The organism is Nocardioides currus (assembly GCF_003057875.1).
GTDB lineage: Bacteria > Actinomycetota > Actinomycetes > Propionibacteriales > Nocardioidaceae > Nocardioides > Nocardioides currus.
Genome location: NZ_PYXZ01000001.1, coordinates 1 through 57554 on the forward strand (window position 1 = coordinate 1; position 57554 = coordinate 57554).

54 protein-coding genes (1 of these 54 running past the window's edge) are annotated in these 57554 nt (G+C 71.1%); 34 read left to right on the forward strand and 20 right to left on the reverse strand.

Annotated elements, in window-relative coordinates; genetic code table 11:
* On the forward strand, nucleotides 1–551 hold a 551-nt coding region (locus C7S10_RS00005), incomplete at its 5' end, for a tyrosine-type recombinase/integrase (protein ID WP_207769170.1).
* A 573-nt stretch (nucleotides 552–1124) separates the two neighbouring features.
* On the forward strand, nucleotides 1125–1253 hold the full coding sequence (locus C7S10_RS22935) for a hypothetical protein (protein ID WP_279303143.1): 129 nt from the start codon (nucleotides 1125–1127) through the stop codon (nucleotides 1251–1253).
* A 158-nt stretch (nucleotides 1254–1411) separates the two neighbouring features.
* On the opposite strand, the gene C7S10_RS00010 is transcribed toward C7S10_RS22935, so the two are convergent.
* The 4 genes from C7S10_RS00010 to C7S10_RS00025 form a co-directional block, all read right to left on the reverse strand.
* Nucleotides 1412–1651, reverse strand: a complete 240-nt coding sequence (locus C7S10_RS00010; protein WP_108342375.1) for a hypothetical protein — start codon at nucleotides 1649–1651, stop codon at nucleotides 1412–1414.
* A 129-nt stretch (nucleotides 1652–1780) separates the two neighbouring features.
* A complete protein-coding gene (locus tag C7S10_RS00015) occupies nucleotides 1781–2446 on the reverse strand; it encodes a recombinase family protein (protein ID WP_108342376.1) in 666 nt (221 codons plus the stop codon).
* Nucleotides 2447–2481: 35 nt separating this feature from the next.
* Nucleotides 2482–2778, reverse strand: a complete 297-nt coding sequence (locus C7S10_RS00020) for an STAS-like domain-containing protein (protein ID WP_108342377.1) — start codon at nucleotides 2776–2778, stop codon at nucleotides 2482–2484.
* On the reverse strand, nucleotides 2775–3737 hold the full coding sequence (locus tag C7S10_RS00025) for a hypothetical protein (RefSeq protein WP_108342378.1): 963 nt from the start codon (nucleotides 3735–3737) through the stop codon (nucleotides 2775–2777). Before C7S10_RS00025 ends, C7S10_RS00020 begins: the two co-directional genes overlap by 4 nt.
* Nucleotides 3738–3800: 63 nt before the next feature.
* On the opposite strand from C7S10_RS00025, the gene C7S10_RS21985 reads away from it, so the two are divergent.
* Entirely contained in the window at nucleotides 3801–4166 is a 366-nt protein-coding gene (locus C7S10_RS21985) for a hypothetical protein (RefSeq protein ID WP_133176389.1), read from the forward strand.
* A 253-nt stretch (nucleotides 4167–4419) separates the two neighbouring features.
* Here the strand turns inward: C7S10_RS21985 and ychF are convergent, their stop codons facing one another.
* A complete protein-coding gene (ychF, locus tag C7S10_RS00035; protein WP_108342380.1) occupies nucleotides 4420–5496 on the reverse strand; it encodes a redox-regulated ATPase YchF in 1077 nt (358 codons plus the stop codon).
* Between the two features lie 155 nt (nucleotides 5497–5651).
* On the opposite strand from ychF, the gene C7S10_RS00040 reads away from it, so the two are divergent.
* The gene (locus C7S10_RS00040; RefSeq protein WP_108342381.1) at nucleotides 5652–7247 is read left to right on the forward strand and encodes an FG-GAP-like repeat-containing protein; all 1596 of its coding nucleotides are present in this window, start codon (nucleotides 5652–5654) and stop codon (nucleotides 7245–7247) included.
* Between the two features lie 88 nt (nucleotides 7248–7335).
* Here C7S10_RS00040 and C7S10_RS00045 read toward each other — a convergent pair whose 3' ends face one another.
* Nucleotides 7336–8160, reverse strand: coding sequence for a zinc metalloprotease (locus tag C7S10_RS00045; RefSeq protein WP_207769171.1), 825 nt, complete (start codon nucleotides 8158–8160; stop codon nucleotides 7336–7338).
* 134 nt (nucleotides 8161–8294) lie between these two features.
* Between C7S10_RS00045 and C7S10_RS00050 the strand changes: the two genes are divergently transcribed.
* The 4 genes from C7S10_RS00050 (at nucleotide 8295) to C7S10_RS00065 (ending at nucleotide 12792) form a co-directional block, all read left to right on the forward strand.
* Entirely contained in the window at nucleotides 8295–8861 is a 567-nt protein-coding gene (locus C7S10_RS00050; protein ID WP_108342382.1) for a PH domain-containing protein, read from the forward strand.
* Nucleotides 8858–10450 (forward strand): PH domain-containing protein, encoded by a 1593-nt coding sequence (locus C7S10_RS00055; protein WP_108342383.1) that lies wholly within the window; start codon nucleotides 8858–8860, stop codon nucleotides 10448–10450. Before C7S10_RS00050 ends, C7S10_RS00055 begins: the two co-directional genes overlap by 4 nt.
* Before the next feature lie 123 nt (nucleotides 10451–10573).
* Nucleotides 10574–11353, forward strand: coding sequence for an exodeoxyribonuclease III (locus C7S10_RS00060; protein WP_108342384.1), 780 nt, complete (start codon nucleotides 10574–10576; stop codon nucleotides 11351–11353).
* Nucleotides 11354–11460: 107 nt separating this feature from the next.
* A complete protein-coding gene (locus tag C7S10_RS00065; RefSeq protein WP_108342385.1) occupies nucleotides 11461–12792 on the forward strand; it encodes a TolB family protein in 1332 nt (443 codons plus the stop codon).
* 18 nt (nucleotides 12793–12810) lie between these two features.
* Here C7S10_RS00065 and C7S10_RS00070 read toward each other — a convergent pair whose 3' ends face one another.
* On the reverse strand, nucleotides 12811–13971 hold the full coding sequence (locus C7S10_RS00070) for an ROK family transcriptional regulator (protein ID WP_243395123.1): 1161 nt from the start codon (nucleotides 13969–13971) through the stop codon (nucleotides 12811–12813).
* Between the two features lie 94 nt (nucleotides 13972–14065).
* On the opposite strand from C7S10_RS00070, the gene C7S10_RS00075 reads away from it, so the two are divergent.
* The 9 genes from C7S10_RS00075 to C7S10_RS00115 all read left to right on the forward strand — a co-directional run bounded on the left by C7S10_RS00075 (nucleotide 14066) and on the right by C7S10_RS00115 (nucleotide 23799).
* Entirely contained in the window at nucleotides 14066–15607 is a 1542-nt protein-coding gene (locus C7S10_RS00075; RefSeq protein WP_207769172.1) for a sugar ABC transporter ATP-binding protein, read from the forward strand.
* The gene (locus C7S10_RS00080) at nucleotides 15604–16617 is read left to right on the forward strand and encodes an ABC transporter permease (RefSeq protein ID WP_108342387.1); all 1014 of its coding nucleotides are present in this window, start codon (nucleotides 15604–15606) and stop codon (nucleotides 16615–16617) included. Before C7S10_RS00075 ends, C7S10_RS00080 begins: the two co-directional genes overlap by 4 nt.
* Before the next feature lie 49 nt (nucleotides 16618–16666).
* Nucleotides 16667–17776, forward strand: a complete 1110-nt coding sequence (locus tag C7S10_RS00085) for an ABC transporter permease (protein WP_108342388.1) — start codon at nucleotides 16667–16669, stop codon at nucleotides 17774–17776.
* A gap of 11 nt (nucleotides 17777–17787) precedes the next feature.
* Nucleotides 17788–18999 (forward strand): substrate-binding domain-containing protein, encoded by a 1212-nt coding sequence (locus tag C7S10_RS00090; RefSeq protein ID WP_207769173.1) that lies wholly within the window; start codon nucleotides 17788–17790, stop codon nucleotides 18997–18999.
* Nucleotides 19000–19081: 82 nt separating this feature from the next.
* Nucleotides 19082–19948: a sugar phosphate isomerase/epimerase family protein gene (locus C7S10_RS00095; protein WP_108342390.1), complete on the forward strand. Its 867-nt coding sequence runs from the start codon at nucleotides 19082–19084 to the stop codon at nucleotides 19946–19948.
* Nucleotides 19945–21066 carry a Gfo/Idh/MocA family protein gene (locus C7S10_RS00100; RefSeq protein WP_108342391.1) on the forward strand — a complete coding sequence of 374 codons (1122 nt, stop codon included), beginning with the start codon at nucleotides 19945–19947 and terminating at the stop codon, nucleotides 21064–21066. The genes C7S10_RS00095 and C7S10_RS00100 overlap by 4 nt, the downstream gene beginning before the upstream one ends.
* Before the next feature lie 27 nt (nucleotides 21067–21093).
* Nucleotides 21094–22095, forward strand: a complete 1002-nt coding sequence (locus C7S10_RS00105; protein ID WP_108342392.1) for a sugar phosphate isomerase/epimerase family protein — start codon at nucleotides 21094–21096, stop codon at nucleotides 22093–22095.
* Nucleotides 22096–22136: 41 nt separating this feature from the next.
* Nucleotides 22137–23303, forward strand: coding sequence for a DNA recombination protein RmuC (locus C7S10_RS00110; protein ID WP_108343229.1), 1167 nt, complete (start codon nucleotides 22137–22139; stop codon nucleotides 23301–23303).
* 55 nt (nucleotides 23304–23358) lie between these two features.
* Nucleotides 23359–23799, forward strand: coding sequence for a DUF6542 domain-containing protein (locus C7S10_RS00115; protein WP_108343230.1), 441 nt, complete (start codon nucleotides 23359–23361; stop codon nucleotides 23797–23799).
* A 327-nt stretch (nucleotides 23800–24126) separates the two neighbouring features.
* On the opposite strand, the gene C7S10_RS00120 is transcribed toward C7S10_RS00115, so the two are convergent.
* Entirely contained in the window at nucleotides 24127–24750 is a 624-nt protein-coding gene (locus C7S10_RS00120; RefSeq protein ID WP_108342393.1) for an L-threonylcarbamoyladenylate synthase, read from the reverse strand.
* Between the two features lie 8 nt (nucleotides 24751–24758).
* Complete coding sequence (locus C7S10_RS00125; RefSeq protein ID WP_108342394.1) at nucleotides 24759–25757, reverse strand: 4-hydroxy-3-methylbut-2-enyl diphosphate reductase; 999 nt, start codon at nucleotides 25755–25757, stop codon at nucleotides 24759–24761.
* Between the two features lie 64 nt (nucleotides 25758–25821).
* Between C7S10_RS00125 and xseA the strand changes: the two genes are divergently transcribed.
* The 3 genes from xseA to C7S10_RS00140 all read left to right on the forward strand — a co-directional run bounded on the left by xseA (nucleotide 25822) and on the right by C7S10_RS00140 (nucleotide 29911).
* Nucleotides 25822–27075, forward strand: coding sequence for an exodeoxyribonuclease VII large subunit (gene xseA, locus C7S10_RS00130; protein WP_108342395.1), 1254 nt, complete (start codon nucleotides 25822–25824; stop codon nucleotides 27073–27075).
* On the forward strand, nucleotides 27068–27265 hold the full coding sequence (locus C7S10_RS00135) for an exodeoxyribonuclease VII small subunit (RefSeq protein ID WP_108342396.1): 198 nt from the start codon (nucleotides 27068–27070) through the stop codon (nucleotides 27263–27265). The genes xseA and C7S10_RS00135 overlap by 8 nt, the downstream gene beginning before the upstream one ends.
* A 156-nt stretch (nucleotides 27266–27421) precedes the next feature.
* On the forward strand, nucleotides 27422–29911 hold the full coding sequence (locus C7S10_RS00140) for a 5'-nucleotidase C-terminal domain-containing protein (protein WP_108342397.1): 2490 nt from the start codon (nucleotides 27422–27424) through the stop codon (nucleotides 29909–29911).
* Nucleotides 29912–29914: 3 nt separating this feature from the next.
* On the opposite strand, the gene C7S10_RS00145 is transcribed toward C7S10_RS00140, so the two are convergent.
* Nucleotides 29915–30451, reverse strand: coding sequence for a DUF4245 family protein (locus tag C7S10_RS00145; RefSeq protein WP_165807002.1), 537 nt, complete (start codon nucleotides 30449–30451; stop codon nucleotides 29915–29917).
* A 43-nt stretch (nucleotides 30452–30494) separates the two neighbouring features.
* Between C7S10_RS00145 and C7S10_RS00150 the strand changes: the two genes are divergently transcribed.
* Genes C7S10_RS00150 through glpX form a run of 6 tightly spaced genes read left to right on the forward strand, consistent with a single transcriptional unit; the run spans nucleotide 30495 to nucleotide 35901 of the window.
* The gene (locus C7S10_RS00150) at nucleotides 30495–31799 is read left to right on the forward strand and encodes an SLC13 family permease (protein WP_165807003.1); all 1305 of its coding nucleotides are present in this window, start codon (nucleotides 30495–30497) and stop codon (nucleotides 31797–31799) included.
* Nucleotides 31800–31840: 41 nt separating this feature from the next.
* Nucleotides 31841–32233: a TOBE domain-containing protein gene (locus C7S10_RS00155; RefSeq protein ID WP_108342400.1), complete on the forward strand. Its 393-nt coding sequence runs from the start codon at nucleotides 31841–31843 to the stop codon at nucleotides 32231–32233.
* 55 nt (nucleotides 32234–32288) lie between these two features.
* Nucleotides 32289–33086, forward strand: a complete 798-nt coding sequence (gene modA, locus C7S10_RS00160; protein WP_108342401.1) for a molybdate ABC transporter substrate-binding protein — start codon at nucleotides 32289–32291, stop codon at nucleotides 33084–33086.
* A gap of 19 nt (nucleotides 33087–33105) precedes the next feature.
* Nucleotides 33106–33915, forward strand: a complete 810-nt coding sequence (gene modB / locus C7S10_RS00165) for a molybdate ABC transporter permease subunit (protein WP_108342402.1) — start codon at nucleotides 33106–33108, stop codon at nucleotides 33913–33915.
* On the forward strand, nucleotides 33912–34889 hold the full coding sequence (locus C7S10_RS00170; protein ID WP_165807004.1) for a sulfate/molybdate ABC transporter ATP-binding protein: 978 nt from the start codon (nucleotides 33912–33914) through the stop codon (nucleotides 34887–34889). Before modB ends, C7S10_RS00170 begins: the two co-directional genes overlap by 4 nt.
* A gap of 10 nt (nucleotides 34890–34899) precedes the next feature.
* Entirely contained in the window at nucleotides 34900–35901 is a 1002-nt protein-coding gene (gene glpX / locus C7S10_RS00175; RefSeq protein WP_207769174.1) for a class II fructose-bisphosphatase, read from the forward strand.
* Here the strand turns inward: glpX and C7S10_RS00180 are convergent.
* On the reverse strand, nucleotides 35866–36696 hold the full coding sequence (locus C7S10_RS00180) for an esterase/lipase family protein (protein ID WP_165807005.1): 831 nt from the start codon (nucleotides 36694–36696) through the stop codon (nucleotides 35866–35868). The two genes, glpX and C7S10_RS00180, sit on opposite strands and share 36 nt — an antisense overlap.
* Before the next feature lie 101 nt (nucleotides 36697–36797).
* On the opposite strand from C7S10_RS00180, the gene C7S10_RS00185 reads away from it, so the two are divergent.
* From C7S10_RS00185 to C7S10_RS00205, 5 genes are all read left to right on the forward strand, one after another.
* Complete coding sequence (locus tag C7S10_RS00185; protein ID WP_108342406.1) at nucleotides 36798–37745, forward strand: alpha/beta fold hydrolase; 948 nt, start codon at nucleotides 36798–36800, stop codon at nucleotides 37743–37745.
* A 109-nt stretch (nucleotides 37746–37854) separates the two neighbouring features.
* Complete coding sequence (locus C7S10_RS00190) at nucleotides 37855–39144, forward strand: extracellular solute-binding protein (RefSeq protein ID WP_108342407.1); 1290 nt, start codon at nucleotides 37855–37857, stop codon at nucleotides 39142–39144.
* Nucleotides 39141–40097 carry a carbohydrate ABC transporter permease gene (locus C7S10_RS00195; RefSeq protein ID WP_243395124.1) on the forward strand — a complete coding sequence of 319 codons (957 nt, stop codon included), beginning with the start codon at nucleotides 39141–39143 and terminating at the stop codon, nucleotides 40095–40097. Before C7S10_RS00190 ends, C7S10_RS00195 begins: the two co-directional genes overlap by 4 nt.
* Nucleotides 40097–40933: a carbohydrate ABC transporter permease gene (locus C7S10_RS00200; protein ID WP_108342409.1), complete on the forward strand. Its 837-nt coding sequence runs from the start codon at nucleotides 40097–40099 to the stop codon at nucleotides 40931–40933. The genes C7S10_RS00195 and C7S10_RS00200 overlap by 1 nt, the downstream gene beginning before the upstream one ends.
* Before the next feature lie 4 nt (nucleotides 40934–40937).
* Complete coding sequence (locus tag C7S10_RS00205) at nucleotides 40938–42197, forward strand: ABC transporter ATP-binding protein (protein WP_108342410.1); 1260 nt, start codon at nucleotides 40938–40940, stop codon at nucleotides 42195–42197.
* Between the two features lie 76 nt (nucleotides 42198–42273).
* Here C7S10_RS00205 and C7S10_RS00210 read toward each other — a convergent pair whose 3' ends face one another.
* The 3 genes from C7S10_RS00210 to C7S10_RS00220 all read right to left on the reverse strand — a co-directional run bounded on the left by C7S10_RS00210 (nucleotide 42274) and on the right by C7S10_RS00220 (nucleotide 45917).
* Nucleotides 42274–43356: an ABC transporter ATP-binding protein gene (locus C7S10_RS00210; RefSeq protein ID WP_108342411.1), complete on the reverse strand. Its 1083-nt coding sequence runs from the start codon at nucleotides 43354–43356 to the stop codon at nucleotides 42274–42276.
* A 276-nt stretch (nucleotides 43357–43632) separates the two neighbouring features.
* The gene (locus C7S10_RS00215; RefSeq protein WP_108342412.1) at nucleotides 43633–45255 is read right to left on the reverse strand and encodes a glycoside hydrolase family 13 protein; all 1623 of its coding nucleotides are present in this window, start codon (nucleotides 45253–45255) and stop codon (nucleotides 43633–43635) included.
* 29 nt (nucleotides 45256–45284) lie between these two features.
* The gene (locus C7S10_RS00220) at nucleotides 45285–45917 is read right to left on the reverse strand and encodes a DUF1707 SHOCT-like domain-containing protein (protein WP_165807006.1); all 633 of its coding nucleotides are present in this window, start codon (nucleotides 45915–45917) and stop codon (nucleotides 45285–45287) included.
* Between the two features lie 90 nt (nucleotides 45918–46007).
* Between C7S10_RS00220 and C7S10_RS00225 the strand changes: the two genes are divergently transcribed.
* Nucleotides 46008–48884 (forward strand): ATP-binding protein, encoded by a 2877-nt coding sequence (locus C7S10_RS00225; RefSeq protein WP_108342414.1) that lies wholly within the window; start codon nucleotides 46008–46010, stop codon nucleotides 48882–48884.
* A 36-nt stretch (nucleotides 48885–48920) separates the two neighbouring features.
* Here the strand turns inward: C7S10_RS00225 and C7S10_RS00230 are convergent, their stop codons facing one another.
* Nucleotides 48921–49178, reverse strand: a complete 258-nt coding sequence (locus C7S10_RS00230; protein ID WP_108342415.1) for a hypothetical protein — start codon at nucleotides 49176–49178, stop codon at nucleotides 48921–48923.
* 101 nt (nucleotides 49179–49279) lie between these two features.
* Nucleotides 49280–50353, reverse strand: coding sequence for an NAD(P)-binding domain-containing protein (locus C7S10_RS00235; protein WP_108342416.1), 1074 nt, complete (start codon nucleotides 50351–50353; stop codon nucleotides 49280–49282).
* A gap of 61 nt (nucleotides 50354–50414) precedes the next feature.
* On the opposite strand from C7S10_RS00235, the gene C7S10_RS00240 reads away from it, so the two are divergent.
* Complete coding sequence (locus tag C7S10_RS00240; protein WP_108342417.1) at nucleotides 50415–52112, forward strand: fumarate hydratase; 1698 nt, start codon at nucleotides 50415–50417, stop codon at nucleotides 52110–52112.
* Between the two features lie 453 nt (nucleotides 52113–52565).
* Here C7S10_RS00240 and C7S10_RS00245 read toward each other — a convergent pair whose 3' ends face one another.
* From C7S10_RS00245 to C7S10_RS00260, 4 genes are all read right to left on the reverse strand, one after another.
* Nucleotides 52566–52889 carry a hypothetical protein gene (locus C7S10_RS00245; RefSeq protein WP_108342418.1) on the reverse strand — a complete coding sequence of 108 codons (324 nt, stop codon included), beginning with the start codon at nucleotides 52887–52889 and terminating at the stop codon, nucleotides 52566–52568.
* A 27-nt stretch (nucleotides 52890–52916) separates the two neighbouring features.
* A complete protein-coding gene (locus tag C7S10_RS00250) occupies nucleotides 52917–53165 on the reverse strand; it encodes a hypothetical protein (RefSeq protein ID WP_133176390.1) in 249 nt (82 codons plus the stop codon).
* 172 nt (nucleotides 53166–53337) lie between these two features.
* Entirely contained in the window at nucleotides 53338–54291 is a 954-nt protein-coding gene (locus tag C7S10_RS00255) for a hypothetical protein (protein ID WP_108342420.1), read from the reverse strand.
* A 185-nt stretch (nucleotides 54292–54476) separates the two neighbouring features.
* Nucleotides 54477–57266 (reverse strand): FAD/NAD(P)-binding protein, encoded by a 2790-nt coding sequence (locus tag C7S10_RS00260; RefSeq protein WP_108342421.1) that lies wholly within the window; start codon nucleotides 57264–57266, stop codon nucleotides 54477–54479.
* A 106-nt stretch (nucleotides 57267–57372) separates the two neighbouring features.
* Between C7S10_RS00260 and C7S10_RS00265 the strand changes: the two genes are divergently transcribed.
* Nucleotides 57373–57554, forward strand: partial view of a spermidine synthase gene (locus C7S10_RS00265; protein WP_207769175.1) — the 5' end (the start) only. Its footprint extends 508 nt past the window's final position; 182 of the gene's 690 nt are visible here — the first part of the coding sequence; the start codon lies at nucleotides 57373–57375; its stop codon lies off the right edge, out of view.

The window sequence follows — 57554 nt, forward strand, 5'->3', positions numbered from 1 at the left end:
ATCGGTGGACCTCTTTCTTCGATGAGTGCTTGGCCGTACACACCGAAGATCCCGCCGATGGCCGTCTACGTCTTCACGCCTCGCCGCTGGCCCTCAAACCCCACCACTCCCTGGGACTCTCCTTGGTCATGTTGTACGGCGGCCTACGGCTTGGCGAGGCCTGCACGACCCAGCAACTGACAGGCAACATGCTGTTCGTCGACAGGCAACGCCGACCAGACGGGCACCTCGCATCGTCCAAGACGACCGGGCCTGTCGTGCTGCCGGACTGGCTTGCCAAGCGCTACGAGGAGCACGACTTCGAGCGAGCAGCCAACACCGTGTACGTCGGCATCAGGCGAGCGGGTAGACGTGCGCAGCTCGAACTGCGACCTCACATGCTGCGACATGCCTTCGCCACGAACCTCGTTGCGGCAGGAGCTACGCCTGAGGTGCTACGCCGCCAGATGCGCCACCACGACGTGGCGGTCAGCCTCCGCTACTACGTCCAGACGACCACCGACGACGTCGCTGCGACCGTCCTCAGAATGGACATTCGCCGTTCGCTTTAGGAAATGAACCGTAGTAAAATAGTAGTAGTTGGAAACCACTACTTCCGCGAGGAGATTCACCGAACTTCGAACCGGTTCGTCCCGTCCCCGAGGCAGAGAGTAGTGGCTCTGACTCGGGGACGCTTGCGTTCCCAGTAGGTCCGACGGCGGTAGCCAGCGCGCTGGTGATTCGCATCGTTGAGAGGCAGCAAACCTGTCAACGAACACAGCAGAGAAGTGGCCTTGCTCGGCTAGTAGCAACCTCTGCTTGTCACCCCGAAATGGAAGAAGGTTGGGGAGGCCCCGGTAGCACGGGGCGGGACCGGGGTTTGAGCAGTGACCGCATGGCGTGACGGGCACCCCGGGATTGAAGTCGGACCCCCTCTGAGTGACACGTAGAGGGCGGCCCCTTACCGACGTATGTCCAAACAGCAACACATTCCGGTTACCCGGAGGGACTCCCTCCGGACCACCCGGCGAACCGCTGCGCGGCCCGCTTCGAGGTCTGCCTAATCACGAACTTAGAGAAGAGATTCAACTGGCCGTAGGCCAGTCGGCGCCTGCGCCGATGCCAAGAGGGAAGGAGGTACGCAAATGAGCAACCTGGAAGAGTTTCTGGCGAGGTTGAAGCCAGAGACAAGGGCTAAGTTGATGTTCGCGTCAGAGGCCGAGCAACCGGTCTATGAGACGCGGGAAGACGAGACGGCAGCGCACATGCGCTGAACCATGCGGGTAGGGCTGCTGAGCAGGTAGCCCTACTCTGGTTCTCCATGACGCTTCGGCTTGTGCTCATCGCAGTGCGGGCAGTAGGCCTTTCCCCTAACCTCCGTCAGCATTGCGCTGCAGTCAGGACACGTTCCCCAGTCGCTCATGGCTGCAGCCTAGGAGCGAAGCGCCGCATCCGCGATGGCATCCACGCTCTCCACATGGAAGTAGGCAACGGTTCGCCGGCCCTCCGTGATGACGATGACCGCTCCTGCTTGCACGAGCTGCGTGCCATCGTTGTCGACCACGAGCCAGCACCCGCTCGCACCCGACCGCCATGCCGCACGGTCTTCGACATCGAGCACGACGGAGGCGCTGCCCGAATCCACAGTGTGCGGAGGGACGAAGCCAGTCACCGCATAAACCTGGGTGGGCGGCGTAGGAGGCGGGCCGCTGTCACGCCCGCCCTGTTCTGGCGTCAGCCACACGACGTAGCCGTGGAACGGAAGAGGGTGTCTGGCCTGTCCATCGGTCGAGTCTCCTTCTCAGGCAGCAGCCGCGTCCAAGTCCGCCGAACTCAGGACCGCCCTCACGGTGGACGGGTACCACCGAGCGCCGCCGCGCGCGGTCGCGACACCGTCGCGGTTCAGACCCTCTGCAATGGCGGCAAGGGTCTGTCCCTCACTTCGGGCTGCGACGATGCGGGCCGTCACCTCTGCGGGAAGCGTGCGCGGGCGCCCGAGGCGCTTGCCCTGAGCCTTCAACTGCTGCAGCGCGGCGCTGGTACGCGCGCCGATGAGCTGGCGCTCGTACTCCGCAAAGGCAGCCATGACATTGGCCATCAGCTGGCCACTCGGCACGGTCGTGTCGATGGCGAGGTCGAGAACGACGAGTTCCCAACCCTCGCGCCTGGCACGGTCCATCAGGGTGGCGAAGTCAAGGAGCGAACGGGACAGCCGGTCGAGCTTGGAGACGACGAGCACTGACGCCTGCCCCTTCCGCAGCATGTCGAGCGCCGTGGCGATGGCAGGACGAGACAGGTTCTTGGCGGAGTACCCCTCATCCGACATGAACTCGACATCCGCCCAGTCCCGCCGAGCGGCCTCGGCAGCGATGGCGCTCCGTTGGTCACCGAGACCGAGACCCGAAACCGCCTGCTCGTCAGTGGAGACGCGCAGGTAGCCGATGACCTTGCGAGACCGCTTCTTCATGCCGTCAGATTACACTAAATGGTCGTTTAGTGTAATCAGTCCTCTTCGACAGCGAAGTCCTCTTGGGCGTAGTCCACGACAATCTCAATGAGAGCTTGGATGTCGTCGTTGCAGTTCTTGAACTCGATGTGCTCCAAGGAGGCAGGGTCTTCTCGAACGGCTTGGGCCAGGAGCGCGTGCATGAACGACTGCGTAGCAAGCTCGACGCCATCGAAGTCGAGCAAGACGACCCTGTGCTTGGCCAGACCTGGCTTGAGCACCTCTTCCCGCAGCGTTGCGGCAGCGTCCTTGTCTCCTGCGAAGGAGCCTGCGTATCGCTTCACCTTGGTCACTTGAACCTCGCTCTGTACTTCTCCTTGTTGGCGGCGCGGACGTTGAAGCCGTAGGCCTTGCGGATGTCACCCATGAGCGCCTCAAAGCCCACATCCTCGCTCACCGTCAGGTCAACGCCCACCGAGGTTCCGGGAAACTCGTGCGCGTACTCGCGCCATGTGACACGGTCCTCCTCGAGTCGCGGCTGGAGGGCCTTCCCCCGCGACGACAACAGCTTCATCTGCTGGTCACCCGTCACCATCACCATGTGGTGGCTAGACGCGAGGACCATCGCCTTCATGAAGAAAAGCCCCGCGCCACCGTTGGTCTCGTTACCACCGAAGCGGGGAGTAGTTCCTGTCACTCCAGGACGGAACGCCAGTTCGATGGCATGCCTGTGCGTCGAGACAGGGTGGGCGAACTGCATGCTCTCTAGGACCCCCTGACCAGCATCGCTGACCCCCAACAGAAGCCGACCGCTGCTCCGCGCAACCTGGGCTGCCACGTATGCACCTCCCTCAGCCCGAGAGTGCTCCAGCACGTTGCGAATCATCTCGAACAGCACGTACTTCACTGCGCGGGTCTGCTCCGGCGACGCGTGAAGTAGTGGCCCAACCTCGACCACGAAGTCGTTCAGCTCGGCGTTTGTGCGAATCTGCCGCAAGGGCACGAACCGCCCGGCGGCCTCTTGTGGGTGCTGCACGGTGATGCTTCGTTCAACTCCCAGCACTTCGAAGAGGCCCATCCGCTCGAGATAGCGGGTACTCGAGTTGATTTTCTCGTTCTCGAGCCTGACGTCACCGCCACGCGAGCGGGCAGCCTCGCCCATCGCCGCAATCATGGTGACAACCATCGGATGCACGGAGAACAGCCCCTCGGGGAGGACGAACGTCAGGTCGTCCTTGCCGTCATCCGTGACGCATCGAAGGAAGCGTTCGATGTCGTTCAGGTACGACCGGTTGGGGAGAGTGACGCGCATGCAACCTCCATCGGAGTCCGAGTGACGGCACTCTAGTCACGCCGAGTCTGCGAGCATCGAGACGTGACCGTGAAATCAGGCAGCCGAGTCGCAGTCAGTGGCGGGTACGACTTCGAGCCCGAGTGGCTGGGGGGCGCGCAAGCAGTGACCGGTCGGGTAGCCAAGTGGATACCTGGGCAGAACAGCCAACCGGCGTGCGTGGTGTTGCTTGACTTCCCGTTAATTGCCATCGGCGACGTGCGCGGACGCAGAGAGAGACGGGAAGGCCGGTACATCGTCCTCGGACTGCGCTACCAGGGGCAGGAGTGGGAGACGAGTGGGACTGTGCACGTCGAACTGCTGGCTTCGGAGCCAACAGACTTGCCCTGGTCGGAACGAGAACAGGGCGCGTGGGTCGAATCGCACGCCACCTACACGGTCCTCGACTGAGGCCGTGCGCACTATCCGGCCTCGGAGTGGTCGGGCGAGACGGCGTTCAAGCGTGGTCGACAGGTTTATGCATTTCTGACGCCGAAAGAAGACGCCGAGGTGACGTTAAGAGACGTTCACTCGGGCAGGTGGAGGACGCTGTCGTACGGACCGCCCCCAGCGCCAGAACAGCCTGAAACCCGCACAGAACGGGCTAGAATCGGCCAAAATCCATCCGGAGTACCCCTTCAACGTCACATGAAGGCCAAAACCCTCACACGTTGAAGCGGAACTCCACCACGTCGCCGTCGGCCATCACGTAGTCCTTGCCCTCGATGCGGACCTTGCCGGCCTCCTTGGCCTTCTGCATGGTGCCCGCGGCCATGAGGTCGTCGAAGGAGACGATCTCGGCCTTGATGAAGCCCTTCTGGAAGTCGGTGTGGATGACTCCCGCGGCCTCGGGGGCGGTGGCGCCCTTGGCGATCGTCCAGGCCCGCGTCTCCTTGGGGCCGGCGGTGAGGTAGGTCTGCAGGCCGAGGGTGTCGAAGCCGACGCGGGCGAGCTGGTCGAGGCCCGACTCGGTGATGCCCATCTCGGCGAGCATCTCGTGCGCCATCTCGTCGTCGTCCATCTCGGCCAGGTCGGCCTCGAACTTCGCGTCGAGGAAGATCGCCTCGGCGGGCGCGACGAGCTCGCGCATCGAGGCGAGGAGCGGCTCGTCGGAGAGCTCGTCGGCGTCGCAGTTGAAGACGAAGATGAACGGCTTGGCGGTGAGCAGCGAGAGCTCGCGCAGCAGGTCGCGCTCGATGGTCGAGTCGATGATCGGCGTGCCGCCCTCGAGGGCGCTCAGCGCCGCGCGCGCCGCGTCGAGGACCGCGGTCTTCGACTTGTCGGTGCGGGCCTCCTTCTCCAGCCGCGGGATCGCCTTCTCGACGGTCTGGATGTCGGCGAGGATCAGCTCGGTCTGGATCGTGCCGATGTCGGAGGAGGGGTTGACCTCGCCGTCGACGTGGGTGACGTCCTCGTCGCGGAAGACCCGCGTCACCTGGCAGATCGCGGCGGACTCGCGGATGTGCGAGAGGAACTTGTTGCCCAGGCCCTCGCCCTCCGAGGCGCCGCGGACGATGCCGGCGATGTCGACGAACTCGACGGTCGCGGGGAGCTGCCTGGCCGAGCCGAACACCTCGGCGAGCTGGGCGAGGCGCTCGTCGGGGACACCGACGACGCCGACGTTGGGCTCGATCGTGGCGAACGGGTAGTTCGCCGCCAGCACGTCGTTCTTGGTCAGGGCGTTGAAGAGGGTCGACTTGCCCGCGTTGGGGAGTCCGACGATACCGATGGTGAGAGCCACGGGCCGGGAGTCTACGGGCGCACGGGAGCCCACCGCGATTCGAGGCGGGAGCCCTCGGGACGCGCCGTCCGCGAGTTGCACAGGCTTGGACCGGGCTTGTTCACTCGTGCTGTCCCCTGCCGCCCGGCCCCGTCGCCACGACCTCCCAAGGACCCATGCCCTCCTGGCTCCAAGAGCTGCTCGCGCTCGTCGCCACGCTCCCCACGACCGCGGCCGGTGTGCCCGCGCTCGCGGTCCCCGACGTCCCCGTCACCACCGGCTCGGCGGTGACGGCGGCGAGCCCGGTCTTCGCCGACGAGTTCGACGCGCCGTACGCCGATCGCTGGGCCCACATCGGTTCCTCGAGCGCCGAGAAGGTCACCCAGGAGACCGTCGACGGGCGTACGGCGATCGGCCTGGCGCCGGAGGCGCACCTCGAGTTCAGCCAGGCGGTGCCGTTCGAGCCCGGGACGACCTACCGGGCGAGCGCCACCCTCAAGATGCCGACCGAGACCGGCGTCCACCCGTCCTTCTGGCTGCGCACCAACGACCTGCAGCGCGCCGGCGAGATCGACGTGGTCGAGAGCTGGGGCCAGCAGAAGGGCTGCGGCCGCGTGCAGGTCGCCTACTACTGGCGCTACTCCCCGCCGATCGGCGACGTCGAGTGCGCGGGTGACCGCTACCCACAGGACATGGACGCCTGGCACACCTACTCGGTGGAGTTCACCTACCAAGGCCCGGGCCAGGACCCGGCGGCCGAGACGGCGACCCCGACGAGGTTCTTCGTCGACGGCGTCGAGACCTGGTCGACCACGCACGCGCCGGTCACCGCCGAGCACCTGCGCCTGCAGAACAAGCGCAACTGCCCCGACGAGGAGCAGCCGACCTGCGGACAGACGTCCACGACGCCGTCGATGTACGTCGACAACGTCTCCGTCGAGGTCATCGGCCGCGCCCCGACGGGGCTGCCGGCCGACCTGACCGCGGTCCGCCGGACCGAGAACGGCGCCGAGGCGCACGTGCTGAGCGCGGCCTCGGGCTACACCACCTACGCCAACCAGACCCCGCTCCCCCTGACGGGCCGGGGCTGGCGCTTCACCGGCGGCGACTTCGACGGCGACCGCGCGGCCGACGTCTACGCGGTCCGGATGGCCGGCCGGAACACCGCCCAGGTGCAGGTGCTCGACGGTGGCGACTACCTGCACTCCTCGCTCACCCACGCCACGATCGTCGAGCGTCGGGGTGGGCTCGGCCGGACCCGTTTCCTGGCCGGCGACGTCGACGGCGACGGTCGTGACGACCTCTACCTCGTGTCCAACCGAGACGGACGGACCCACCTGACCGTGCTCGACGCGAGCACCGGTTTCCAGACCCGACTGGCCGACGTCGACCTGGCCGTCCCGTCGCTGCCCCGCGCCCGCTGGAAGCTCGCGACCGGTGACTACGACTTCGACGGGCGTGACGACCTCTACCTCGTCGACACCCAGGCGGGGGCGAACACGGCGGTGCACGTGCTCAACGCCCGCACCGAGTTCATGTCCTTCCTCGCGCAGACCGCCACGGCCGCGCCCGTCCTCGACGCGGACTGGACGGTCACGACCGCCGACGACAACGCCGACGGCCGCGCCGACCTCGTCCTCGTCGACCGCGACGCCGCGGGCGTCACGGAGACGCACACGCTGGACGCGGCGACCGGCTTCTCGACGTACGTCCGCGAGGCCCGCACCGTGCTGGGCCCGACCACCGACGGCGCCTGGACCATCTCCGGCTGACGTCCGCAGAGTTACGAGGCGGCCCCGGGACAGCACGAGGGCCCGACCTGACGGTCGGGCCCTCGTGCTGTGCGTGGTGCAGCCGCGGTCAGCCGCCGTAGATCGCCCGCACGCCGTCACCGTCGGTGGCGGTGAAGGACAGGTCGGCGGACGAGCCGTTGCACTGGGGGTAGTGCATGATCGAGGCCGAGTCGTAGGGCGTCAGCGGACGCCAGTTGTTGTCCTCGAAGCAGGTGCCGGCCTCGGGGCGCGTGTGCTCGTGCCGGAACCCGAGGGCGTGGCCGAGCTCGTGGCCCAAGATGTTGCCCGGGGTCCACGAACCGGAGTTCTGGAGCGACGTCGAGTTGACGAGCACGTTGCGCTGCGAGTCGCTGGTGCTCGGGAAGAACGCCCGGGCGATGTACTGGTTGGTGTTGGTGGGCTCGACCGAGAACAGCACCGAGTTGTTGCTGACGGTGCAGTTGCTGTCGGCGCTCGGGACGTAGATGAAGTTGACGCCGGACGAGGCCGACTCCCAGATCCCTGCGCCCTGCGACATGGCCGAGACGACCGCGTTGTAGTCGGAGCCGAAGGCCGTGCTGACGCAGTAGGTCAGGTTGCGGGCCTGGCTGGCGCTCCACTTGTCGTCGACACCACCCACGGTGTTGACCACGAGACCGTTCTCCTGGCTGCTCTTGGGCTTGGCGACCATGCGGTCGTAGTAGTCGCGCAGTGCCTGGGTGTCGGCAATGACCTCGTCGCCGTTGACGACGTACTGGCCGCCCACGTCCTGGAAGGTGGCCGCCTTGAACTCCGCGAAGGTGGGGACGCGGTCCTGGGCCACCTGCGCGTGGGCCGATGGGCCCGCCGTCAGCACCATGGCTGAGGCTGCGATCGTGGCTGCGGCGATACGACTGAGCTTGCTCTTCATCATCTCTGGTTTCCTCCGGTTGGGTACGGATGTCCCTCCATCAAACGGTCTAGACCACTTGCAGGGAAGTGCATTCGGCGCGCAGTTCGCTGCGATGCACGAACTTGCAACGCCCGGCTCCATGGAAAACTCCAGCCATGAGCCAGGCACCTGCCGACCAGACCGATCACGAGCGCGGCGAAGCACGACCCGCGACGGCGGTGGCGCTGCGCGAACCCGCCCACCAGGTCTCGCCGCGTGCCGTCACCTACTGGCGCGTGAGCGCCCTGGTCGCCGCCGTCGTGGAGTGGGCGATCGTCATCCCGGTCTACGTCTTCGTGCTGCCCGTGGTCTTCGAGGACCCCGCGCGGCCGTGGTGGACCACCGCGATCCTCGTCGTGTCGCTCGTCGCTCCGCTGGTGCACCTGCTGCTGATGCCGCAGCTGCGCTTCCGGGTGCACCGCTGGGAGGTCACGCCCACCGCGATCCACACCCGCGCCGGCTGGATCGACATCGAGAGCCGGGTCGCCCCGCTGAGCCGGGTGCAGACGGTCGACTCGACCCAGGGTGCCCTGATGCGCGTGTTCGGGCTCGCCTCGCTGACCGTCACCACCGCGTCCGCGGCCGGCCCGATCACCATCGACTGCCTCGATCGCGACGTCGCCCAGCGGCTCGTGGCCGAGCTCACCGAGGTCACCGGCGCGAGCGAGGGTGACGCGACGTGAGCGAGCCCTCCGCGCCCGAGGCGGACCTGGCGCCCGGAGCGACCGAGGCGACACCCGAGGCGGGTCCCGAGGTCGAGTGGCATCGCCTCTCGCCGCGCAACCTGCTGATCAACCCGGTCAAGGTCGTCGGCCAGTTCGCCGTCCCCGCGGTCATCGCGCTCGTCGGCGTCAGCCAGGGCGACCGCGGGCTGCCGTGGTGGGCGGCACCGTTCGTCGTCGTCGGAGCCCTGGCGCTGGGAGCGGTGCCGTGGCTCACGACCTTCTACCGCACGACGCCGACCCAGTTCCAGGTCCGCAGCGGGCTGCTCAACAAGACCATGAAGACGGCCCCGCTCGACCGGGTGCGCAGCGTCGACCTCGAGGCGTCGCTGCTGCACCGGGTCGTCGGGTTGTCCAAGGTCCAGGTCGGCACCGGCGTCGACGACGACCGCATCACCCTCGACTCGGTCAGCACGGAGCAGGCCGCCACCCTGCGACAGTTCCTGCTGGCCCGCCGGGCGCCGACGACGGTGCCCTCCGACCAGCCCACCGGCCAGCCCATCGGCCAGCCCACCGGCCAGCCCGCCGGGGACGGTCCGGTCGGGACCGGCGAGCTCAGCGGCGTACCCCCCGAGCCCGGCCGCGTGCTGGCCGAGATCGACTGGGCGTGGCTGCGCTTCGCGCCGTTCAGCCTGGCGCGCCTGGTCGTGCTCGCCGCCGCCGTCGGCGCGCTGTCGCAGTTCGGGGACCAGCTGCCGATCGCGGACACGGCGCAGTCGGCGTGGGGGTGGGTGCACCAGTTCGCGCTCTACCTCGTCGTCCTCGGACTGCTCGTCGGCGGGCTGGTGAGCTGGGTGATGGTCGCCGTGACGGGCTACGTCGTGCAGTGGTGGAACATGCGGCTGACCCGCGAGGCGGGCTCGCTGCACCTGACCGCCGGCCTCTTCACCACCCGGTCGATCACCGTCGAGGAGCAGCGCGTGCGTGGCGTCGAGATGAAGGAGCCGGTGCTGCTGCGGCTCGTCGGCGGCGCCGAGCTGTCGACGCTGGCGACCGGTGTCGGTTCAGGGGGCGTCACCGCGATCCTGCCGCCGTGCCCGGTCGGGGTGGCCCGGGACGTCGGCGCCGACGTGCTCGAGACCGCGACCCCGATGGGTGTGCCGCTGGTGGCGCACGGCCCGGCCGCGCGGCGACGCACGTGGATCCGACACCTGTGGGGTGTCCTGGTCGTCACCGCGATCCCGCTGGTCGCCTCGATCTGGGTCGACCTGCCCTGGTGGCTGCCCGTGCTGGTCGGTGTCGTCTCGCTCGCGCTGGCGGGGCTCGGTGCCGAGGCGGCGTACAGGCACCTCGGCCACGCCGCCACCCCCGACCACGTCGTCGTCGGCAGCGGTGAGCTGACGCGGGTGCGCACCGTGCTCGAGCACGACGGCATCATCGGCTGGGTCGTGCACCAGACGTTCTTCCAGCGTCGGCTGTCGCTCGCGACCCTCACCGCGACGACCGCGGCCGGCGCCGAGCGGGTGGTGGCCCGGGACATCCCGCTGCCCGCGGCGATCCGGCTGGCCGATGCGTCGACACCCGGGGTGCTGACCGCGTTCCTGGCGTGAGCGAGCGCCCGCTTCCCGCTCGGGACAGGTGGCGGGCGCCCGCTCGGCCTCGAACCTGCCCCACATCTGCATGGGTGTAAAGACCCGATCGGGTGGTTGCCGGGCGTCTTCTAGGGTGGGCCGGTGCGCATCGCGACCTGGAACGTCAACTCCCTCCGCTCCCGCATCGACCGCGTCGAGGCCTTCCTCGACCGGCACGAGATCGACGTGCTCGCGCTGCAGGAGACGAAGGCCCGCGAGGACCAGCTGCCGCTGATGGGGCTGCAGGCGCGCGGCTACGACATCGCCGTCGCCGGCGTGAACCAGTGGAACGGCGTCGCGCTGCTCTCGCGTGTCGGGCTCGAGGACGTCACCGTCGGCTTCGCCGACATGCCGGGGTACGGCGATCCGCTGGCCGCCGAGGCCCGCGCCATCGGCGCCACGGCGGGCGGCGTGCGCATCTGGTCGCTCTACGTGCCCAACGGTCGCAAGCCCGACGACCCGCACTACGTCTACAAGCTCGACTGGCTGGCGCGGCTGCGTGCGGCGGCCGGCGAGTGGCTGGACGGCGAGACCGTGCTGGTCGGCGACTGGAACATCTGCCCGACCGACGCCGACGTCTTCGACCCGGCCCAGTTCGCGAAGTCGACCCACGTGACGCCCCCCGAGCGTGCCGCCTTCCAGGCGTTCCTCGACGACGGCTACGTCGAGGTCACCCGCGAGCACGCTCCGGGCTACACCTACTGGGACTACTACCGTCAGCGCTTCGAGCGCGATCGCGGGCTCAAGATCGACTTCGCGCTGGCCTCCCCCGCCCTCGCCTCCCGCGTCACCGGGGCCTTCATCGACCGCGACGAGCGCGACCCCGCCCAGGGCACCGGGAGCCCGTCCGACCACGCGCCGGTGGTCGTCGACCTCGACTGACCCGGCGTACTCCATTCGCGGCATCTTCGCGGCGCGGTCGTGCGACCCCGCGCCCGTTCGGGCCTACGGTGCCCTCGGCCGTCCGGCTCTCCCGAAGGAGGTGGGCGATGCGACTCCGTGCCGCCATCGTCGCTGTCTGCTGCGTGCTGTCCTCGACGGCCGCACCGACCGTCGCCCGAGCCGCGCCCGCCGACCCGCTCCCCGCGCCCCGGGTCGCACTGCCCGGTCCCGGCGCGCTCGCCGTGGACGACGGGTTCCTCACGGCATCTGGCCAGCGCCTCACCGGGCCGTGGACACCGGGCCTGGACACGGTGGCCTTCTCCCCCGACGGCTCCAGCATCGCCTGGACCGACTGGGGAGTCCTCAACGTGACGGACGCGGCGGGCAACACCCGCACGCTGACCGACGTCGGTCGCAGGATCAACAGCCTCCGCTGGGCGCACAGCGGCGCCCGTCTGGCCGTCCAGTTCAGCAACAACGGCGACGAGTCGGACGGCACGATCGCGACCGTCCCGCTCGACGGCAGCGCTCCACCCACCGTGGTGATCAAGGGAGAGAAGGGCGAGGTCACGAACCTCGAGTGGGCCGCCGACGACTCCGCCCTCCTCTACGTTCGCAGGAGCAGCGTCCTGTACGGCGCCGGCGTGGACGTCTTCCGCTACGACCTGGCAACCGGCACCCACACCCAGCTCACGAACAACTGCACGTGGGCCACCCCCGGCCCGCCGAGCAAGATCGCGCCGACGTGCGCAGCGCCGTCCTGGACCATCGGGGAGATCTCGCTCTCGCCCGACGGGACGCGGCTGACCATCGTGGGCGCCGGACAGCCCGAGCTCCCCGGGACCCGCCCGACCACCCTCTCGGTGCTCGACCTCGCCTCGGGGGTGTCCACGGTGGTGCTGCGCAACACCGACCCGGCCATCGCCGCGCTGGGGCCCTTTCCCGTGATCACGGGCGGAGTCTGGTCACCCGACGGATCCACCATCGCGGCATCCCTCTTCGACCAGGACCGCAACGCGTACGACACGGTGCTCGTCCCCTCGGCCGGCGGGCCGGCGACCTACCTCGCGCCCAGCGGGGCGAAGTCGTGGCAGGCCTGCCCGACGGGGTCGTGCCCCGTGTTCGGGACCCCGCCCCTGACGCTGAAGCTCACCTTCAAGCCCACCCTCGGCAAGTACGTCGTCGCCACGGGCCTCCTCCGTCCCGTCGTCTGGGAGGTCACGCCGACGGAGGTCTCCGCCTCGATCTATTCGAGGACGAAGGCCAAGGGTCCGTGGCGCAAGGGCAAGGCCAGCACCGGGGCCGTCGCCGCGAAGGACGGCAGCTTCCGGATCCTCCTCACACGACCCCGCAACGCCGTCACGTGCAAGGTCGTGGTCGTCGCACCGGCCTCCTGGGGCACGCTGCAGGCCAGGAAGGTCAAGAAGCTCAGCTGCTGAGCCGGCGCCCGGCCGGCCTCAGCCGGTGACCGCGAGGCTGGCCCGCTCGATCTCGGCGGGCGAGAGCACGTGCGCGATGGCCAGCGCCGCGGCGCCGAGCACACCGGCCTGCTCGCCTGCGGCCGACGGGACGATGCGCAGGTGCTCGGTGGCGAGCGGCAGCGAGCGCTGGTAGACGGTCTCGCGGATGCCGGCGATCAGGTGCTCGCCGGCACCCGACATGGCCCCGCCGATCACCACGACAGAGGGGTTGATGAAGTTGACGACCATCGCCACGACCTCGCCCATGTCGCGACCGGCCTGACGCACCACCTGCACCGCGTCGAGGTTGCCGCCGCGCACCAGCGCGACGATGTCGGCGCTGCCGGTCACCTCCGCGCCCGAGGCGCGGAGCGTGGCCGCGAGGGCGGGTGCGGCGGCGACGGCCTCGAGGCAGCCCTCGTTGCCGCACCGGCAGGTGACGCCCTCGGCGCCGGGGAGTCGGACGTGGCCCACGTCGCCGGCCGTGCCCATCGCGCCTCGCTGCAACGCGCCGCCCGAGATGATGCCTGCGCCGATGCCGGTGGAGACCTTGATGAAGACGAGGTCCTGCACGTCGGGGAAGTGGGCGTGCTGCTCCCCCAGCGCCATGATGTTGACGTCGTTGTCGATCAGCACCGGCACGTCGACGTGGCGCCGCACGTGCGCCGGGACGTCGTACCTGTCCCAGCCCGGCATGATCGGCGGGTTGATGGCGCGGCCGCTCGAGTGCTCGACCGGCCCCGGCAGTCCGATGCCGATGGCGGCGAGATCGGCGAGCTTGCGCTGCTGGCCGCGCAGCAACGAGCGGACGGTCGTGGTGACCCAGCCCAGCACGACGTCGGGGCCGTCGGCGATGTCGAGGTCGGCGCGCGCCTCGGCCAGGATCGTGCCGGCGAGGTCGGCGAGCACCGCCCGGGCGTGGGTGGCCCCGAGGTCGACACCGACGACGACCCGCGCGCTCGGGTTGAGGGCCAGGAGCGACGGCGGTCGTCCGCCGGTGGAGACCGCATCGCCGTACGGCGCCACGAGCCCGAGCCTCAGCAGCACGTCGATCCGCGCGGCGATCGTGGAGCGCGCGAGGCCGCTCGACTCGGCCAGCTGGGCGCGGGTCTGGGGCCCGCCGTCCCGCAGCAGCTCGAACACGTCGCTGGTCTTCACGGCGTGGATTCAACCACCGATTCTTTTGTGCGTCCATCAAACATCTTTTGCCGGACTCTCGACATAAGCCGGTGACGCGTGTCACAGTGACGCCGTGGAAACGCCGTCCCCCGACCTCGCCGCCGACCGTGCCGCCGATGTGGCCCCGGTGCTCACCGTGCGCGGGATCAGCAAGAGCTTCGTCGGCAACCTCGTGCTCCGCGACGCCTCGCTCGAGCTGCGTCCCGGTCAGGTCCTCGGCCTCGTCGGGGAGAACGGCGCGGGCAAGTCGACCTTGATGAAGATCCTCGCCGGGGTGCACCAGGCCGACGAGGGCACGGTCGAGATCGGCGGCGAGACCGTGTCGTTCAGCCACCCGGTCCAGGCGCAGCAGGCGGGGCTGTCCACCGTCTTCCAGGAGTTCAACCTCCTCCCCGAGCGCTCGATCGCCGAGAACATCTGGCTGGGTCGCGAGCCGCGGCGCCGCGGGTTCGTCGACACCGGCGCGATGGTCCGCGACACCGACGAGCTCCTGACCGGGCTCGGCATCACCGGGCTGCGCGCCACCCGCCGCGTGCGCTCGCTGTCGGTCGCCGAGCAGCAGGTCGTCGAGATCGCCAAGGCGGTCAGCTTCGACGCGCGGATCATCCAGATGGACGAGCCGACCGCGGCGCTCGCCGACCACGAGGTCGAGCTGCTCTACACGATCATCCGCCGCCTCACCGCCCGCGGTGTCGCGATCATCTACGTCTCCCACCGGCTCAAGGAGGTCTTCGACCTCTGCGACACGATCACGGTCCTCAAGGACGGCGTGCAGGTCGCCACGACGCCCGCGGCCGAGCTCGACGAGGCGGGGCTGGTGCGCCTGATGGTGGGCCGCTCGATGTCCGCCTTCTTCCCCGACCCGCTCGAGGGCACGACGCCCGGGGACGTCCGGCTCGAGCTGCGCGGCGCCGGCAACGGCTACGTCGACGGCGTCGACCTGGCCGTGCGCGGCGGCGAGATCGTCGGCCTCGCGGGCCTCCAGGGCTCCGGACGCACCGAGCTGCTCGAGGCCGTCTTCGGCGTCACGCCCCTCACCCGCGGCGAGCTCGCCATCGACGGGGCCGTGGTCGCCGTACGCACCCCCAAGCAGGCCATCCGGCGCGGCCTCGCCCTCGTCACCGAGGACCGCAAGACCACCGGGCTCGCGCTGCACCAGTCGATCCTCGACAACTCGCTGGCCGTGGTCCGGGCGGTGTTCCCCTCCCGCACCGGCGAGGCGCGCGCCGGCGTGCCGGCCTCGTTGTCGACGCTCGCGGTCTCGGCGCGGTCGCTGTCGCAGGAGGCGCAGTTCCTCTCCGGCGGCAACCAGCAGAAGGTCGTTCTCGCCCGCTGGCTCGCCGCGCGCCCCGGCGTGGTGCTGATGGACGAGCCCACCCGCGGCATCGACGTCGGCGCCAAGCACGCGATCTACGAGGTCATGCGCAGCCTGGCCGCCGAGGGCGTCGCCGTCCTGATGGTCTCCAGCGAGCTCCCGGAGGTGATCGGCATGGCCGACCGGATCGTCGTCATGCGCGACGGCCGGGTCGCGGGCGAGCTGCCCGCCGGCTCCTCCGAGGAGGACGTGCTCACGATGGCGACGGGCGCCTCGACCGGGACGCAGGTGGCGTCGTGAGGGGCCGGCTCGGAGCGGTCACGTCGACGACGATCGTGTACGCCGTCCTGCTGCTCGCCGTCGTCGTCGGGGCGATCCTGACGGCCGCCCACGGCCGCAACTTCTTCAGCGTCGGCAACGTCGACAACATCCTCACCACCACCAGCATCCTGGGCTTCATCGCGATCGGGCAGACGCTCGTCATCCTCGGCGGCTCGCTCGACCTGTCGGTGCCCTTCGTGGTCAGCCTGGCCAGCGTCGTCGGCGGCGGGATCATGGCCGGCGACCCCGGCAACATCGTCCCGGCGGTCGCCGTGGCCCTCCTCATCGGCGCGGCCGTCGGGCTCGCCAACGGCCTGATCGTCACCCTGCTGCACGTCCACGGCTTCATCGCGACCCTCGGCACCGGCCTGGTCATCTCGGGCTACCTCGCCAGCAACTACAAGGGCAGCCACGGGAGCGCGCCGCGCGACTTCCGGCTCCTCGACGCCACCCGGATCGGCCCGGTGCCGATCTCGACGCTGATCATGATCGGCTGCGCGGTCGCGGCGATCCTGATGCTGCGGCGCACGCGGCTGGGGCACCACCTGTACGCCGTCGGCGGCAACGCGGAGGTCGCGCGGCTGTCCGGCCTGCGCACCCCGGTCCCGGTGGTCGCGGCCCACGTCATCTGCTCGTCACTGGCGGCTGTGGCCGGCCTGCTGCTGCTCGCGCGGCTCAGCGTCGGCAACCCGACGATCGGCTCGCAGGGCGGCTACGACCTGATGTCCATCGCCGCGGTCGTGCTCGGCGGCACGCTGCTGGCCGGCGGCAAGGGCAACATCGCCGGCACCCTGGCCGGCGTCGCGATCTTCGCCGTCATCGACAACGTCATGGGCGTCATGCAGATCAACCCGTTCCTGCGCGACGTCGTGCGCGGCGTGGTGATCGTGGTCGCCGTCGCGGTCTACGCCCGTCGCGAGATCGACGCCCGACCTCCGAGGTTCGGCCGACAGCTCGTCCTCGACGCCGAGCCGGAGGAGGTCCGATGAACCACCCCACCCGACCACTCGCTGCGCTCGCGCTCGTGAGGGGAGCCCGATGAGCACCATCACCACGACCGAGACGACCGCCCGTCCCGAGCTCCCGGCCCACCAGGGCTCCCTGGGTGCGCGGATCGCGGCCGGCATGGCGACCCCCGGCGGCGCGGTGTTCGTGCTGGTGGCGGTCCTGCTCGTCTCCATCATGATCTCCAACCCCAACTTCACCGACCCCGGCGCCCTCATCCGCTTCGCGGGACGTACGGCGCCGATCGCGATCGCCGCCATGGGGCAGTACTACGTGATCGTCAGCGGCGAGTTCGACCTCTCGATGGGGGCCGTGATCGCCACGCAGGTGGTCCTCGCCGGCAACTTCATCGGCCAGGACCAGGGGCGCATCCTGCCCGGCATCGTGCTCATGCTCGTCGTCGGTGCGCTGATCGGCGTCGTCAACGGCCTCATCACGACGCTGCTCAAGGTGCCGAGCTTCATCGTCACACTCGGCACGATGCTCGCCCTGACCGGGCTCGTGCGCTACATCACCGGCGGCGCCGCGACCGGCAACCCGGTCGACGACTTCCGGCAGATCGGTCGCGGCGGCATCCAGGACGTGCCGGTCGTCGACATCGTGCCGTACCCGCTGATCATCCTGGTCGCGCTGGCCGCCGCCTCGGTGTGGCTGATGCGCCGGCCCTTCGGCCGCACCCTCATCGCCATCGGCGACAACCCCGCGGCGACCAACTACTCCGGCGCGCCGCTGTGGTCCTACAAGACCCGGGCCTTCGTGCTGTCGTCGCTCTCGGCGACCGTGGCCGGCATCCTGCTCGTCGGCTACGCCGGCGTGCACCCCTCGGTCGGCGCCGGCTACGAGTTCACCGCCATCACCGCGGTCGTCCTCGGCGGCGTGCTGCTCGGCGGCGGCCGCGGCTGGGTGCTCTCGGCCGCGGCGGGCGCGTTCGCGCTCGAGCTGCTCTTCACGCTGCTCACGTCCCTCGGTGTCCCGTCCACGTGGCGCGACACCGTGCAGGGCCTGATCATCATCGCCGCGGTCGCCGTCTCGGCCCGCGCCTGGCAGGTCGGCCGGCGCCCGCGCCGTACGCCCTCCCCCACGGATCTCTCGGCAGGAACACCCACCCAGCCCGCGACGGGCACAACCACAGGAGATAGCTGATGCGCAGGACTATGAGGGGGGCCATCGCGTCCGCCGCAGTGCTCGTCGTGCTGGCGGGCTGCAGCACCGACGACGTCGACGAGCCGACCGACGCCACCGCCTCGGAGACGACCTCCGAGGACACGGGCGACGCGGAGGAGCCCGCCGACGACACCGAGTGGTTCGTCCAGGCCGACTACGACGAGCAGGACGCGCAGCGCTCCGCCACTTTCGAGGGTGACGAGGCCGAGCCGTGGCTGCAGTACATCGACGGCGAGATGACCGACACCTCGGAGTTCAAGGCCGACGGCGCCAAGAAGGTGTGCTTCGCCAACGCCTCCGTCTCCAACCCGTGGCGCCAGACCGGGTTCATCACGATGACCCAGCAGCTCGAGGCACTCAAGGACGCCGGCGCGATCTCCGACATGGAGGTGCGCGACGCCCAGGACGACGACAACACCCAGCTCGCCGACATCGACTACTTCATCTCCGAGGGCAACTGCGACGCCTTCATCATCTCGCCCAACTCCACGGCCGCGATGACGCCCGGCGTCGAGCGCGCCTGCGACACCGGCAAGCCTGTCGTCGTCTTCGACCGCGGCGTCGAGACGGACTGCGCCACCACCTTCATCCACCCGATCGGTGGCTACGCGTGGGGCATCGACACCGCCAACTTCCTCTCGGAGAACCTCGAGGAGGGCGACAAGGTGATCGCGCTGCGGATCCTGCCGGGCGTCGACGTGCTCGAGACCCGCTGGGCCGCGGCCGAGAAGATCTTCGAGGAGAACGCCATCGACGCCGAGGACTTCTTCACCGGCGCCGACCCGACCGAGATCAAGAAGATCATCACCGACGCGCTCAACCAGGGCGAGGTCAAGGGCGTGTGGATGGACGCCGGTGACGGCGCCGTCGCCGCGATCGAGGCCTTCGAGGACGCCGGCGTCGACTACCCCGTCATGACCGGCGAGGACGAGATGAGCTTCCTGCGCAAGTGGGAGGACACCGGCCTGACCGGCCTCGCGCCCGTCTACTCCAACTTCCAGTGGCGCACGCCGCTGCTCGCCGTGCAGAAGATCTTCGCCGGCGAGGAGGTCCCGAAGGAGTGGGTGCTCCCGCAGACCCCGATCACCGAGGACGAGCGGGCCGAGTTCCTCGAGGCCAACGACGGGATGCCCGACGGCCACTACGCGAAGTTCGGCGGCGAGGACCTGCCGGGCTTCCCGGAGGCCTGGCAGGACCGCTGATCCGTTGCTGTTCACCTGATCGACCGGCCGGTCACGGCGCCCCCGTGACCGGCCGGCCACCCCCCTGCGCGAAGGAGGCGTCGTGCGCGCCATCGGCATCAACACCTGGGTCTGGGCCTCGCCCCTGACCGATGCCACCCTCGGACCCCTCCTCGACCGGGTCGCGGACCTCGGCTTCGACGCCGTGGAGCTGCCCCTCGAGACGGCCGGCGACCTCAGCGTCGACGTCGTCGCGGCCGCCGTCGAACGCACCGGCCTGGCGCCGTACGTCGTCGGCGCGATGGCCCCCGGACGCGACCTGGTCCGGACCGACCCGGCCACCGTGGCGGCCACCCAGGACTACCTCCGCGCGTGCATCGACCTGGCCGCCGGCATCGGCTCCCCCGCGGTGTGCGGGCCCTTCTACTCGGCCACCGGCCGCACGGGTCTCCTGACCTCCGACGAGCGCACGGCGGCGTACGCCGAGTGGCGCGAGCACCTCGCGCCGCTCGTCGAGCACGCGGGGTCGCGCGGCGTCGTGCTCGGCATCGAGCCGCTCAACCGCTACGAGACCTCCCTCGTCAACACCGTCGACCAGGCCCTGACCGGACTGGCCGACCTCCTCGGACCGGCCCTCGGCCTGGCCCTGGACACCTACCACCTCAACATCGAGGAACGTTCGAGCGCCGACGCGATCCGCGCGGCCGGCGAGCACCTCGCGCACCTGCAGGTCTGCGGCAGCGACCGCGGCGCCCCGGGCGGCGACCAGACCGACTGGCCCGCGCTCGTCGCGGCGCTGGACGAGGTCGGCTACGCCGGACCACTCAACATCGAGAGCTTCACCGCCGAGAACGCGGCCATCGCGACGGCGGCCTCCATCTGGCGCCCGCTGGCGCCCACCCAGGACGACCTCGCGCGTGACGGCCTGGCCTTCCTGCGCACGCTCACCGACGAAGGGACCCCGTCATGACCGACCGGCTCGGAGTCGCGGTCGTCGGCTACTCCTTCATGGGCAAGGCCCACTCCAACGCGTGGCGCAACGTCGGCGCGTTCTACCCCGACGTGCCCGGCGTGACGCAGCAGGTGCTGGTCGGCCGCGACCACGCCCAGGTCGACGACGCCGCCCGGCGCTTCGGGTGGGAGGAGTCGGCGACCGACTGGAGCGAGGTGCTGCAGCGCGACGACGTGCACATCGTCGACATCTGCACCCCCGGCCACCTCCACGCCGAGATCGCCGAGGCCGCCCTGTCGGCCGGCAAGCACGTGCTCCTGGAGAAGCCGCTGACCAACACCGTCGCGGAGTCCGAACGACTCGTCGCGTGCGCCACCGAGGCTGCCGGCGCCGGCGTCGTGTCGATGGTCGGGTTCAACTACCGCCGGGTGCCCGCGCTGGCGCACGCCCGCGACCTGATCGCGGACGGGCGGATCGGCGAGGTGCGCTCGGTGCGAGCGGCGTACCTCCAGGACTGGCTGGTCGACGCCGACGCGCCGATGACGTGGCGGCTGCGCAAGGAGCAGGCCGGCTCCGGCGCGCTCGGCGACCTCGGGTCGCACGTCGTCGACCAGGTGCAGTTCCTCCTCGGCGACGAGGTCACCTCGGCCAGCGGACGGCTGCACACCTTCGTGCCGTCGCGCCCGGGTGCCGACGGGTCCGAGCCGGTCACCGTCGACGACGCCGCGTGGGCGACGCTCGGCACCCGACGCGGAGCGGTCGCCAGCGTCGAGGTCAGCCGGATGGCGTTCGGCCGCAAGAACGGGCTCACCCTCGAGGTCTACGGCTCGCAGGGCTCGATCTCGTTCGGGCTCGAGCGCCTCAACGAGCTCGTCGTCGACACCGGCTCCGGCGGCGCCCGGGTCCTGGTCACCGAGCCGGACCACCCGTACGTCGAGGCGTGGTGGCCGCCGGGTCACGTGCTCGGCTGGGACCACACGTTCACCTCGCAGGCGGCCGACTTCCTGGCCGCGGTTGCCGTCGGGACCCAGCCCTCCCCCGGCTTCGCCGAGGGCCTCGCGGTGCAGCGGGTGCTGGGGGCGATCGAGGACAGCTCGGCACGCGACGGCCTGCGCGTCGAGATCACGGCACACTGACGTCGTACGACGACGAGGAGACGAACCATGGGCAAGCGCTTCACGCTCTTCACCGGCCAGTGGGCCGACCTCACGCTGGAGGAGGTCGCGTCGTACGCCGCCGGGTGGGGTTACGACGGGCTCGAGATCGCCGTCTCCGGAGAGCACCTCGACGCCTGGCGCTGGGACGACGACGACTACGTCGAGGAGCGGCTCGACATCCTCGCTCGCCATGGCCTCGGCGTGTGGGCGATCTCCAACCACCTCACCGGCCAGGCGGTCTGCGACGACCCGATCGACTTCCGGCACCAGTCGATCGTCGGTCCGCGCGTGTGGGGCGACGGGTCGCCGGAGGGCGTGCGGTCGCGGGCCGCGGAGGAGATGAAGCTGACCGCGCGGCTGGCGAAGCGGCTCGGCGTCGACACCGTCGTCGGCTTCACCGGCTCCTCGATCTGGCAGTACGTCGCGATGTTCCCGCCGGTCCCGGCGTCGGTCATCGACGCGGGCTACCAGGACTTCGCCGACCGCTGGAACCCGATCCTCGACGTCTTCGACGAGTGCGGCGTGCGGTTCGCGCACGAGGTGCACCCCTCCGAGATCGCCTACGACTACTGGTCCACGCAGCGCACGCTCGAGGCGATCGGGCACCGCCCGGCCTTCGGTCTCAACTGGGACCCCAGCCACATGGTCTGGCAGGGCCTCGACACCGTCGCGTTCATCACCGACTTCGCCGACCGGATCTACCACGTCGACTGCAAGGACACCCGGATGCGGATGGGCGGCGGTCGCAACGGGATCCTCTCCTCGCACCTGCCGTGGGGCGACCAGCACCGGGGCTGGGACTTCGTCTCGACCGGTCGCGGCGACGTGCCGTGGGACGACGCATTCCGCGCGCTGGCCCGGATCGGCTACGACGGCCCCGTCTCGGTCGAGTGGGAGGACGCGGGCATGGACCGGCTCCGCGGTGCGCCCGAGGCACTGGAGTTCCTGCGCCGCTTCGACTTCGAGCTGCCGTCCGCCTCGTTCGACTCGGTCTTCGACCAGGGCTGAGGTCCGCTCCGTTGTCGGTGGCCTCGGGCACCATCAGCGGCATGGAGATCCTGACGATCCTGGTGATGCTCGGCGTGGGCCTCGCGCTCGGCTTCGGGCTGGGCTGGCTGGCGTCCCGGGCCCGGCCCCGCGACGAGGGCGTGCTCGCCGCCCTCACCGCGCGCGGACAGGAGCAGGCCGTCCTGCGTGAGGGCCTCGACCGGCTGGGCGACCAGCTGCGCGACCTCGACCACGACCGCGCGACCTGGCAGGGCCAGTTCAGCCAGCAGGTCTCCGACATGCGGCTGACGACGGAGTCGCTGCGCCGGGAGACCTCGTCCCTGGCCACCGCCCTGCGCAAGCCGCAGGTCCGGGGTCGGTGGGGCGAGCTCCACCTGCGCCGGGCGATCGAGCTCGCCGGGCTGGTCTCGCGGTGTGACTTCACCGAGCAGGCCCAGCTCGCCGACGGCGTCCTGCGCCCCGACGTGGTGGTCCACCTCGCCGGCGGCAAGTCCGTCGTCATCGACGCCAAGGTCTCGCTCGAGGCGTTCCTCGACGCGGCGAGCAGCGAGGACGACGACGAGCGCGAGGCCCACCTCCAGCGCCACGTGCGCCAGCTCCGCACGCACGTCGACCAGCTCGCGGCCAAGGCCTACTGGCGCTCGCTCGACGAGACCCCCGAGTTCGTGGTGATGTTCGTGCCCGCCGAGGCGTTCCTCTCCGCCGCCCTCGACACCCAGGCCGACCTCCTCGAGCACGCCGCGAGCAAGCACGTCATCCTCGCCACGCCCACGACGCTGATCGCGCTGCTGCGCACGGTCGCCCACGGCTGGTCGCACGAGACGCTCGCCGCGCAGGCCTCGGAGGTACGCCGCCTCGGGGCCGAGCTCCACCAGCGCCTCGGCTCGCTGGGCGCCCACCTCGACAAGCTCGGACGCTCGCTCGGCGCGGCCGTCACGGCCTACAACGCCGGCGTCGGCTCGCTGGAGGGCCGCGTGCTGGTCACCGCCCGGCGCTTCACCGACCTGGGAGTCACCACCGACGAGCTCGCCGCACCCCGGCAGGTCGAGGAGGCGCCACGCAGCCTCAGCGCGCCGGAGCTCGACCACGACGACTTCGCGGCCCTCGGCGACCTCGCCCGGCCGGGGCCGAGCGAGGAGACTCTGTTCGACGACAGCGCGACCCGGCCTGCCCCTCGCCCCGACGAGCCGCGGATCCGTCGTGCCTGAGCACGACCGGCGCGCCGTCGATGGGCCGGGGACCGCCCGCTCTACCGTGGTCGGCGTGAGTCACACCGGATCCGTGTGGACCGACGGTCTCGAGCCCGGACGGCAGGCCGTCGCGCTCGGGGTCGCCGCCGTGCTCACCATCGTGGCCATCGACGTGCTCCTCGTCGGCGAGCTGTCCTTCTTCTTCGACCTGTGCTTCATCGTGCTCTGCCTGGGCCTGGCGCTGGTGGTCCGCGCACACGACTTCTTCACCGTCGGCGTGCTGCCGCCACTGATGATGCTCGCGGTCTTCACCCTGCTCGGCGCGGTCGCCCCCGAGACGGTGGCCGACCGGGGCGACGGCCTCGTGCAGGCCCTGGTCTCCGGGCTGGCGCACCACAGCGGTGCCCTCGTCGCGGGCTATGCCGTGTGCCTCGGCACGCTGTGGATGCGACAGCGCACGATCCGCCAGCGCTCGGACGTCCGTGGCTCGGACAGCCAGCGCCTGCCCTCCTGAGGGGCCAACCAACACGGGCGTACCGGTGCGCGCGTCCCACTCGGCGTGCGGATGACACAGGCGTGCCGGTGGACGCGCCGCACGGGGCGCGCGGATGACACAGGCGTGCCGGAACACATGCCGCACCCGGCGCGCGGATGACACGGCCGTGTCGGGATTCCCGCACACGTGTGTCAGTCGGCGCCGATCTCGAGCGAATTCGTCGACACACGTGTGTCAGTCGGCGCCGGTCTCGGGCGAATTCGTCGACACACGTGTGCCATTCGGCGCCGGCCTCGGGCGAATTCTTCGACACACCTGTGTCATGAACCGGCGAGGCCGAGCGCGTCAGACCTCGAAGCGCTCCACGTCGCCCGCCCCGCGGCGTACGACCTCGGGCTCCGGGCCCGACCAGTCGATCACCGACGTCGGCTGGGCCGAGGTCTCGCCGGCCTCGATCACGATGTCGACCGCGTGGTCGAGGTCTTCCTTGATCTCCCAGCCCATCGTGCGCGCCTCCTCCTCGCCAGGGAGGATCAGGGTGCTGGTCAGGATCGGCTCGCCGAGCTCCTCGAGGATCGCGCAGACGAGGACGTGGTCGGGGATCCGCACGCCGACCGTGCGCTTCTTGGGGTGCATCAGCCGCTTCGGCACCTCGCCGGTCGCGGGGAGGATGAAGGTGTAGGGGCCGGGGGTGGCCGCCTTGATCGCCCGGAACGCCGAGTTGTCGACGTGCACGAACTGACCCAGCTGGGAGAAGTCGCGGCACATCAGCGTGAAGTGGTGGCGGTCGTCGAGACCGCGGATCGCCAGGATCCGGTCCCGCCCGTCACGGTTGCCGAGCTGGGCACCGAGGGCGTAGCCCGAGTCGGTCGGGTACGCGATCAGCGCGTCGTCGCGCAGCGCCTCGACGACCTGCGAGACCAACCGCGGCTGGGGGTTGTCCGGGTGGATGTCGAGGTAGCGGGCCATGGACGTGCTCAGGCCTGCTGGGCCGCACGGATGTCGCGGCGCAGCTCGGGGGGCAGCGCGAAGATGAGGGACTCCTCGGCCGAGTGGACGGCACGCGCGTCGGGGTAGCCGCGCTCGGCCAGGAAGGCGAGCACGCCGTCGACGAGGTCCTCGGGCACGGAGGCGCCGGAGCTGACGCTCACGTTGGCGACACCGTCGAGCCACGACTCCTCGATCTCCGTGTGGTCGTCGACGAGGTGGGCGGCCTTGGCGCCGGCCTCGAGGGCGACCTCGACGAGGCGGACCGAGTTGGAGGAGTTGCGCGAGCCGACCACGATCACCAGGTCGGCGGCGGGCGAGATCTCCTTCATCGCGAGCTGACGGTTCTGGGTGGCGTAGCAGATGTCGTCGCTCGGAGGGTCGAGCAGCAGCGGGAACTTCGCCCGGATCGCGGCCACCGTCTCGAGGGTCTCGTCGACCGACAGCGTCGTCTGCGACAGCCAAGCCACCTTGGCGGGGTCGCGGACCACGATGTTGGCCACGTCGTCGGGGCTCTGCACGAGCTGGATGTGGTCGGGCGCCTCGCCGGCGGTCCCCTCGACCTCCTCGTGCCCCTCGTGGCCGATGAGCAGGATGTCGTAGTCGTCGCTGGCGAAGCGCTTCGCCTCGTGGTGCACCTTCGTCACGAGCGGGCACGTGGCGTCGATGGTCTTCAGCGACCGGTCCGCGGCCTCGGCGTGCACGGCCGGGGAGACGCCGTGGGCGGAGAACACCACGGTCTGGCCCTCGGGGACCTCGTCGAGCTCCTCGACGAAGATCGCGCCGCGGGACTCGAGGTTGGCGACCACGTGCTTGTTGTGGACGATCTGCTTGCGGACGTAGACGGGGGCGCCGTACAGGTCGAGCGCCTTCTCGACCGTGATGACGGCCCGGTCGACGCCGGCGCAGTAGCCGCGAGGCGCCGCGAGGAGCACTTCGCGCGCGGCGTCCGGGTCGAGGACGGGCGGCAGGCCGAGGTCGGTCGTCATGTGGTCGAGTCTAGGAGCAGAGCGGGTACGCCGCATTGTCGGCGTGCTCACCTAGAGTCACGCCGTGCCCACCCTCCGCGACGCGACCCAGGAGTCCCCCGCGCCGGTGCGTGCGGTCTCCAACGCCGTCAGCCAGTGGATCGACCAGCTGGGTGCCGTGTGGGTCGAGGGACAGCTGGCGCAGATCAGTCGCCGCCCGGGCCTCAACGCCGTCTTCATGACCCTGCGCGACACCGTGGCCGACATCTCGGTGCCGCTCACCTGCCAGCGCACGCTGTTCGACTCGCTCAGCCCGCCGCTGGTGGAGGGGGCCAGCGTCGTGGTGCACGCGCGGCCGTCGTTCTACGCCAACCGCGGGACGTTCTCGCTCTACGCACGCCAGATCAGCATGGTCGGCCTCGGCGAGCTGCTCGCCCGCATCGAGCGCCGGCGTCAGCTGCTGGCGGCCGAGGGGCTGTTCGCCCCGGAGCTCAAGCGCGACCTCCCCTTCCTGCCCGCCCGGGTCGGGCTCGTCACCGCCCCCAACAGCGCGGCCGAGCGCGACGTCCTCGACAACGCCCGCCGGCGCTGGCCGGGGGTGGAGTTCGAGGTGGCGTATGCCGCGATGCAGGGCAGCCGGTCCGCGGCGGAGGTGATGGGGGCCCTCGACCGGCTCGACCGCCACCCCGTCGTCGACGTGATCGTGATCGCCCGCGGCGGCGGGTCCGTCGAGGACCTGCTCCCGTTCTCCGACGAGGCCCTGATCCGGGCGGTCCACCAGGCGCGCACGCCGGTCGTGTCGGCGATCGGCCACGAGCCCGACTCCCCGCTGCTCGACCTCGTCGCCGACGTCCGGGCCTCGACGCCCACCGACGCGGCCAAGCTGGTGGTGCCCGACATGACCGAGGAGCTGCGCGGGGTGACGTGGGCCCGCGACCGGCTGCGCCAGCTGGTCGACCAGCTCGTGCAGCGCGAGCAGTCGCGGCTCGACGACCTGCGCGGGCGCCCGGTCATGCGCGACCCACGCACCATCCTCGACGTTCGTTCCGACGAGGTGAGCGAGCTGCGCGAGCGCGCTCGTCGTCACCTCTCCCACCGGCTCGACCGCGCCGCCGACGACATCGGCCACCACCGCGCCCGCGCGCAGTCGCTGTCCCCGCTGGCCACCCTCCGACGGGGCTACTCCGTCGTGCAGGACGCCGAGGGGCACGTCGTGACCAGCGTCGGCGCCGTCGCCGCGAAGCAACCACTCAGCATCCGCGTCGCGGACGGCCGGATCGCCGCGACCGCGACCGGCACCGAAGAGCTCAGCACCCCAGAAGGAGACTCCGATGACTGACGAGAGCCCGTCCTACGAGGCGGCCCGCGAGGAGCTGATCGAGGTGGTCCGCACCCTGGAGGCCGGCGGCACCAGCCTCGAGGAGTCGCTCGCGCTCTGGGAGCGCGGCGAGAAGCTGGCGAAGGTCTGCCAGACCTGGCTCGACGGCGCGCGAGAGCGCCTCGACGCCGCGGTGGCCGAGGACGAGTGATCCCACACTCCGTCCGTGGATGAGAACTCTCATCCACGGACAGGACCATGTGGTCCGTCCGTCCACATTTCAGAAGTAGATTCGACATATCGAACTGGCGGCGCTAGCCTCCTCGGAGTCTGTGGCGTGGGTCACAGCCGGCCTCGAGGAGCCCCCGTGTCCAGATCACTGCGCATCCGGTCCAGCCGCATCCTGTCTCTCGTCGCCGCCGGCGTCGTGGTCGCGGCGGGCGTGGCCGTCCAGCCGGCCCAGGCGTCCCTCGCGGGCGCGGCAACCCAGGCGAGCCAGCCGGCCGCCGCCGACACGCCCATCGCGTGGGTCGAGGTCGAGGACGGCGTGATCAGCGGCGGGCCCGCCTTCAACTCCGGCGACCACGGCAACTTCTCCGGCACCGGCTCCTACACGTTCCGCGAGACCGGGATGACCTCGACGATGACCGTGAACGCCCCTGCCGCGGGCACCTATCCCCTCCACGTGCGCTACGCCGCCGGTCCGCTCGGCGCCGACGAGAACGTCACCCGGTCCATGGGCGTCGTCACCAACGGCGTCCGGCAGCAGGTCAGCTACCCGATGACCAGCTTCGAGAACTGGGAGGCCTGGCGGTTCGCCACCACCGAGGTCACTCTTAACCAGGGCGCCAACACCGTGGCGATCCACTGCGACCGCAGCGTCGACTTCTGCCGCCTCAACTTCGACGCGATCCAGATCGGCGGGACGGCCCCCGACCCCTGCGCCGCGACCCCGACCGAGGCGGGCTACACGCGGCTGTTCGACGGGACGTTCGACTCCTTCGACGGGTGGCGCAAGGCCGGCGCCGGCGGGTTCGGTCGCCAGGTCGACTGCACCATCCAGGGCCTGCGCGGTCGGGGCGCGACCTGGTTCGTCGAGCAGCAGGCGGCGCCGTACACGCTGCGGGTGGACTGGCGCCGCAACGACAGCAACGACGACTCGAGCGTGTACATCGCCTCCGGCAGCCGAGGTGGAGCCGACCCGGTCGGCGGTTACCGCGTCCCGATCGGCGCCGACACCGGCGCCATCGTGCCCACCGGCGGCACCGCGCAGGCTCCCGACGCCGCAGCCGTGGCCGGCGCCCTGCGACCGGTCGGGCAGTGGAACACCTACACGTTCCTGCTCACCGGATCGCGGCTGCGGGTCCTCCTCAACGGCACCCTCGTCAACTCCCTCGACCGCGCGAGCGGCAGCACGCCGAGCGGCTTCATCGGCCTGGAGAACCTCAGCGACGCCGACCGGGTCTCCTTCCGCGACATCCAGGTCAGGCCCGACGTCGACCTCGGCCGGCTCGCCCGTCCGTTCGGCCGGGCCGTGGCGGCCGGCGGGGTCGACAACCCCGGTGGCGAGTCCACGCTGGGCAACCTGGTGGCCGAGGCCCAGCGCTGGGCGACCAGCGACGCGACGTCCGGGACGGCGAAGATCGCGTTCGTGAGCCCGACCTCCCTGGGCGCCGACCTGGTCGGCACGCCGGGTGGCTCCCCGGCGATCGTCACGCACCGGCAGGCGACGCAGGTGCAGCCGATCGCCGACCGGCTCGTCAACCTGCGGCTCACGGGGGCGCGGATCAAGACCGTGCTGGAGCAGCAGTGGCAGCACACCGCGACCGGCACCGTGCCGACGCAGCGGTTCCTGCGGCTCGGCACGTCGGCCGGGTTCACCTACACCTACGACCCGACCGCCGCGGAGGGCTCGCACATCACCGGCATGTGGCTGGGCGGCGTGCCCCTCTCGATGACGGGCAGCTACTCCGTCACCGTGACCGCCTCCCTGGCCGCCGGCGGCGACAACTTCCACGAGCTCGTCAACGGCACCGGCCGCCGGGACACCACCAGCGACGCGCAGTCGTCCCTCGCGGGCTACGTCGAGGCGTTCGCCGGCAGTGCCCCGCTGGCGCCCGAGCTCGCCCAGCACGCGGTCGGGGTCTCCTTCCCGGGCGGGCCCATGGCGTCGTACGCCGCAGGCAGCACCGTCGCCGTCGACCTGACGTCGCTGTCCTTCACCGGCGCGGCGGACGTCGACGACGCGTGGGTGGACGTGACGGTCGGCGACCGGCCGCTCGGCTCCTTCGCCGTCGACAACACGCTCGGCTCCGACCTGGTCGACGAGACCGGCCGGTCCACCGTCCGCGCGATCCTGCCGAGCGACATGCCCGCGGGGGCGACCACCATGCGGATGACGGGTCGCACGACCGGAACCACGATCGAGCTGCCGATCACGGTCACCCCGGCGGCCGAGCCCACGCCGACGCCCACGCCGACGCCCACGCCGACGCCGGCCCCCACCCCTCTGCCGACGCCCACCACCCCGCCCGCCCCGACGCCGCCGGTGACGGCGCCGGCCTCGAAGGCAACGCCGACGCTCACCGCCCGGGTGCGCCCTGCCGCTCTCCGGGCGGGCAGCAGGGCGCGGCTGAAGATCGCGCTGACCGCGTCGGGCCACACGCCCACCGGCAAGGTCACCGTCAGGGTCGGCGGCAAGAAGCTCGTCGGGACCCTGTCGCGCGGCCGCGTCACCATCGCGCTCCCCCGCTTCGCCAAGCCCGGGAAGGTGACGGTGAGGATCAGCTACGCCGGGGACGCGGCGACCACCGCGGTCTCGCGCACCGTGAAGCTGCGCGTGAAGGCCGCGCGGTAGGCCTCAGCGCTCGAGCAGCCCGATCAGCTCCTGGAGCTGCTCGGGCGAGGCCGACCCGTAGACGAGCACGTTCTGGTCGTCGTACCCGATCGAGTAGCCGGTGTCGCCACCCTCGTCGGACCACGTCTGCCAGGTGTCACCGATCGCGCTCTCGATCTCGAGCGGCTCGCCCTCGACAGCGTCCTCGTCGATGTTGACCTCCACCAGGTCGCTCACCGACGCGGCGTCCTGGCGCAGGCCGACGAAGGTGTCGTCGTCGGTCAGGATGCCCAGGCCCCACCGAGCGGGATCGGTCTGGACGAGCTCGACGGTCGTGGCCCGCCACCCGTCCGGCAGGGACGGCGGGGCGACCACGTCGAAGCCGGCACCCCGGGCGGCCTCGGCGGCGGCCGCGAAGTCGACGGGCTCGGGCTCCACCTCGACGTCGGTGCGGCTCACCGAGCGCAGGACCACGAACGTCCCGATCGCGAGCAGGGTCACGATCAGCGCCCCCACCAGGCCGTTGGTGGAGCGTTGGTAGCGGCCCGGCTTCTCACTCACGCCACTCATTCTCACAGGTGCCCTCGTGCCGTACGGTACGGCGGTGCTGCCCCACGTCCCCGTGGGCGAGACCGGAGCCGCGGTCGTCGCCGCGACCGCCCTCGTGGCGCTGCTGGTCACGGCGCTCAGCCATCCCCGGGGCCGGGTCGAGGCAGCGGTCGCCGTGGTCGCCAGCCTGGCCGTGCTGGGCGTCGGTGCCCTGACCCGTGACGACCTCGACGACGTCGTCGAGCACCTCTCCCCGGTCGTCGTCTTCCTGGTCGCGATCCTGGTCGTGGCGGAGGTCTGCGCGCGGGCCGGCGTGTTCGTCGCCGCCGGCGCGCTCGTCGCCCGGTGGAGCCGTGGCCGTCCGGTCAGGCTGCTCACGGGCATCTTCGTGCTCGCCGCCGTCGTGACCACGGTCTTCAGCCTCGACGCGACCGTCGTGCTGCTCACGCCGGTCGCGCTCACGGCCGCCCTGGCCCACGGGGTGAGCACCCGACCCGTTGCCCAGGTCTGCCTCCGGATGGCCAACTCGGCGTCCCTGCTGCTGCCGGTCTCCAACCTCACGAACCTGCTGGCCCTCCCCCACCTCGACCTGACCGTGGGCGGCTTCGCGCTGCGGATGGCGCCCGTGCTGGTGGTGGTGCTGCTGGTGGAGTACGCCGGCCTGCGACTGCTCTCCCGCCGGGATGTCCATGGGCGAAATGGGGGTCTCAGGACGGAGAACACCCCGGTTTCTCCCATGGAGATCCCCGCACAGCAGCAGAAGCAGCGGCAGACCCTGCATGTCCCCGTCGCCGTCGTGGCCCTGATGCTCCTCGGCTTCGTCGCCACCTCGCCGTTCGGGGTCGACCCCGCCTGGGTGGCCGTCCTCGCGGCCCTCGTGCTGGCCGGCTGGGGGCTCGCGACCGGCGTCGCCGGACCGCGCGACGTGCTGGCCGCGGCGCACCCCGGCTTCGCCGTCTTCGTGCTCGGCCTCGGGGTCGTCGTCGCGGCGCTGGCCCACGGACCGCTCGGCGACCACGTCGGCGGCTGGCTGCCCGACGACGGCAGCGGCTTCGTCGCCCTGCTGGCGATCGCCGCCGTCGCCACGGCGCTGGCCGCCGTGCTCACCAACCTGTCGGCGACCCTGCTCCTGCTCCCACTCCTCGCGCCGCTCGGCACCACCGCGATCCTGGCCGCGCTGCTCGGGCTCAACATCGGCTCCGGACTGACCTGGACCGGCTCGCTGGCCAACCTGCTCTGGAGACGGACGCTGAGCCGCCAGGGCGTGCGGATCACCTCACGCGAGTTCCACCGGGTCTCGCTCACGCTGACCCCGGTCAGCCTCGTCGCGGGCGTCGCGGTCCTCTCCCTGCTCGCGTGAGTCGCGACGGTGAGACCGCACGATGCCGACACAATGGGCCCATGACGACCTACCGCCTCGCCGAGGCCGCCGAGATCCTGGGCGTGAGCGACGACACCGTACGCCGCTGGGTGGACGCCGGACGGCTGACGACGACCGGCTCGAGCCCCGCCGTTATCGAGGGCACCGACCTCGCCGCCGTGGCCGAGTCACTGCTCGACGAGCCCGACCGTGACCGCTCGCGCGCCAGCTCGGTGAGCGCCCGCAACCGGCTGCCGGGCATCGTCACCCGGGTGAAGAAGGACACCGTGATGGCACAGGTCGAGATGGTGTGCGGCAGCAGCCGGATGGTCTCGCTGATGAGCGCCGACGCGGCCGACGAGCTCGGGCTGGCGCCCGGCGTCCGCGCGATCGCGTCGGTGAAGTCCACCAACGTCGTGATCGAGACCCCGTGACCGCAGATACGGACGCATCGACCCATTCCTCCCGCACATGCGGCACACTGCGACCATGACTCCTCACCGATCCGCGGCTCGCCGCATCACCCTGGCGGCCACGGCCGTCCTCCTCTCCGCCTCGCTGGCGGCCTGCGGCTCCGAGGACGACGCGGGAGACACAAGCTCCGACGGCGCCGGCGACGGTGCCGGCACGTTGACGGTCCTCGCCGCCGCCTCGCTGACCGACGTCTTCGCCGACCTCGCGACCCAGTTCGAGGCCGACCACGAGGGGTCGACGGTGGAGTTCTCCTTCGGCTCGAGCACCGACCTGGCCGAGCAGGTGGCGGACGGCGCGCCCGGCGACGTGCTCGCCACGGCCGACGAGACGTCGATGACGCTCGCCGAGGACGCCGACGTGACCGGCGACATCGAGACCTTCGCGACCAACGTGCTCACGATCGTCACGCCCGCCGGCAACCCGGCCGGCATCGAGTCGCTCGACGACCTCGACGGCGCGACCTGGGTGCGCTGCGCCGACGAGGCACCCTGCGGCAAGGTCGCGGCGGCCGTGCTGGCCGACAACGACATCACCGCCGAGCCGGCAAGCCTCGAGGAGGACGTCCGGTCCACCCTCGACAAGGTCGTCTCCGGCGAGGCGGACGCCGGTCTGGTCTACGCGACCGACGCCGTGGCCGCAGGCGACGAGGTGACGGCCGTGCCGATCCCGGGCGCCGACTCCGAGGTCACATCCTACTTCACGACCGTGCTCGACCAGTCGGAGGACGCCGACCTCGCGCAGGAGTGGGTCGACTTCGTGGTGTCCGACGACGGCCAGGCCATCCTCGAGACGGCCGGCTTCGGGGCGCCGTGAGGTCACAGGTGGGGCGCCGATGACGAGGACGGGCCGGGCCGCCGACCCGCTGGGCCGACCGCCCCTCCTGCTCCTGGCGCCCGCCGTGGTGGCGCTGCTCCTGCTCGTGGTCCCACTGGTCGCCATGCTCGCGGCGATCGACTGGGCCAGCCTGCCGGACGACCTCGCCTCCGCCCCACTGCGCCGCGCGCTGTGGCTGAGCCTGACGACGTCCACCGCGGCGATGCTCGTCAGCCTCCTGCTGGGGCTGCCGGTCGCATGGCTGCTCGCCCGCGTGCAGTTCCGCGGCCGGGGGCTCGTCCGCGTGCTCGTGACCGTGCCGATGGTGCTGCCGCCCGTCGTCGCGGGCGTCGCGCTCCGGTCGGCGTTCGGGCGCACCGGCCTGGTCGGCGCGCCCCTCCTCGACGCGACCGGCTTCGCGTTCCCGTTCACCGCCTGGGGCGTGGTCCTGGCCCACGTCTTCGTCTCGATGCCCTTCGTGGTCCTGGCGATCGAGGGCGCCCTGCGCACGGCCGACCCCGAGCTCGACGGTGCGGCCGCCACGCTGGGCGCCACCCGGTGGACGACGTTCCGACGTGTGACGGTCCCGTTGGCCCTGCCCGGCATCGTGGCCGGCATGGTGCTGGGGTGGGCGCGGTCGCTCGGGGAGTTCGGCGCCACCATCACCTTCAACGGCAACTACCCCGGCCGCACCCAGACGATGCCCACGCTGATCTACGTCACCCGCCAGAGCGACCAGGACGCGGCCCTCGCGCTGAGCCTCGTGATGCTCGTGGTCTCGGTCGCCGTGCTCGTCCTGCTCCGCGGCCGCTGGCTGGGCACCCCGTGACGGCCGGCCTGCACGTCGACCTGACCGTCCCGGGCCGGGCGAGCGTGCGGCTCGACGCCGGGCCGGGAACCGTGGTCGCGGTGATCGGCCCCAACGGCGCCGGCAAGTCGTCGCTCGTGCGCGCGCTGGCGGGTCTCGTGCCCGCAGACGGCACGGCGGTCCTGGACGGCACCGACCTGCTGCGGCTCCCCGCCCGCGACCGTGAGGTCGGGCTCGTCTTCCAGGGGCAGCTCCTCTTCCCGCACCTCTCCGCCCTCGACAACGTCGCCTTCGGACCCCGCGCGCGCGGCCGGGCACGACGCGAGGCCGACGCCGCGGCCCAACGTCTGCTGGACACCTTCGGCGTGGGCCACCTCGGCCACCGGCGCCCGCGCGAGCTCTCCGGCGGCCAGGCGCAGCGAGTGGCGATCGCCCGGGCCCTGGCCACCGAGCCCCGCCTGCTGCTGCTCGACGAGCCCTTCGCCGGTCTCGACGTCACCGTGGCGATGGCGCTGCGCATCGAGCTCGCCCAGCACCTCGCGGACTTCGACGGCGTCGCGATCCTGGTGACCCACGAGGCGATCGACGCGCTGACCCTGGCCGACCAGGTGCTGGTGCTCGACGGGGGCACGGTCGCCCAGCGCGGCACCCCGCAGGACGTCGCCGCCCGTCCGGCGACCGACCACGTCGCCCGGCTCGTGGGGGTCAACCTCGTCCGCGGCGCGGAGGAGTTCACGACCTTCTCGCCGCGCGACGTCACGGTCAGCCTCCGCCGGCCCGAGGGCTCGGCGCGGCTGCGGTGGAGCGGCTCGATCGCGAGCGCGCAGCAGCACGGCGACGCCGTACGCCTCCTCGTCGACTCAGAGCCCGCGCTGCTGGCCGACGTCACCCCGCAGGCCGCGACCGAGCTCGGTCTCGCGCCCGGCCGGGAGGTCTGGCTCTCGGTCAAGGCCACCGCCGTGAGCAGGTACGCAGCCCACCCCGACGACCGCTAGCATGCGCCCCATGAGCCCGCAGACGAAGCCGGACCGCAACCTCGCCCTCGAGCTCGTCCGGGTGACCGAGGCCGCCGCCATGGCGGCCGGTCGCTGGGTCGGTCGCGGCGACAAGAACGACGCCGACGGGGTCGCCGTCAACGCCATGCGGGTGATGATCTCCAGCATCGGCATGACCGGCACCGTGGTGATCGGCGAGGGCGAGAAGGACAACGCCCCGATGCTCTACAACGGCGAGCAGGTCGGCGACGGCACCGGTCCGGAGTGCGACGTGGCGGTCGACCCGATCGACGGCACCACGCTGACCGCGAAGGGCATGAACAACGCGATCTCGGTGCTCGCCGTCGCCCCGCGCGGCACGATGTACGACCCCTCCGCCGTCTTCTACATGGAGAAGCTCGTCACCGGCCCGGAGGCCGCCGACGTCGTCGACATCCGCCTGCCCGTCGGCGAGAACATCCGCCTCGTCGCCAAGGCCAAGGGCCTCTCGGTCTCCGACGTCACCGTCGTGATCCTCGACCGCCCCCGCCACGCCCAGCTCGCGGAGGAGATCCGCGCGACCGGCGCCCGCATCAAGTACATCGCCGACGGTGACGTGGCGGGCGCCATCATGGCCGCCCGACCCGACACCGGCATCGACCTCCTGCTCGGCGTGGGGGGCACCCCCGAGGGCATCATCGCGGCGTGCGCGATGAAGTGCACCGGCGGCGTGATCCAGGGGCGGTTGTGGCCGCAGGACGACGACGAGCGCCAGCGCGCCCTCGACGCGGGCCACAACCTCGACCAGGACTTCGTGCTCGGCACCGACGACCTCGTCACCGGCGACGACTGCTTCTTCGTCGCCACCGGCATCACCGACGGCGAGCTCATGCGCGGGGTCCACTACCGGCCCAACGGAGCCACCACCGACTCCCTGGTGATGCGCTCGCGCAGCGGCACGATCCGCCGCATCAGCAGCGAGCACCAGCTCTCGAAGCTACGCGATTTCTCCGCGATCGACTTCGACCGCTGAGAACGCCGGCCGCAGCGCCGCCGTGACGGCGGCGATCACCCGCGGGTCGATCGCCATCCCGACGTGGGAGGCGCGCACCTCGACCGGAGTGGCGAGCGGGTCGATGCAGGCGCGCCAGTCGACGATGCCGTCGCGTCGGGAGTAGATGGCGGTGAAGTCGACCGAGTCGGCCAGCGGCGCTCGCCCGTCGTCGAAGCTCCGTCGCGCGCACGTCCCCGAGACGCAGTCCTCGGCCATCACCCCGGGGATCCCCGCACGGCTGAGGCGCACCAGCATCGCGACGCTGGCCGACAGGCTGACGTGGTGTGCGCCCGGGGCGAGCATCGGGCTCCCCATCGTCACCAGGCCCGAGACCAGGTCGGGCCGGCGCGCGGCCACGCCGCGGGCGAGCATCCCGCCGAGGCTGTGGCCGACGATCCGGACCAAGCTGCCGCGCCGCTCCGCGATCGACTCGAGGCGCATCTCCATCTGAGCGGCGACGTCGAGGGTGCAGCCGACGTTGGCCCGGATGTGCGAGCGGTAGGTGCGCAGTCCCTGCTGCTGCAGCGCGCGGCGCATCAGCGCGAGCGTGCCGTCGCCGGCCATGAAACCCGGCACCAGCATGACCGGGTCCTCCGCCCGCCCCGTCGCGCGATGGCTGTACGGCGTGTGCCGCCGCTCGCCCCGCAGGTGGACCGCCTCCAGGGCGTAGCGACCGGCCTCGCCGATCACCCGGCCCTCGCCCAGGACGGCGTGCACGCGCGGACGCTCGAAGCCGTCAGGCAACAAGAAGTCGGCGAGTGTGGTCGGCGTCACAGTCCCGAACCTAGCCGTCACCCGGATGTCACACCGACATTTGACCCACGAATACCCCATCCCGGTGCCGCCGGCGCCCGTCCGTCGTGTTGACTCGGACCATGAGTCGCACGTCGTCCACCGCTCCCCAGGACCCGTCGGCCGTGAGGGTCTCGGAGGAGCTGTTCGCCCCGGTCAGCCCCTCCGTGGAGATCTGCTACCAGACCTTCGGGTCCGACGACGACGACCCGCTGCTGCTGGTGATGGGGCTCGGCGGGCCGATGATCTGGTGGGACGACGACTTCTGCACGCGGCTCGCCGAGGCCGGCTTCTTCGTCATCCGCTACGACAACCGCGACACCGGGCGGTCCTCGCGGATCGGCCAGCGCGTGACGCGCGCCCAGCTGGTGAGGGCCTTCACGACGGGACGAGGCAGTGCGCCGTACGCCGTGAGCGACCTGGCCGCCGACGGCCTCGCCCTCCTCGACCACCTCGGCATCGACGCCGCCCACGTCGCCGGCATCTCGATGGGCGGCATGATCGCGCAGACCATGGCGATCGAGGCGCCCTCGCGCGTGCTCTCGCTGACCAGCATCATGTCCACCACCGGCCGGCGCACCGTCGGCTGGCAGAGCCCCGCGCTGCTGCCGACCCTGATCGCCCCGCGCCGCGGCGGCAAGGAGGCCTACGTCTCCACCAACTCGATGGTGTGGGGCCTGATCGGCTCGCCCGACTTCCCGGTCGAGGCCGACGTGCTGCGCAAGCGCGGTGAGGACACCTTCGACCGCGGGGTCTCCGCGAGCGGCGTCCTGCGGCAGATGATGGCGATCCTCACGCAGCCCAACCGGACCCTGCGCCTGCGCACGCTGCACCTGCCGACGCTGGTGATCCACGGCCTCGCCGACAAGATGGTGCACGTCAGCGGCGGGCGCGCGACGGCGTCGGCGATCCCCGGGGCCGAGCTGGTGCTGGTCGACGGGATGGGCCACGACCTGCCGACCGAGCTCTACGACTCGTTCGTCGAGGGCATCCGCCGCACCGCGGACCGGGCTCGGCCGGGCGGCGCCTGACCTGTCGGGCCGCGCCCCTGCTGGCTCTCCTCCCTCCGCGTGGTCGCGCACTTGCCAACTGCGGGCCAATGGCGTTAGTTGTGATCCAAACCACATAAGGGAGGAACGCATGCACCGTCCCTCACGGCGCCGGTTCCGGCGTCAGTCCATCCGCAGGATCACGGCAGCCGCTGCCTCGATCACCTGCGCCGTCTCGCTGGCCGCCTGCTCGGGCGACGGCGGCGACAAGACCGAGCTGATCTGGTACATCAACCCCGACAGCGGCGGCCAGGACGCGGTCGCGGAGAACTGCTCGACCGACGACTACACCGTCACCACCCAGGTCCTCCCCCAGGACGCCGGCCAGCAGCGCATCCAGCTGGCCCGACGCCTGGCTGCGGGCGACCCCTCCATCGACCTGATGAGCCTCGACCCGCCGTTCACGGCGGAGTTCGCCAACGCGGGCTTCCTCGCGGAGATCCCGCAGGACGTGCAGGACCGGCTCACCGAGCAGTCCTTCGACGGCGCCACCGCGGCGGCCACGTGGGACGGCCAGCTCGTGGCCTTCCCGTTCTGGTCCAACACCCAGGTGCTCTGGTATCGCAAGTCCTTCGTCGAGAAGGCCGGGCTCGACATGAGTCAGCCCGTCACCTGGGACCAGATCATCGACGCGGCGTCCGACAACGGCGGCAAGATCGGGGTGCAGGCCAACAAGTACGAGGGCTACTCCGTGTGGATCAACGCCCTGATCTCCGGTGCCGGCGGCTCGATCATCGAGGACGCCGACCAGGGCGCGGACGCCACCATCTCGATCGACAGCCAGGCCGGCGAGACCGCGGCCGGGATCATCGAGAAGCTCGCGTCGTCGCCGGCCGCGCCGGCCGACCTGTCGGTGTCCAACGAAGGCACCGCGGGATCGACGTTCGGCTCCGACGCCGGCTCGTTCCTGGTCAACTGGACCTACATCTGGAACAACTACGGCGACGACCGCCTCGGCGACGACATCGGCTACGCGAAGTATCCCGAGTCCGTCGAGGGTGAGGAGTCGCGTCCGCCGTACGGCGGGATCGGCATCGGCGTCAGCGACAGCTCCGATGACAAGGAGGACGCGCTGGCCGCGGCCGAGTGCCTCGTCTCCCCGGAGAACCAGGGCATCAACGCCGAGATCACGGGCAACATGCCGGCCAGCGCGGAGGGCTATGAGTACCCCGCGCTCGCCGACCTCTTCCCGCCCGACCTGCTGCAGCTGTTCCAGGACAGCGTCGACGCCGCGGCACCGCGGTCGGTGACCCCGTACTGGTCCGACATCTCCAGCTCGCTGCAGAGCACCTGGCACCCGCCGTCGAGTGTCGATGCCGACACTCCCGCCAAGTCGCGCTCCTTCATCGACGACATCATCAAGGGAGGGAGGTTGTTGTGAGCGCAGTGACCGCACCGCAGTCCGACAAGGTCGCCGAGGAGAGGGCCCGCGCCGCCTCCAGTGACCGCGCCGTCGCCGAGAACCGGCTGGGCCAACGCCTGGTCGCCCCGGCTGTCGTCCTGATGATCCTGGTGACCGCCTACCCGATGCTGCAGGCGCTCTACCTCTCGCTGTTCCGCTACCGGCTCACCACGCCGGACGACCGCGAGTTCGTGGGGCTCGGCAACTACGGCACGATCCTGACCGACTCGCTGTTCTGGCAGGACACCTGGAACACCGTGCTGATCATGGTGATCACCGTCGCGGTGGAGCTGGTCATCGGCTTCGCGTTCGCGATGGTGATGCACAAGATCATGATCGCCCGCGGGCTGATGCGGACCTCGATCCTCATCCCCTACGGCATCATCACGGTCGTCTCGGCCTTCGCCTGGCAGTTCGCCTTCTCGCTCAACAACGGCTTCGTGAACTCGTGGTTCTCGTGGTTGCCGTGGATAGCCGAGGACACCAACTGGTACGGCGACCACTGGCCGGCGATGTTCGCGATCATGGTCTCGGAGATCTGGAAGACGACGCCGTTCATGGCGCTGCTGCTCCTCGCCGGCCTCTCGCAGGTCTCCGAGGACATGCTCGAGGCCGCCGAGGTCGACGGGGCCACCTGGACCCAGCGGCTGTTCAAGGTGATCCTGCCGAACATGAAGGCCGCGATCATGGTGGCCGTCCTGTTCCGCGCCCTCGACGCCTTCCGCATCTTCGACAACATCTTCGTGATGACGCGAGGGGCGCAGGAGACGGAGTCGTCGTCGTTCCTGACCTACCGACAAGTCATCGAGCAGATGCAGCTCGGGATGGGGTCGGCGCTCTCGGTGCTGCTCTTCCTGACCGTGCTGCTGCTGGCGTTCGGGATCGTGAAGCTGTTCAAGGTCGACCTGGCACAGGCGAGGGGTGAGGGCTGATGGCAACCAAGACCAAGACCGGGATCGGCACCTGGGTCGGCTTCGTGCTGATCCTCGTGTGGTGCCTGCTCCCCGTGGCGTGGATCGTCTCGCTCTCGTTCAAGTCGCTCGAGGAGACCACGGCGGGCAGCCCGCAGTTCCTGCCGAAGGACTTCACCACCGGCAACTACGGGGAGATCCTCGACAACGGCGACTTCACCCGGGCGCTGATCAACTCCTTCAGCATCTCGCTGATCGCGACGGTCCTCTCCGTCATCCTGGCGACGCTGGCGGCGTACGCCATCGCCCGGTTGGAGTTCAAGGGCAAGCGCCTGGTGCTCTCGATGGCGCTGGCCATCGCGATGTTCCCGGTGGTGTCGCTGGTGGGGCCGCTGTTCGACATGTGGCGCACGTTCGGCCTGTTCAACACCTGGCCGGGCCTGATCATCCCCTACATGACGTTCACGCTGCCGTTGGCGATCTGGACGCTCTCGGCCTTCTTCCGCGAGATCCCGTGGGAGATGGAGCAGGCGGCCCAGGTCGACGGAGCCACGTCGTGGCAGGCGTTCCGCAAGGTGATCGTCCCGCTCGCCGCACCCGGTGTGTTCACCGCGGCGATCCTGACGTTCTTCTTCGCCTGGAACGAGTTCGTGCTCGCGATCTCGTTGACGTCGACGACGTCGTCGCGGACGGTGCCGGCCCAGATGTCGTTCTTCGTGGGACCGGACCCGTTCAACCCGCCGTACGCACAACTGGCGACGGCCTCGGTCATCGTCACGATCCCCGTGATCATCATCGTCCTGCTTTTCCAGCGCAAGATCGTCGCCGGCCTGACCTCCGGCGCAGTGAAGGGTTGATCCAATGGCTGCCATCGACATGAAGAACATCGTCAAGAAGTACGGCGACGGCTTCCCAGCGGTGAACGACGTCAGCATCGACGTGCAGGACGGGGAGTTCATGATCCTCGTCGGCCCGTCGGGCTGCGGGAAGTCCACCCTGCTGCGGATGATCGTCGGACTGGAGGACATCACCACCGGCGACATGATGATCGGGGACAAGCGCGTCAACGACCTGGCGCCGCGCGATCGCAACCTCGCGATGGTGTTCCAGAACTACGCGCTCTACCCGCACCTGACGGTCTACGAGAACATCGCCTTCCCGCTCCGGCTCGCCGGAGCCCCGGAGAGCGAGATCGACCAGAAGGTGCGCGAGGCGTCGAAGACGCTGGAGCTCGACGAGCACCTCGAGCGCAAGCCCGGCAACCTGTCGGGTGGTCAGCGCCAGCGGGTGGCGATGGGCCGCGCGATCGTGCGCGACGCGGACGCGTTCCTCTTCGACGAGCCGCTGTCCAACCTCGACGCCAAGCTGCGTGGGCAGATGCGCACCGAGATCTCGCGGCTGCAGAAGCGTCTGGGCATCACCACGGTCTACGTCACGCACGACCAGACGGAGGCCATGACGCTCGGCGACCGGGTCGCGGTGATGAAGCGAGGCGTGCTCCAGCAGCTCGCCTCGCCGCGCGAGCTCTACGAGAACCCGGGCAACCTCTTCGTGGCCGGTTTCATCGGCTCCCCGCCGATGAACTTCCTGCCCGCCGAGGTCGACGGGACCTCCGTCAAGCTCCCGTTCGGGACCGTCACCATCTCCGAGGAGAAGGCCAAGAGGGCCCAGGGCAAGGGACTGCTCATCGCCGGCATCCGGCCCGAGCACTTCGAGGACGCATCGGTGAAGGACTCGCCGACGGCGGGCTCGACGTTCAGTGCCCGCGTGGACGTCGTCGAGTGGCTCGGCAACGAGGCCTACGCCTACATCCCGTTCGAGGCGCCGCCCGAGGTCCAGGCCCAGCTCACGCAGCTGGAGAAGGACCTCGACGGCGAGTCGATGCGCACGCAGCTGGTGATCTCCCTCGACGGCGCCAGCCGCATCGCCGAGGGCGACGAGGCGGAGATCTGGGTCGACGCCCGCAAGATCCACCTGTTCGACCCCTCGACCGGTGAGAACCTCACGGTCGACGAGGCGCGTGCGGGGCGGATCCACGGTCGGGAGGACCCGAGCGGCATGGCGAAGGCCGAGGCGATGGCCGACGAGGGCGAGGAGATCCACTCGGCCGACGAGGCCTGAGCCCAGCGCCGTACGCCACACGAGGCGCCGTCCACCACGGGGTGGACGGCGCCTCGTGCCGTGTCGTGCTGCTGCGTCAGTCGGAGAGCCGCTCGCCCGTCTCCGTGTCGAACACGTGGACGTGCTGCGGGTCGGTGGTGACGTGGAGCGTCTCACCCTTGGTCGGCTGGTGGCGCCCGACGACGCGGATGATCACGTTGGAGGGCACCCCCTCCACGTCGGAGGTGCCGTAGACGAAGCTGTCGGCGCCGAGCTCCTCGACGACGGTGACGCGCACCGGGAGCCCGCCCTCCGACTCGGAGACGAGGCGCCAGTTCTCGGGACGCACGCCGACGGTGACCTTGCCGTCCATCTTGCGCTCGGCCGTCGGGTCGACGGGGACCTTGTAGCCACCGACGCTGACCTGGCCGTCGACGGCGGTGCCCTCGAGCAGGTTCATCTGCGGCGAGCCGATGAAGCCCGCCACGAACAGGTTGACCGGCTTGTCGTAGAGCCGCAGCGGGGTGTCGACCTGCTGGAGGACACCGAGCTTCATCACCGCGACCCGGTCGCCCATCGTCATCGCCTCGACCTGGTCGTGCGTGACGTAGACGGTGGTGACTCCGAGGTCCTGCTGCAGCCGGGCGATGTCGGTGCGGGTCTGCACGCGCATCTTGGCGTCGAGGTTGGACAGCGGCTCGTCCATGCAGAACACCTGCGGGTTGCGGACGATCGCGCGACCCATCGCGACGCGCTGGCGCTGACCACCCGAGAGCGCCTTCGGCTTGCGCTGGAGATACTCGGTGAGGCCGAGGATCTCCGCCGCCTCGGCGACGCGCTTCTTGCGCTCGTCGGCCGACACCTTCGCCATCCGCAGCGAGAAGGCCATGTTGTCCTCGACCGTCATGTGCGGGTAGAGCGCGTAGTTCTGGAAGACCATCGCGATGTCGCGGTCCTTGGGCGGGAGCTTGGTGACGTCACGGTCGCCGATGCGGATCGTGCCGTCGTTCACCTCCTCGAGACCGGCGAGCATGCGCAGGGTCGTGGACTTGCCACAACCGGACGGACCGACGAGCACCATGAACTCGCCGTCCTTGATCTCGAGGTCGATGCCGGGCACGGCCGGCTCGTCGGCGCCTGGATACCAGCGTTGCGCCTTCTCGAACGAAACTGTTGCCATCGTTGTCTCCTTCACCGGCAGGTACGTGCCGGACGATCCGTTGTGAAGCAGTTCCGCGGTGCCAGGGGCCCGCGGAGTGTGGGATGGGGTCGCGCACTCACGGGCGGGTCAGGGGCCACTCCTCACCGGGCTCGGGTCGCCCGCGCGGGCTGGCTCTCGATGGCGAGCCGGCCGGGGCTTCGTAGAGTAGCCGGATCGAGGCCTCCGGTGTGGTGCAGGTCACGTCGATCTTCCCGGTCGCGCTGGCGCACGTCGAGCCGACGTCGCGAGGCCCGCTCAGCGGCGTACGAACCAGGCGCCCGTGTCGGCCGGCAGCTCAGCGCCGACGCCGGGGTCGGAAGCCACGAGCAGCTCGTGCTCGGGGAGCGCGACCGCCGAGGTGCCGGTGTTGACCCAGCACTCGACTCCCCCGCGCCGGAAGGCGAGCACGTCGTCGCCGGCCTCGACCCACGCGAAGTCCGGCTGCCCGACGAGACGCTCACGACGCAGCCGCAGCGCGCGTCGGTAGAGCTCGAGGGTCGAGGCGGGGTCGCCGTCCTGCGCCTCGGCGGTGAACGGCGCCCAGTCGTCGGGCTGCGGGAGCCAGGTCCGGTCCGGGGTCACGTCGCCGAAGCCGTACGGCGCTGCGTCACCGCTCCACGGCAGCGGCACCCGGCAGCCGTCGCGACCGGGGTCGGCACCCGCGGTCTGCACGAAGACCGGGTCCTGGCGCCGCTCGTCGGGCAGCTGCTCGAACTCCGCGAGCCCGAGCTCCTCACCCTGGTAGAGGTAGGCGGTGCCGGGCAGGGCGAGGACGGCCAGGATCGCGGCCCGGGCCCGCCGCTCCCCCAGGGCGTTGTCGGGCGCCTCGACGGCGAAGCGCTGACGGTCCTGCACGGCCTCGCGCATCCCGTCGGCCTGCGGCCGGCTGAAGCGGGTGACCTGCCGGACGACGTCGTGGTTGGAGAGCACCCAGGTGGACGGGGTGTCGAGCTCGGCCGACTGGGCCAGGGACTCCTCGACGATCGCCCGCATCACCGGCGCGCGGAACGGTGCGCGCATGAAGTCGAACTGGAAGGCGGTGTGGAGCTCGTCGGGGCGCAGGTAGTGCCCGAGTCGGGCGCTGTCGGCGACCCACGCCTCGGCGACGAAGATGCGGGGTGGGTAGTAGGAGTCGGCCACCCGGCGCCACCTGCGGTAGATCTCGTGCACGGCGTCGTGGTCCCACGCGGGGTGCGGCGCGTTGTGGGACACCAGGCCATGCTCGTCGGCGTCGGGCAGCCCCGGCGTCTTGGCCAGCCCGTGCGCCACGTCGATGCGGAAGCCGTCGACGCCACGGTCGAACCAGAAGCGCAGCACGTCCTCGAACTCGGCCACCACCTCCGGGTTGGTCCAGTCGACGTCGGGCTGCTCGGGCGCGAACAGGTGGAGGTACCACTCGCCGTTCGGCAGCCGGCTCCACGCGGGTCCACCGAAGCTGGACTGCCAGTTGTTGGGCGGGAGCGACCCGTCGCCCGCGCCCGGGCGGAAGATGTAGCGGGCCCGGGCGGCCTCGTCGCCGCCCAGCGCCGCCTGGAACCACGGGTGGTCGTCGGAGGTGTGGTTGGGGACGATGTCGAGGAAGACCCGCAGGCCCGCCGCCTTCAGGGCGGCGAGCAGCTCGTCCGCCTCGGCGAGGGTGCCGTAGCTGGGCTCGATGTCGCGGTAGTCGGCGACGTCGTAGCCGGCGTCGTGCTGCGGCGAGGGATACCACGGGTTGATCCACACCGCGTCGACGCCGAGGTCCACGAGATGGGGGATCCGGGCCCGCAGCCCCGCGATGTCACCGATCCCGTCGCCGTTCCCGTCGGCGAAGGAACGGATGTAGCACTGGTAGACGACGGCCTCGCGCCACCACTGGTCATCGGTCGACTGCGACATGGCCCCAGCCTGTCAGAGCGACGGCTCCGTCAGTAGGTGCCGATGATCTTCCTCGGCGTGCCCGGAGGAGGCAGCCGGGTGACGCTGACGCTGCCCATCAGCGAGATCCCCTTGACCCGGACCGTCGGTGAGTCGGGGCCGATCGCGGCCGGGACCTTGTCCTTGCCCTGGCCGTAGTCGCCCATGATCGGGGTGCCGTCGACGATCACGTTGACGTGGGCGGGCACGACGACCTTGACCTCGCCCATGATCGCGCTGGCGTTGATGGTCGTCTCACGGCTGCTCAAGGTGGCCTCGCGCAGGTCGACCAGGACGCTGCCCATCAGCGCGAAGGCAGAGTGGTGCTCGGGCACCTGCCAGACGCCTCGGCGCTTGCAGTCGCCCATGATCGCCATCGAGCTCGCGTGCCCGGGCACGGCCGGCATCCCGGCCGCCGGGCGGGGCACGGGGACCCCGGTCGTCGGCGCGGCGTGCAGGTCGGCCGTGATCGGGACCAGGTCGGCGTACGTCTTGGCCTTGAACGCCAGCTCGAGTCGCTCGTCGAGCTCGTCGAGGTCGAGTCGGCCCTGTCCCGCGGCCTCGCGCAGGACCTCGGCGACCTTGTGACGGTCGGCGTCGGAGATCCGCATGCTCCCGGGGTCGTGTCCCTCCAGCTCACCCATGACGCTCACCCTAGATGGCCGCGCACAGCAACCCCGTGGACACCGCCGCCGCGACCGGAGCATCCTGACGATGACACCACGGAGGGCGCGATGAGTGCACTGCCACGGCCGGCGCTGCCCGCCGGCGCGCACCGCGACCTCAACGATGCCCTGCACGACCTCCACCACCGCGCCGGCTGGCCCTCCCTGCGCACCCTCGGCAAGCAGACCGGCGTCTCCCACACCACCGTCTCCAAGGCGTTCTCCGCCACCGCGCTGCCGAGCTGGGGCACCCTCGAGCTCCTCGTCGAGACGATGGACGGCGACACCACCGCCTTCCACGACCTCTGGCTCGCCGCGTCCTCGACGGGTCCCGACGACCCGGCCCCCACCCCACGCATCGCCGGGCGGAGGGCCGAGCTCAGCGCCGTACGACGACACCTCGAGACCGGCACCGGACTCCTCCTCGTCACCGGCGAGGCCGGCATGGGCAAGACGACCCTCGTCGACGCCGCGACGCAGAAGACCGACACGTTCATCGCTACCGGACACTGCCTGCCGCTGTCGTCGGCCGTCCCGCTGATGCCGGTCGCCGACCTGCTGCGCTCCGTTCTGCGATCGGACGGCGGCGACGGCTGGTGGCGCGCCGCAGTCGACGGGTGCCCGCCGTGGACGACGGAGATCCTCACGCGGCTGCTGCCCGAGCTCACAACCACCCCCACCGCCGCGCCCGACGACTCCCCCAACCAGGTGGTCGGTGTCGCCGTTCGGCTGGTGCTGGAGGCTCTGGCATCGCGCCGCGCGTTGGCTGTCGTGCTCGAGGACCTGCACTGGGCCGACACCGCAACCCTCGAGCTGTGGGAGCACCTGCTCACCGGACCAACCGTGCCGGTCGTGGGGACCTGGCGCCTCGATGACGTGTCCGTCGCCCCCGCCAATGCCGAGTGGTTCACCCGCGTACGGCGGATGGCAACCGTGTCGACGCTGGCCCTGGAAGCGTTGTCCGCCGAGGAGACGGGCCACCAGATGGCGCTGTTGACCGGGCGGGAGCCCACCGTGCCCGAGGTCGAGGCCACGTACGCCCGCACGCGCGGCCTGCCCCTCTTCACCGAGCAGCTTGCCGCCGAGAGCCCGGACGCCGACACCGTGCCCAGGCTGCTCTCGGACCTCCTCGACACACGCCTCGGGCAGCTGACGGGACCGACGTGGGTCGCAGCCCGAGTCCTGGGCGTGGCCGAACGGCCCCTGACCAGCGCAGTCATCGCGACGGGGACCGGGCTCGACCCCAGGGAGGTGACGGACGCGTTGCGCGTGCTCGGCGAACGGCACCTGCTCGCCACGGTGTCCGAAAGTGCCGTTACCGTGCGCCACCCGCTCCTGGCCGAGGCGATCCAACGACGCACCATGGTCGGCGAGCGCGAGGAGCAGCACGCGGGCCTCGCCCGTGCCCTCGCCGAGTCACCAGATCCAGTCCCGGCCGAGGTCGCCCACCACTGGCGAGCTGCCGGACGACCGGACGAAGAGCTGACCTGGCGGATCCGGGCCGCTCGGGCCGCGCACGACCGGATCGCGCTGCGCCACGAGGTCCGGCAGTGGGTGCGCGCGATCGAGCTCTGGCCGCAAGGCGCCGCCACCGCGGGCGACGACGCCACCCGACGCTACGACGCTCTCCTGGCCGCGCTCGACATCATCGGCGGTGTCACGCACGAGCATGCCCTCATGCTGATCGCAGACGCGGAGGCCCTGATCCCAGACTTGGCACCGTCCGAGGCCGCCGAGTTGCAGCAGCGGATGGGGAACTACCTGGTCGAGGAGGGTGAGGTGGATCGCGGACTCGCGCTGATCCACGGAGCGCTCGACATCTACGAGGCCGGCCCACCGACGGAGGGCCACGGGCGCGCGCTGTTCGTGCTGGCCTGCGTGATGCGGCAGCTGGGCCGGGCAGAGGAGGCTGCATCGGCGCTGTCGCACGGCCTTGAGGTGGCGAGGACGTCCCACGACCTCCGCGGGACTCGCAGGTTGCTGGCGATGCAGTCCTGGATCGATGTGCTCCACGGTCGGCACCGGTTGGCACTCCAGCGCCTGGACGAGGCACGCGCGGTGCCGGTCGAGGGGATGGACCCCCGCGGGGACGTGATGGTCGCGGGCGCACTCCAGGATGCGCTGATGCTCACCGGTGGGGACGTGGAGGACGTCCTGTCGGCCGGCAGGTGGGGGCTTGCGGCCGCCGACGCATGGGGGCTCGACACCCTGTCCGTCCTCGTCCTGCGCTTCAACATGGCGCTCGCACTCCGGCGCGCAGGACGGGTCGGCGACGCCGCGGACCTTCTGTCCACCGGCGAACCGATACGCGGGCGGCTCGAGAACCTGCTCCAGTTCGAGCGGGCGGCGCTGGCGATGCTGCAGGGGCGCGCGGCGGATGCGCGAGACCTCGTCGACGCACTGGACTCGCTCGAGTGGTCGTCGGCCCAGGATCAGATCGAGCTCGGGGAGACCCTGGCCGAGGTCGAGACGTGGACGGGTCGCGCCGGCGATGCCCTGCGTCGGCTGCTGAGCACGGGCGAGGCACTCGCACCCACCGAGGCGTCACGGGACCTGGCGCCGGTCCTGGTCCGGGCGGCGTCGGCCGCGTCCGCGCCGGACGCCGCCCTGGCTGAGCGACTGAGCGTGCTGCTCGCACGCTGCGCGCGTGATCCCTTCGCGGAGCGGGGTCCCGCCGACCGTCCTGCCCTCGCGGCCACGTGGCGCGCGGAGATCGACCGGCTGTCCGGCGGGGACACGGTGGCGCCGTGGGCGAAGGCGGCCGAGCACTGGGGCCGGCTGCGCCGACCGCACGACGCGGCGTACTGCCGGTGGCGAGGTGCGCAGGCGGCGCTCCGTGAGGGCCGAGGAACGGTGGCCGCGCGCCTCCTGGCACGCGCGGCCACCGACTCCCGCGAGCACGTCCCCCTCAGCCGGGCGATCGTGGCGACCCGCGAGGGCCGTTGATCGCGCGGCTGGCCCCGCAGGGGGACGGCGCCCTCCTCACGGCATGAAGTCGGCGATCCGCGCGACGGGGACGGGCCGAGCCGCTGCGGGCTCGGACGTCTCGAACCGACCCGTCGGGCAGGTCGGCTGCGGGCCTTCGGCGTTGTTCCACGGCGAGCGGATCATGAAGCAGGGACGGTCGTGGCCCTCGTCGCTGGTCCCCGCCGTGGCCGGTGCGGTGCTGCTGGTCATGGCGATGGTGAAGACGGCGGCTCCGGCGATGGCGCCGGCCCGGCGGAATGCGGTGGTGTTCATGGTGACTCCCCTGGGTTGGTCCGCCGTGGACGTCGGCGGGTGGTCGTCCCAGAGTTGGCGCGTCAGACCCCCGGTTGACGGGGGTTGACGGAAGTGGACAGCTAGGCGCTGAGGCCGTCCTCGACCGACGCCAGCCAGCGTTGTACGGCGATCGCCGCCGCCCGTCCGGCACGGTTGGCGCCGATGGTGCTGGCCGAGGGGCCGTAGCCGACGAGCTGGACCCGCCGGTCGAGCACGGCGGTCACGGCGCTCTGCACCGAGCCGCCGACGTCCAGCTGGATCCCGCCGCGCGCCGAGTGGAGGGGCAGCGGGGCGAGGTGCGCGACAGCGGGCCGGAACCCCGTGGCCCAGAGGATGACGTCGACCGGCTCGAAGGTCCCGTCCGACCACCGCACGCCACCCGGCTCGATGCTCGCGAACATGGGACGGCGCCGGTAGGCGCCCAGCCGCTCGGCCTCGCGCTCCTGCGGACGCAGGGACAGCCCGGTGACGCTGACGACGCTCGCCGGCGGGAGACCGCGGCGGACGCGGTCCGCGACCAGGGTGACGGCCGCCAGACCGGCCTCGGGCGCGAAGTCGCCGGTGCGCCACACGGGCTCGCGGCGGGTGACCCACAGGGTGTCGGTGACCGGGGCCAGCTCGCCGAGGAACTGCACGGCGCTGGCTCCGCCACCGACGACCACCACGCGGCGGCCGGCGAAGTGCTCCGGGCCCGGGTAGTCGACGGTGTGCAGCTGTTCGCCGGCGAAGGTCTCGATGCCGGGGTAGTGCGGGACGAAGGGCTGGGTCCAGGTGCCGGTCGCGTTGACCAGGGTGCGGGTGCGCCAGGTCCGATCGCCCGCGTGCACGACGAGCAGGTCGTCCTCGTCGGTCACGCGATCGACGACGACCGGGCGGATGACGGGCAGCTCGAAGCGGCGCTCGTAGTCGGCGAAGTAGGTCGGCACGACCTCGTTGGCGCGTTGGTCGGACCGCACCGGTGCGGTCGCGTCGGGCAGGTCGGCGACCCCGTGGACGTCGTCCATGCTCAGCGAGTCCCACCGGTGCTGCCACGCGCCGCCGGGCCGTTCGTTGGCGTCGAGCACCACGTGCTCGATGTCGCGGCGGGCGAGGTGGCGCGAGGCGGAGAGGCCGGCCTGGCCGGCGCCGATGACCACCGAGTCGAGGATCTGCACACCGGCCCAACGCCCGGGCTGCGTCGGGTATGCCCCGCCCAGCGGCGTACCCTGACGTTTCGTGAGCGACGAGATCCCCTACTCCGACATCCTCCCCAGCCACGGATCGAACGGCACCGACGAGACGCCGTACAGGCTGGTGACGACCGAGGGCGTGAGCACCTTCGAGGCGGAGGGTCAGACCTTCCTGCGGGTCGATCCCGAGGCGATCCGGCGGCTGACCGCCGAGGCGATGCACGACATCAGCCACTACCTGCGCCCGGCCCACCTTGCCCAGCTGCGCAAGATCATCGACGACCCCGAGTCCAGCGGCAACGACCGCTTCGTCGCGCTCGACCTGCTCAAGAACGTCAACATCTCGGCCGGCGGCGTGCTGCCGATGTGCCAGGACACGGGTACGGCGATCGTGATGGGCAAGAAGTCCGAGGGCGTGCTCACCGGCGTCAACGACGCAGAGGCGATCAGCAACGGGGTCAAGGACGCCTACACCAAGCTCAACCTGCGCTACTCGCAGCTCGCGCCGCTGACGATGTTCGAGGAGAAGAACACCGGCACCAACCTGCCCGCGCAGGTGGAGCTGTACTCGATGGAGCAGGGGCCGAAGGGTCCGGAGTACAAGTTCCTCTTCATGGCCAAGGGCGGCGGCTCGGCCAACAAGTCGTTCCTCTTCCAGGAGACGAAGGCGATCCTCAACCCCGACCGGCTGCTGAGCTACCTCGACGAGAAGATCCGCTCGCTCGGCACGGCCGCGTGCCCGCCGTACCACCTCGCCGTCGTCGTCGGCGGCACCAGCGCGGAGTACGCCCTCAAGACAGCGAAGTACGCGTCGGCGCACTACCTCGACGACCTGCCGACGTCCGGCTCGATGAGCGCCCACGGGTTCCGCGACCTCGAGCTCGAGGAGGAGGTCTTCAAGCTGACGCAGTCGTTCGGGATCGGCGCGCAGTTCGGCGGGAAGTACTTCTGCCACGACGTCCGCGTCGTCCGCCTCCCCCGCCACGGCGCCTCCTGCCCCGTCGCGATCGCGGTCTCGTGCTCCGCCGACCGGCAGGCGTTGGGCAAGATCACCGCCGAGGGCGTCTTCCTCGAGCAGCTCGAGACCGACCCCGCGCACTACATGCCGACCGCCGGCGTCTCCGACGAGATCTCGGCCGGCGAGGTCGTCAAGATCGACCTGTCGCAGCCGATGCCGTCGATCCTGGAAGAGCTGTCCCGCCACCCGGTGAAGACGCGGCTCTCGCTGACCGGCCCGCTGGTCGTCGCCCGCGACATCGCGCACGCGAAGATCAAGGAGCGCCTCGACGGCGGCGAGGAGATGCCGTCCTACCTCAAGGACCATCCGGTCTACTACGCCGGACCGGCGAAGACCCCGGCCGGGATGGCGTCCGGGTCGTTCGGGCCGACGACGGCCGGGCGCATGGACTCGTACGTCGCGCAGTTCCAGGCCGCCGGCGGGTCGATGGTGATGCTCGCGAAGGGCAACCGCTCGAAGGTCGTCACCGAGTCGTGCGACACCAACGGCGGCTTCTACCTCGGCTCCATCGGCGGTCCGGCCGCCCGCCTCGCCCAGGACTGCATCACCTCGGTGTCGGTGCTGGAGTACGAGGAGCTCGGCATGGAGGCCGTCTGGAAGATCGAGGTCGAGGACTTCCCGGCCTTCATCGTCGTCGACGACAAGGGCAACGACTTCTTCACCGACCCCTCCGGCGCCGTCAACGTGCCACTCTCGGGGATCAGGGTGCGCTCGGCGGAGAAGTAGCCGACATGACCGCGGCGAGGTGGCTGCCCCACTGGGGCTGGCCGCTGGCCGCTGGCCGGCGCGGTCGGTGTGCGGCTCCCCGGAGCACTCCGTCGGGGACACCCTGACCCTGTGGGTCTCCCCCGGACCGCTCCGACACCCTTCCGTACGTCGCCGACCCGGCACTGACTCGTCGCCCTCGTGGTCCACCCCGTGCCGTTCGCGGTGATCGACCTCGCCCTCCGCGGGTGGTGGCGGGTGCTCATGCGCGGCCGCCGGCGTCGCGGCGAGCGGCGTACCTCCCCCTGCGGCCCACGACGACAGGGTGTCGGACGTCCGCCGGGACGTCCGACGACCCGGCTGTCCGGGCGACCACCTCGTCGGACGTCCCGCTCGACGTCCGACGAGGTGGTCGCCGGATCGTCGGACGTCCCTCGAACCCCGTCAGCGGCAGGCCTGATCAACCGTGCACGGTCACCGTCCGCCGGTCGCGGCAGTCAGAGCTGTCAACACCCTGACCCCCGCGGCATCCAGGTCCTCCAGGCTGTCGGAGTGCAGGGCCACCGAGGTGTAGGTGCCAGCGATGCACGACTGTCCGCTCACGGCTTGCGGATCCTCGCGGCTGGGCACGATGTTCACGGTCTGGTGCGAATCGTCCGGCAGACCCTGGAGCTCCAGCAGGTCCGAGAACGTCGCGCAGGCCTGCTCGTCGTCGAACCCGTCAACGAGCTGCTCGCGCGCAGCGGCGATCTTGGCACGGCTGCCCGGGTCGTCGAGCAGCCCGGACTGCTCGGCCACGTCGAGCAGCGCCGGCAGCTCATCGGACTACTGCCTGGCGCGAACCTGGACGACCTGCACGACGCCCGCGTCCCCCACCCGGTAGGCGCACCCGGGTAGCTCACCGATCCCCTCGTCCCGGCGCGCTGTGATCTCCTGACCAGCCAGGTCCTCGACCTCGACGTCCGACAGCAGGGAGCACGCCTCGGACTGCTCCGTGCGCTCACCACCCCCGCCCTGGTCGTCGGCGCAGCCGGCGAGCAGGAGGAGACCGGCCAGGACGACGAGGGAGCGCACGTGCGGGACCGTAACCCGCATGAAGAATCCCCGGACGCGATCGGCCAGATCGCCTCGGGAACGTCCGACGGAGTGGTCGCCCCGGCGACCGAACCGTCGGACGTCCCGCTCGACGTCCGACGAGGAGGTCGCCGGATCGTCGCACGTACGCCGACGCGTCGGCGCGCGCAGGTCAGGCGATGCGGTCCAGGTGCGGGCATCCCCGCGAGCGCAGCGCGTCGATGATCTGGTCGAAGAAGTCGTCGGCGGCGACGCGCAGGCCAAGGAGTGGCAGCCGCAGCACCAGGGCATCGGTGAGGGCCACGTCGTTGTGCCTGAGCGCGTCGGACACGGCGTTCTGCACCCAGCCGTGCTGGATGCCGTCGATCTCGACGACGACACCCCAGTCGTCCCAGTAGACGTCGAGGTAGTAGCGGCCGTCCCTCGTCCTGCGACGAACCTGCCGGCTCGGCGCAGGGAGACCTCGCGCGCGGCAGGCACTCGCGAACTCGTGCTCGCTGATCGAGCGCACGCCGTCGAGGAGGTCGAGGATCGTCGCGTGCACCAGCCGCCGACGCCGATCACGACGGATGCGCAGGGCCTCGATCCCGAGTCGTTCCGCGGTCGTCAGTCCTTGCTGCACCGCCATCGTCATGATCAGCACCGCCTGCTTGTCGGACCGCGCCCAGAGCGCTCCCCGGACGGCCGCGACGTCGGGCTTCGTGCGTGGGACACCGGTCGGTGCCACGTCGTCCGCGCTGTAGCGCCGAGTCTGGTGGATGTTCAGCCCCCTCCCGCGCCTGCGTCTTGCGTTGCGTGGCACCGAGATCCGCAGGGTCTCCTCGTCGAAGCCTCGCAGCCCCGAGGCGATCAGTGCCGTTTCGCCGTCCAGCACCGCGCGTGGGCCGGCTTCGAGGACGGCCGCCCACTGCACGCCTTCGGTCGAGAGGGGACCGGCGTGCAGGGCCACCACCTGGGTCTCCACCTTCTGCCACCGCCGGGCCGCGATGTTGGCGCGGATCTGGGAGCGCGTCACCGACAGCTCGAGGAGCTGCGGGCGGGAGACGACCCCGCCCTGCTGCTCTGCCAGGCGCGCCGCTGTCACCAGGCGGCGACGCCGCAGGACGGCCGGGTCGTCGAGGTCCATGCACCGAGCCTGCGGGGTCGCGCAGCGGCGTACCAGACCCTCATCCGGACTTGTGGACAGCGGCAGCGGCCTGCGTCCGACGATGTGGCGACCACGTCGTCGGACGTCAGCCGGGACGTCCGACGAGGGGGCTGCCCGGGCGACCGGGACGTGGGACGTCCCGAGCGACGTCCGACGAAGCGGCCCTAGGCGCGTACGCCGACGAGCGACCCGCGCCGACGGGCGTCGAGCGGGGAGGGCCGGCGGTCGAGACGCCCGTCGAGCAGCTCGAGGGCGAGGGCGGGCTGCTCGGAGCTGACCAGCGCGAAGAGGAGCGTCTCCTCCACGACCTCGCGCTGGGCGGCCGAGCCCCCGACGCGGACCAGGGTCGGCAGCAGCTCGGTCAGGGTCGCGGCCGCGGCGGCCCACTCACCCTCGCCGGCCGACAGCAGGGCCGTGCACAGCGACGCGACGGTGGCCGACATCGTCGGGTCGGACGACGCGGCGCACCACGCCCGCAGCTGCGCGAGCCGGGGCAGGTCGCCCGCGGCGGCCAGCGCCAGCGCCGAGTGCATCGCCACGAACGGCGTCTCCGGGCGGTCGATCAGGTCGGGCCCGGCGGCGTCGATGACGCACTCGACCGGCGGCGGGGCGCTCTCCGCGGAGGCAGCGTCGACCGGCCACGACGACGTCGTGATCCGCCAGCGCCACAGCAGCGAGGCCGAGTCGATGAGCGCACGGACGCCGGTGACGGTCGGCGGCGCGAGCTGGCTGTAGTAGCGCTGGCGCACGGCCTCGGTGTCCCCGAGGGCGAGGTCGTGCAGGGCGGCGTGCCAGGAGAAGTGGGCGCGGTGCGAGGCCGAGCGGCCGCTCTCCGCGACCCAGTGGTCGAGCCACACGCGCCCGCCCTCGTGCTTGCCGGTCTCGTACATCACGTGCGTCTGCGCGTGCACCGCGTGCCCGGAGGACGGCTCGCAGAAGAGCGCGCTCTCGGCGAGCAGGCCGGCCTCGTCGAAGCGGCCCTGGTCCTGTCGGGTGAAGGCCTGGAGGGAGATGTACCACCAGTGGTCGCCGTACGCCGGAGCCAGCCCGTCGACGAGGTCCCACGCCTCCTGCTGGATGTCGGTGACACCGGAGAACGCGATGGTGGGTACGGCGGCGGAGACCGCGAGGACGTCGCGCGGGTGGTGCGCGATGTGGTTCATCAGTGCCTTGGCGCCCTCGTGCCGGGCGTCGTCGACGCGGCGGCCGATCACGTCGACCAGGCTGCGCTCGCGCTCGTCACCCCGCTTGAGCACGCCCCGCCGGGCGGCCTGGAGCGACGCAGCCACGTCGGTGGCGGCGCCGGCCTCGTGGCCGAGCATCGCCAGGGCGGCGTGCGCCAGCGCGAAGTCGGGATCGAGGGCGGCGGCCTCGCGGAGCAGGTCCTCGCCGCCGGACTGGAGGCGCATGACCTTCTCGATGCCGGCGTTGTAGAACGACGCGGCCTCGGCGGTCGCCGACAGGGGCAGCCCGAGCGGGTCGCGCGGTCGGGCGACGGGGTGGTGGCCGCTGACCAGGCGGCCGTCCTCGAGCCGACGTGGCAGCGGCGCGACGGCGTCGAGCACGCTGACGGCGAGGCCGAGCGCCTGCGAGCGGATCTCCGGGACGGCCGTCGACTCCCACAGCTCACCGCGACGCAGCGCGCCGAGGGTCCACACCGGGGCGTCGGCGCGTCCGGTCGAGTCGAGCAGCCGGCCGTCGCGCGTGCGGAAGCCCATCCCGGCGGTGGCCGCCTGCGCCAGCGAGACGCCGCCGCGAGGGGTGAGGAGGTCGTCCACGAGCGGGTGGCCGAGGAGGCGTACGTCGAGGGCAGGACCGGTGCAGTTGACCACCCAGCCGACGTCGTGGCCGGAGCCGTCGGACAGCGTCACGTGCAGCCCGCCGGTCGGCAGCGGGGAGGCGTCGACGACCGAGGCGGCGCGCTGACGGAGCCGGTCGACGCTGGTCAGCGAGCGGAGGACGGCCGCCGACGACGGGGGCATCCGGTGCCGGACGCGGTTCCAGTCGCTCGCCTCCGAGGCGAGGAAGGAGAGGCGGTCGTCCTCCGACAGGCGCTGCCACAGCTCACTGACGCGGAAGCGGAGGCCGTCCATCGCGGGACGCCAGTCGCCGCCGGCCTCGCGGACCCGGTCGACGTGCTCGTGCGCGGCGGCCCGCACCTCGGCGAGGGTGCTCCCCCACTCCTCGACGTCGGGGATGGCGGCGAGCTGGAGCTCGTCGGCGTGCGAGGCCGGGAGCTCGCCGGTGCGTGACACGGCGAGCACCCGGCGGTCCTCGCGCGCCCCGGGACGCGTCAGCGAGAGGACGACGTCGACCATCGTCAGGCCGGCGCCGACGAGCAGCACGTCGCCGGGACCGGCCGCGTCGCGGCGTACGACGTCGAGCGCGCCGGGCGCCCAGGGGTCGGCGACGAAGAAGGGCGAGCGCCGCAGCGCCTCCGGAGCCCAGTCGTGGCCGGCGGCGGGGAGGCCGGTGGCGACGACGACCGCGGCGGCGTCGAGGTCGTGGCCGTCGTGCAGGCTGACCGTGGCGCCGGAGGACGAGCGGCGGACGCCGACGGCGCGGGCCCGCACGTGGCGCAGGGAGGCCGTGGCGGCCGCCATGTCGAAGGCGTCGGCGAGGGTCTCGTCGAGGTAGCGCGCGAACTGGCGGCGCGGCGCGAACGTCGCGGGCTCCGGCGAGGACCCGTGGTCCTGGCGCGCCCGCCACGCGACGAAGTGTCCGGGGTCCTGCGGCAGCGCGGTCATGCCCGCGGCCGGGACGTTGAGGAGGTGCTCGTCGTCGGTGGTGCCGAAGGCGGTGCCGCGGCCGGCCCGATCGGCGGGGTCGACGAGGACGACGTCGACGCTGGTGCCGCGCTGGTGGGCGGTGCGGGCCAGGTGGATGGCGACGAGGGTGCCGGCGGCGCCGCCACCGATCACCACGACCTGCGGACGCTTGAGGGACTCGGACACGCATACCTCCTTAGAAGATCAATTCACTCTACTTACCAAGGAATGAGATGCGCGAATCGACGCGCCCGTTGCCGAGGCTGCGGATCCGGGTGCTTGGATGACCGCCATGCAGGACGGACTGAACGGCGCCCCCGAGGTCGCGGAGATCGCCCGCGCCGAGTCCGAGCGCGGCGAGGTGGTGCTGCGCCGGCGGGTCAACGAGCAGGCTGCCGAAGTCCTCGAGCTGCGCGTCAACGGCGTCTTCGTGATGGACACCCTCGAGACCGGCACCGAGATCGAGCTGGCCGC

Bases quoted from the DNA above. Each gene is read 5' to 3' on its own strand.
- C7S10_RS22935 (WP_279303143.1), top strand. From the start codon at position 1,125: ATGAGCAACCTGGAAGAGTTTCTGGCGAGGTTGAAGCCAGAGACAAGG.
- C7S10_RS00015 (WP_108342376.1), bottom strand. From the start codon at position 2,446: ATGAAGAAGCGGTCTCGCAAGGTCATCGGCTACCTGCGCGTCTCCACT.
- C7S10_RS00025 (WP_108342378.1), bottom strand. From the start codon at position 3,737: ATGCGCGTCACTCTCCCCAACCGGTCGTACCTGAACGACATCGAACGC.
- C7S10_RS00040 (WP_108342381.1), top strand. From the start codon at position 5,652: ATGCCCTCCTGGCTCCAAGAGCTGCTCGCGCTCGTCGCCACGCTCCCC.
- C7S10_RS00045 (WP_207769171.1), bottom strand. From the start codon at position 8,160: ATGATGAAGAGCAAGCTCAGTCGTATCGCCGCAGCCACGATCGCAGCC.
- C7S10_RS00050 (WP_108342382.1), top strand. From the start codon at position 8,295: ATGAGCCAGGCACCTGCCGACCAGACCGATCACGAGCGCGGCGAAGCA.
- C7S10_RS00065 (WP_108342385.1), top strand. From the start codon at position 11,461: ATGCGACTCCGTGCCGCCATCGTCGCTGTCTGCTGCGTGCTGTCCTCG.
- C7S10_RS00085 (WP_108342388.1), top strand. From the start codon at position 16,667: ATGAGCACCATCACCACGACCGAGACGACCGCCCGTCCCGAGCTCCCG.
- C7S10_RS00090 (WP_207769173.1), top strand. From the start codon at position 17,788: ATGAGGGGGGCCATCGCGTCCGCCGCAGTGCTCGTCGTGCTGGCGGGC.
- C7S10_RS00100 (WP_108342391.1), top strand. From the start codon at position 19,945: ATGACCGACCGGCTCGGAGTCGCGGTCGTCGGCTACTCCTTCATGGGC.
- C7S10_RS00105 (WP_108342392.1), top strand. From the start codon at position 21,094: ATGGGCAAGCGCTTCACGCTCTTCACCGGCCAGTGGGCCGACCTCACG.
- C7S10_RS00110 (WP_108343229.1), top strand. From the start codon at position 22,137: ATGGAGATCCTGACGATCCTGGTGATGCTCGGCGTGGGCCTCGCGCTC.
- C7S10_RS00120 (WP_108342393.1), bottom strand. From the start codon at position 24,750: ATGGCCCGCTACCTCGACATCCACCCGGACAACCCCCAGCCGCGGTTG.
- C7S10_RS00125 (WP_108342394.1), bottom strand. From the start codon at position 25,757: ATGACGACCGACCTCGGCCTGCCGCCCGTCCTCGACCCGGACGCCGCG.
- C7S10_RS00135 (WP_108342396.1), top strand. From the start codon at position 27,068: ATGACTGACGAGAGCCCGTCCTACGAGGCGGCCCGCGAGGAGCTGATC.
- C7S10_RS00155 (WP_108342400.1), top strand. From the start codon at position 31,841: ATGACGACCTACCGCCTCGCCGAGGCCGCCGAGATCCTGGGCGTGAGC.
- modA (WP_108342401.1), top strand. From the start codon at position 32,289: ATGACTCCTCACCGATCCGCGGCTCGCCGCATCACCCTGGCGGCCACG.
- modB (WP_108342402.1), top strand. From the start codon at position 33,106: ATGACGAGGACGGGCCGGGCCGCCGACCCGCTGGGCCGACCGCCCCTC.
- glpX (WP_207769174.1), top strand. From the start codon at position 34,900: ATGAGCCCGCAGACGAAGCCGGACCGCAACCTCGCCCTCGAGCTCGTC.
- C7S10_RS00185 (WP_108342406.1), top strand. From the start codon at position 36,798: ATGAGTCGCACGTCGTCCACCGCTCCCCAGGACCCGTCGGCCGTGAGG.
- C7S10_RS00190 (WP_108342407.1), top strand. From the start codon at position 37,855: ATGCACCGTCCCTCACGGCGCCGGTTCCGGCGTCAGTCCATCCGCAGG.
- C7S10_RS00200 (WP_108342409.1), top strand. From the start codon at position 40,097: ATGGCAACCAAGACCAAGACCGGGATCGGCACCTGGGTCGGCTTCGTG.
- C7S10_RS00205 (WP_108342410.1), top strand. From the start codon at position 40,938: ATGGCTGCCATCGACATGAAGAACATCGTCAAGAAGTACGGCGACGGC.
- C7S10_RS00210 (WP_108342411.1), bottom strand. From the start codon at position 43,356: ATGGCAACAGTTTCGTTCGAGAAGGCGCAACGCTGGTATCCAGGCGCC.
- C7S10_RS00215 (WP_108342412.1), bottom strand. From the start codon at position 45,255: ATGTCGCAGTCGACCGATGACCAGTGGTGGCGCGAGGCCGTCGTCTAC.
- C7S10_RS00220 (WP_165807006.1), bottom strand. From the start codon at position 45,917: ATGGGTGAGCTGGAGGGACACGACCCCGGGAGCATGCGGATCTCCGAC.
- C7S10_RS00225 (WP_108342414.1), top strand. From the start codon at position 46,008: ATGAGTGCACTGCCACGGCCGGCGCTGCCCGCCGGCGCGCACCGCGAC.
- C7S10_RS00230 (WP_108342415.1), bottom strand. From the start codon at position 49,178: ATGAACACCACCGCATTCCGCCGGGCCGGCGCCATCGCCGGAGCCGCC.
- C7S10_RS00255 (WP_108342420.1), bottom strand. From the start codon at position 54,291: ATGGACCTCGACGACCCGGCCGTCCTGCGGCGTCGCCGCCTGGTGACA.